This window comes from Xanthomonas sp. NCPPB 2866, from assembly GCF_041475745.2.
GTDB lineage: Bacteria > Pseudomonadota > Gammaproteobacteria > Xanthomonadales > Xanthomonadaceae > Xanthomonas > Xanthomonas arboricola.
The window spans coordinates 2,344,465-2,402,135 of the sequence record NZ_CM192975.1; the positions used below are offsets into that span (position 1 = coordinate 2,344,465).

The 57,671-nt window shown below is 64.5% G+C and carries 39 protein-coding genes; 18 read left to right on the top strand and 21 right to left on the bottom strand.

Annotation, left to right across the window (positions count from 1 at the left end; all coding sequences use genetic code 11):
• Positions 1-490: 490 nt before the first annotated feature.
• From ACCQ04_RS10105 to ACCQ04_RS10115, 3 genes are all read left to right on the top strand, one after another.
• A complete protein-coding gene (locus tag ACCQ04_RS10105) occupies positions 491-748 on the top strand; it encodes a KGG domain-containing protein (RefSeq protein WP_024940389.1) in 258 nt (85 codons plus the stop codon).
• Positions 749-1,422: 674 nt separating this feature from the next.
• Positions 1,423-2,343 carry a M14 family metallopeptidase gene (locus ACCQ04_RS10110; protein ID WP_226427834.1) on the top strand — a complete coding sequence of 307 codons (921 nt, stop codon included), beginning with the start codon at positions 1,423-1,425 and terminating at the stop codon, positions 2,341-2,343.
• Between the two features lie 133 nt (positions 2,344-2,476).
• Positions 2,477-3,175, top strand: a complete 699-nt coding sequence (locus tag ACCQ04_RS10115; protein WP_126966730.1) for a DUF1349 domain-containing protein — start codon at positions 2,477-2,479, stop codon at positions 3,173-3,175.
• A gap of 123 nt (positions 3,176-3,298) precedes the next feature.
• Here the strand turns inward: ACCQ04_RS10115 and ACCQ04_RS10120 are convergent, their stop codons facing one another.
• Complete coding sequence (locus tag ACCQ04_RS10120; RefSeq protein ID WP_126966731.1) at positions 3,299-5,110, bottom strand: EAL domain-containing protein; 1,812 nt, start codon at positions 5,108-5,110, stop codon at positions 3,299-3,301.
• A gap of 733 nt (positions 5,111-5,843) precedes the next feature.
• Here ACCQ04_RS10120 and ACCQ04_RS10125 point away from each other — a divergent pair.
• Complete coding sequence (locus ACCQ04_RS10125; protein ID WP_372358760.1) at positions 5,844-16,874, top strand: autotransporter-associated beta strand repeat-containing protein; 11,031 nt, start codon at positions 5,844-5,846, stop codon at positions 16,872-16,874.
• 113 nt (positions 16,875-16,987) lie between these two features.
• On the opposite strand, the gene ACCQ04_RS10130 is transcribed toward ACCQ04_RS10125, so the two are convergent.
• Positions 16,988-19,786: a S8 family serine peptidase gene (locus tag ACCQ04_RS10130; RefSeq protein ID WP_226427836.1), complete on the bottom strand. Its 2,799-nt coding sequence runs from the start codon at positions 19,784-19,786 to the stop codon at positions 16,988-16,990.
• 1,024 nt (positions 19,787-20,810) lie between these two features.
• On the opposite strand from ACCQ04_RS10130, the gene ACCQ04_RS10135 reads away from it, so the two are divergent.
• On the top strand, positions 20,811-21,086 hold the full coding sequence (locus ACCQ04_RS10135) for a hypothetical protein (RefSeq protein ID WP_104574596.1): 276 nt from the start codon (positions 20,811-20,813) through the stop codon (positions 21,084-21,086).
• Between the two features lie 87 nt (positions 21,087-21,173).
• On the opposite strand, the gene ACCQ04_RS10140 is transcribed toward ACCQ04_RS10135, so the two are convergent.
• Positions 21,174-21,812, bottom strand: coding sequence for a carboxymuconolactone decarboxylase family protein (locus tag ACCQ04_RS10140; RefSeq protein ID WP_226427838.1), 639 nt, complete (start codon positions 21,810-21,812; stop codon positions 21,174-21,176).
• A gap of 704 nt (positions 21,813-22,516) precedes the next feature.
• On the opposite strand from ACCQ04_RS10140, the gene ACCQ04_RS10145 reads away from it, so the two are divergent.
• The 3 genes from ACCQ04_RS10145 to ACCQ04_RS10155 all read left to right on the top strand — a co-directional run bounded on the left by ACCQ04_RS10145 (position 22,517) and on the right by ACCQ04_RS10155 (position 25,355).
• Complete coding sequence (locus tag ACCQ04_RS10145; protein WP_226427871.1) at positions 22,517-22,933, top strand: hypothetical protein; 417 nt, start codon at positions 22,517-22,519, stop codon at positions 22,931-22,933.
• Positions 22,930-24,255, top strand: a complete 1,326-nt coding sequence (locus tag ACCQ04_RS10150; protein ID WP_226427839.1) for a PQQ-dependent sugar dehydrogenase — start codon at positions 22,930-22,932, stop codon at positions 24,253-24,255. Before ACCQ04_RS10145 ends, ACCQ04_RS10150 begins: the two co-directional genes overlap by 4 nt.
• A 413-nt stretch (positions 24,256-24,668) precedes the next feature.
• Entirely contained in the window at positions 24,669-25,355 is a 687-nt protein-coding gene (locus ACCQ04_RS10155; protein WP_046345947.1) for a thermonuclease family protein, read from the top strand.
• A 296-nt stretch (positions 25,356-25,651) separates the two neighbouring features.
• On the opposite strand, the gene ACCQ04_RS10160 is transcribed toward ACCQ04_RS10155, so the two are convergent.
• On the bottom strand, positions 25,652-26,044 hold the full coding sequence (locus ACCQ04_RS10160; protein WP_372358761.1) for a response regulator: 393 nt from the start codon (positions 26,042-26,044) through the stop codon (positions 25,652-25,654).
• A gap of 50 nt (positions 26,045-26,094) precedes the next feature.
• Between ACCQ04_RS10160 and ACCQ04_RS10165 the strand changes: the two genes are divergently transcribed.
• Entirely contained in the window at positions 26,095-27,375 is a 1,281-nt protein-coding gene (locus ACCQ04_RS10165; protein WP_226427840.1) for a two-component system sensor histidine kinase NtrB, read from the top strand.
• Between the two features lie 21 nt (positions 27,376-27,396).
• Here the strand turns inward: ACCQ04_RS10165 and ACCQ04_RS10170 are convergent, their stop codons facing one another.
• The 5 genes from ACCQ04_RS10170 to ACCQ04_RS10190 form a co-directional block, all read right to left on the bottom strand.
• A complete protein-coding gene (locus tag ACCQ04_RS10170; protein WP_226427841.1) occupies positions 27,397-27,615 on the bottom strand; it encodes a hypothetical protein in 219 nt (72 codons plus the stop codon).
• A 344-nt stretch (positions 27,616-27,959) separates the two neighbouring features.
• Positions 27,960-28,646, bottom strand: a complete 687-nt coding sequence (locus tag ACCQ04_RS10175) for a glycosyltransferase family 2 protein (protein WP_102252124.1) — start codon at positions 28,644-28,646, stop codon at positions 27,960-27,962.
• Positions 28,643-29,239, bottom strand: coding sequence for a class I SAM-dependent DNA methyltransferase (locus tag ACCQ04_RS10180; protein WP_065031368.1), 597 nt, complete (start codon positions 29,237-29,239; stop codon positions 28,643-28,645). Before ACCQ04_RS10180 ends, ACCQ04_RS10175 begins: the two co-directional genes overlap by 4 nt.
• Positions 29,236-29,997: a PIG-L deacetylase family protein gene (locus tag ACCQ04_RS10185; protein ID WP_226427842.1), complete on the bottom strand. Its 762-nt coding sequence runs from the start codon at positions 29,995-29,997 to the stop codon at positions 29,236-29,238. The genes ACCQ04_RS10180 and ACCQ04_RS10185 overlap by 4 nt, the downstream gene beginning before the upstream one ends.
• Complete coding sequence (locus tag ACCQ04_RS10190; RefSeq protein WP_226427843.1) at positions 29,985-30,980, bottom strand: acyl-CoA dehydrogenase family protein; 996 nt, start codon at positions 30,978-30,980, stop codon at positions 29,985-29,987. The genes ACCQ04_RS10185 and ACCQ04_RS10190 overlap by 13 nt, the downstream gene beginning before the upstream one ends.
• A 454-nt stretch (positions 30,981-31,434) precedes the next feature.
• On the opposite strand from ACCQ04_RS10190, the gene ACCQ04_RS10195 reads away from it, so the two are divergent.
• Positions 31,435-32,463 carry a Gfo/Idh/MocA family protein gene (locus tag ACCQ04_RS10195; protein ID WP_226427844.1) on the top strand — a complete coding sequence of 343 codons (1,029 nt, stop codon included), beginning with the start codon at positions 31,435-31,437 and terminating at the stop codon, positions 32,461-32,463.
• Between the two features lie 336 nt (positions 32,464-32,799).
• On the opposite strand, the gene ACCQ04_RS10200 is transcribed toward ACCQ04_RS10195, so the two are convergent.
• Together ACCQ04_RS10200 and ACCQ04_RS10205 are read right to left on the bottom strand one after the other, a co-directional pair.
• Positions 32,800-33,075: a hypothetical protein gene (locus ACCQ04_RS10200; protein WP_024939953.1), complete on the bottom strand. Its 276-nt coding sequence runs from the start codon at positions 33,073-33,075 to the stop codon at positions 32,800-32,802.
• A gap of 244 nt (positions 33,076-33,319) precedes the next feature.
• The gene (locus ACCQ04_RS10205; protein ID WP_102256747.1) at positions 33,320-35,578 is read right to left on the bottom strand and encodes a methyl-accepting chemotaxis protein; all 2,259 of its coding nucleotides are present in this window, start codon (positions 35,576-35,578) and stop codon (positions 33,320-33,322) included.
• Between the two features lie 613 nt (positions 35,579-36,191).
• Here ACCQ04_RS10205 and ACCQ04_RS10210 point away from each other — a divergent pair.
• Complete coding sequence (locus ACCQ04_RS10210) at positions 36,192-36,497, top strand: hypothetical protein (protein WP_166771386.1); 306 nt, start codon at positions 36,192-36,194, stop codon at positions 36,495-36,497.
• A 141-nt stretch (positions 36,498-36,638) separates the two neighbouring features.
• Here ACCQ04_RS10210 and ACCQ04_RS10215 read toward each other — a convergent pair whose 3' ends face one another.
• Positions 36,639-37,136: a GNAT family N-acetyltransferase gene (locus ACCQ04_RS10215; protein ID WP_372358762.1), complete on the bottom strand. Its 498-nt coding sequence runs from the start codon at positions 37,134-37,136 to the stop codon at positions 36,639-36,641.
• Positions 37,137-37,217: 81 nt separating this feature from the next.
• Positions 37,218-38,087, bottom strand: a complete 870-nt coding sequence (locus ACCQ04_RS10220) for an NmrA family NAD(P)-binding protein (RefSeq protein WP_226427846.1) — start codon at positions 38,085-38,087, stop codon at positions 37,218-37,220.
• Between the two features lie 142 nt (positions 38,088-38,229).
• On the opposite strand from ACCQ04_RS10220, the gene ACCQ04_RS10225 reads away from it, so the two are divergent.
• Complete coding sequence (locus ACCQ04_RS10225; protein WP_372358763.1) at positions 38,230-39,105, top strand: LysR family transcriptional regulator; 876 nt, start codon at positions 38,230-38,232, stop codon at positions 39,103-39,105.
• 309 nt (positions 39,106-39,414) lie between these two features.
• Here the strand turns inward: ACCQ04_RS10225 and ACCQ04_RS10230 are convergent, their stop codons facing one another.
• Both ACCQ04_RS10230 and ACCQ04_RS10235 read right to left on the bottom strand, forming a co-directional pair.
• Positions 39,415-40,329, bottom strand: a complete 915-nt coding sequence (locus ACCQ04_RS10230; protein WP_166771315.1) for a universal stress protein — start codon at positions 40,327-40,329, stop codon at positions 39,415-39,417.
• Between the two features lie 14 nt (positions 40,330-40,343).
• Positions 40,344-41,285 (bottom strand): bestrophin family protein, encoded by a 942-nt coding sequence (locus tag ACCQ04_RS10235; RefSeq protein ID WP_226427848.1) that lies wholly within the window; start codon positions 41,283-41,285, stop codon positions 40,344-40,346.
• 183 nt (positions 41,286-41,468) lie between these two features.
• Here ACCQ04_RS10235 and ACCQ04_RS10240 point away from each other — a divergent pair, with 183 nt between their 5' ends.
• The 5 genes from ACCQ04_RS10240 (at position 41,469) to ACCQ04_RS10260 (ending at position 47,558) form a co-directional block, all read left to right on the top strand.
• Positions 41,469-42,908 (top strand): ATP-binding protein, encoded by a 1,440-nt coding sequence (locus ACCQ04_RS10240; RefSeq protein WP_184627787.1) that lies wholly within the window; start codon positions 41,469-41,471, stop codon positions 42,906-42,908.
• Positions 42,901-43,545 (top strand): LuxR C-terminal-related transcriptional regulator, encoded by a 645-nt coding sequence (locus tag ACCQ04_RS10245; RefSeq protein WP_065031359.1) that lies wholly within the window; start codon positions 42,901-42,903, stop codon positions 43,543-43,545. The genes ACCQ04_RS10240 and ACCQ04_RS10245 overlap by 8 nt, the downstream gene beginning before the upstream one ends.
• A gap of 281 nt (positions 43,546-43,826) precedes the next feature.
• Positions 43,827-45,185 carry an alpha/beta hydrolase gene (locus tag ACCQ04_RS10250; RefSeq protein WP_226427872.1) on the top strand — a complete coding sequence of 453 codons (1,359 nt, stop codon included), beginning with the start codon at positions 43,827-43,829 and terminating at the stop codon, positions 45,183-45,185.
• Positions 45,182-46,711 carry a GMC family oxidoreductase gene (locus ACCQ04_RS10255; RefSeq protein ID WP_226427849.1) on the top strand — a complete coding sequence of 510 codons (1,530 nt, stop codon included), beginning with the start codon at positions 45,182-45,184 and terminating at the stop codon, positions 46,709-46,711. The genes ACCQ04_RS10250 and ACCQ04_RS10255 overlap by 4 nt, the downstream gene beginning before the upstream one ends.
• 43 nt (positions 46,712-46,754) lie before the next feature.
• On the top strand, positions 46,755-47,558 hold the full coding sequence (locus tag ACCQ04_RS10260; RefSeq protein WP_226427850.1) for an SDR family NAD(P)-dependent oxidoreductase: 804 nt from the start codon (positions 46,755-46,757) through the stop codon (positions 47,556-47,558).
• A 346-nt stretch (positions 47,559-47,904) separates the two neighbouring features.
• Here ACCQ04_RS10260 and ACCQ04_RS10265 read toward each other — a convergent pair whose 3' ends face one another.
• From ACCQ04_RS10265 to ACCQ04_RS10280, 4 genes are read right to left on the bottom strand one after another with little or no spacing between them, the layout of a single operon-like run.
• Positions 47,905-49,893, bottom strand: coding sequence for a preprotein translocase subunit SecA (locus ACCQ04_RS10265; protein WP_226427851.1), 1,989 nt, complete (start codon positions 49,891-49,893; stop codon positions 47,905-47,907).
• Positions 49,886-52,030, bottom strand: coding sequence for a hypothetical protein (locus ACCQ04_RS10270; protein ID WP_372383685.1), 2,145 nt, complete (start codon positions 52,028-52,030; stop codon positions 49,886-49,888). Before ACCQ04_RS10270 ends, ACCQ04_RS10265 begins: the two co-directional genes overlap by 8 nt.
• Positions 52,031-52,032: 2 nt before the next feature.
• Positions 52,033-53,886, bottom strand: coding sequence for a GAF domain-containing protein (locus ACCQ04_RS10275; RefSeq protein ID WP_226427853.1), 1,854 nt, complete (start codon positions 53,884-53,886; stop codon positions 52,033-52,035).
• Positions 53,883-55,268: a TolC family outer membrane protein gene (locus tag ACCQ04_RS10280; protein ID WP_226427854.1), complete on the bottom strand. Its 1,386-nt coding sequence runs from the start codon at positions 55,266-55,268 to the stop codon at positions 53,883-53,885. Before ACCQ04_RS10280 ends, ACCQ04_RS10275 begins: the two co-directional genes overlap by 4 nt.
• A 317-nt stretch (positions 55,269-55,585) precedes the next feature.
• Here ACCQ04_RS10280 and bamE point away from each other — a divergent pair, with 317 nt between their 5' ends.
• Entirely contained in the window at positions 55,586-55,900 is a 315-nt protein-coding gene (bamE, locus tag ACCQ04_RS10285) for an outer membrane protein assembly factor BamE domain-containing protein (protein ID WP_226427855.1), read from the top strand.
• 147 nt (positions 55,901-56,047) lie between these two features.
• Here bamE and ACCQ04_RS10290 read toward each other — a convergent pair whose 3' ends face one another.
• Both ACCQ04_RS10290 and ACCQ04_RS10295 read right to left on the bottom strand, forming a co-directional pair.
• Positions 56,048-56,542 carry a hypothetical protein gene (locus ACCQ04_RS10290; protein ID WP_226427856.1) on the bottom strand — a complete coding sequence of 165 codons (495 nt, stop codon included), beginning with the start codon at positions 56,540-56,542 and terminating at the stop codon, positions 56,048-56,050.
• 259 nt (positions 56,543-56,801) lie between these two features.
• Complete coding sequence (locus ACCQ04_RS10295) at positions 56,802-57,224, bottom strand: hypothetical protein (RefSeq protein ID WP_226427857.1); 423 nt, start codon at positions 57,222-57,224, stop codon at positions 56,802-56,804.
• Positions 57,225-57,671: the final 447 nt, after the last annotated feature.

Genomic DNA, 57,671 nt, shown 5'->3' on the forward strand with positions numbered 1-57,671 from the left:
GGCGATCCGCGCAGCATCGTCGGCGCGTCTCAACGGGCAACGCGGTGTGCGAAGCACGCCCGCGCAGGTGTCGCTACGTGATGCGCACGCGCTGCAGGCGAGAGGTCACACCGAGCAAGGCCGGCCTGCGGTGAGCAGCGCGCAGCATGTAGCCGCATCGCTTGCCGCTCCCGGTTCCGGTTTGCTGGCGCATTGGACAGCAGTGGACAGGGCAGGACAGTGATTGATCAGACCCATGCTGCATGCCCGGTGGAGCGGCGATGGCTGCACAGTGAGTTCGGCGTTATGGCCGCATTGGTAGCGCTACCGATGGATAAAAAGCGGACCCTCCTGCGGCGCGTGGCAGGAGTGCAAGATTTGCACAGCGAGCGCAGCTGTTTTTTCCTGCATTGTGGCGCTTGGCGCCGTCTCGCATGGCTGCACGGCTTGGCACGATAGTTGCGTTACCCCTCCTACCAGTGGCGTGATCGACGCATCGAGAGGAGGCACAGTGGAAGACGGACAAAGCAGTACTCGTAGCCGGCGCGGTTTTGCCGCATTGGATCCTGAAAAGCGCCGCGTGTTGGCGAGCAGCGGCGGCAAGGCAGCACATGCCAGTGGGAACGCACACGAATTCACCAGCGACGAGGCACGCGAAGCTGGCCGCAAAGGCGGCCAGGCCGTGAGCCGCGATCGCGATCATATGTCGCGGATCGGCAGCAAGGGTGGGCGTTCCAAGCAAGCCAAACCTCAGGAAGAGGCCGTCTAGGCGAGCGTGCGGCGCGCATCCGGCGCGCCGTTCTCGCTGCAGCGGACCGCAGGCCCTGCACGTCACGTGCAGGGCCTGCGGCGTTTTTGCGGACACCTCCGCCGCGTCAGCAGATCGGCCTGAACAATCGATTGCAGTTGTGTGTGTTCTTTGAAGCATTTGCGTCTTGCCTTGCCCGGCCAAGCTGTGACGCAGAGGTTGATGTGCAATGCATCGTCAGGCCCTGGGAAGTTTTTTCACTCGTCCTCGCGCGCACGCGATCGATTGCAGGGAAATATCTGCCCATTCCCCGGCGCGCTCACCCAGGCGACTGCAGGATTTGCATCCATTGCAGAATTTTCCTGATCGGCGGCCCGGGCTGGCTCCCTGAGGGTTGATGGAAGGCCCGGGATGCCACTGCATGGCAGCGCGTCTGCGTTGGCCCTTGCGACCGACAAGCATTGCAGCCGTGTCAGCGCACACGCAGCGTCAAGCCAACGACCGCTTCGTCACGACATTGCGCCTGCCGAAGGTGACGCGCCCGTTGTCGCGGGACTTGTCGACGCGCACACTCGCAAAGTCGGCCCTAACCGGACTCGACCTTACGGGCGGTTGCCATCATCGGGTTCGTCGTCGAATGGACCGCCATGCTCGGAGCGCTTACGCTGGCCGTCTTTCATTGGACGGCACCGGTAATGACACAGCGCATGGCGTATCCGATCGGCACACCACGGCAGCCCTGGGGCGAGGCAGAGCGCGCTGCATGGCGCGCACGCCAGCTGCGTCAGCGCAGTCATGCTGACGATGTGGTGCAAGTGATCGATGCACTGGATGCCAGTTATGAGCGCGTGCATTACGGAACGATCCCGGCGGCATCCGAGCAATACCCGTTGATCGCGCTGCGCAGCGTGGCGTGGGACGCCGCTTTGCCCTGCGCGCTGGTGACCGGTGGCGTGCATGGTTATGAAACCAGCGGCGTGCAGGGCGCGCTGCAGTTTCTGCAGCAACGCGCGGTGGCCTATGCAGGCAAGCTCAATCTGCTGGTGGTGCCTTGCGTCAATCCATGGGGCTACGAGCGGATCCAGCGCTGGAATGCCGATGCCATCGACCCCAATCGCGCGTTTCGCCAGGACAGCCCGGCCGCCGAGTCGGCGGCATTGATGCAGCTGGTCGCCCCAGTGGCCGGCCAGATGCTGGTGCATATCGATCTGCACGAAACCACCGACAGCGACGAAAGCGAATTTCGTCCGGCCCTGGCGGCGCGTGATGGCGTCGACTTCGTGCCCGGCAGCATTCCGGATGGGTTTTACCTGGTGGGCGATAGCGAAGATCCGCAACCGCAGTTTCAGCAGGCCATCGTTGCCGCCGTCGCCGAGGTCACCCATATCGCACCTGCCGATGCGAACGGCCAGATCATCGGCGCAGCGGTGGTCGCTCCTGGCGTCATCAACTACCCGGTGCGGCGTCTTGGCCTGTGCGCGGGCGTCACCGACGCGCGCTATCGCACCACCACCGAGGTATATCCGGACAGCCCGCGCGCAACGCCCGCGCAGTGCAACGCCGCGCAGGTGGCTGCGATCTGCGCGGCGCTGGACTACGCGCTCGCCCAGCGCTGACAGCATGGGCTGGCGCCAGATCGACGCTGGCGTCGCGGCGGTGCCAGCCATCTGCAGCACGGCCCACGCATGCATGCCCTGAGCCACTGCACGCCTAGACTATGCAGTTCTTCAAGCGCATGGACGACCCCGAATGACTCACGATGCGATAGACGGTGCACGCAGACGCCTGCTGGGCGGCGCGATGGGAATGGCCATCAGCGGCGGCGTGCTTGCCAGGCAACCCAAGACGGAGAACACGATGGCGCAGGACACGCAGTGGCAGGACGGCAGCTGGCTCAATCGGCCACGGACCGTCGCAACCAGCGGCGGCACCTTGGACGTGGTTACCGACAAGGCCACCGACTTCTGGCGCAAGACGCATTACGGGTTCACGCGCGATAGCGGGCATTTTTTCGGTATCACCGCCGCAGCGCGCTTCACTGCGCAGTTGCGGGTGCGCGCGCAGTACGAGTCGCTCTACGATCAGGCCGGCATCATGGTGCGTGTGGACGAGCAGCATTGGGTCAAGGCGGGTATTGAACTGAGCGATGGCCGCGCGATGCTCAGTAGCGTGTTGACCAACCCGGTCTCGGACTGGGCGACCGGCCCTTACGAGGCCGACCCCAAGGACTTCTGGATACGCGCCACCGTTGCCGACGGCGTTCTGCGCCTGCAGGTGTCTGCCGATGGCCGGACCTGGCCGCTGGTGCGGCTTTGCCCGTTTCCTGTTGCCGATACGTACCAGGTCGGCCCGATGTGCTGCACGCCGGAGCGTGCCGGGCTGAAGGTGCGTTTTTCCGACTGGACGCTAGGTCCGCCGCTGGGCAAGGATTTGCACGATCTGAGTTGATGGCCGTGTGGCAACGCAGCGTGCGCGCTGCGTTGCCACGCACATCACTGCAGGAGGCAAGGGCGGCGTAGTGTGGGTCGATCAAGGACGATGCACGCGCCGACCGCACGCGGGCAGCTCGGATCACGGCAAGCGCTGTTCTGCCACCGCGCTTGCCACATATTCCGCCACCAGCTCCGCCTCCATCGGCCGGGCCAGCAGATAGCCCTGCGCTTCATCGCATCCCCAACTGCGCAGCAGCGCGATTTCGTCGGCGTGTTCGATGCCTTCTGCAACGGTGCGATATCCCAACGCGCTGGCCAGGCGTACCACCGCCTCGGCGCGCAACTGCATGCCGGTCTTGGTGGCGATGCCGGTCACCAGCGAGCGATCGAGCTTGAGCACGTTGACCGGCAGCTCGGTGAGGTAGCCGAAGTTGCTGTAGCCTGTGCCGAAGTCGTCGATGGCGACATTGACTCCGGCGTCACGCAGGGCGCGCAGCCGTGGCACTGCCTCCACATTGCTGCGCAGCCAGCGGCCCTCGGTGATCTCCAGCTCGATGCGCTGGGTGGGGATGGCCAGCTCCCTGCAGCGATGGATGACGTCTGCGGCGAGATTGCGGTTGCCAAAATCGCGCGAAGACAGATTGATCGACATGGAGAAGTCCAGCCCCTGCGCACGCCAGCTGGCCAACTGCACCAATGCGTTTTCGATCACCCAGTTGGTGACGGTGCACATCAAGGCGGTCTTTTCGAACAAGGGGATGAATTCGTCCGGACCGATCGGGCCAAGGCTGGCATGCCGCCAGCGCAACAGTGCCTCGAAGCCGGTCACCGACAAGTCTTCAAGGTTGATCCGTGGCTGGAACACCAGCCGGAAATCGCCTGCTTCCAGCGCCTTTTCGGCATCCAGTGCCAACCGGTACGAACGCTGGATCGCGTCGTCGTGCGAGGCGCTATACCAGCATACGATGGCGTGATTGCTGATCGCATCGCCCAGTGCCACCAGCCCCTTGCGCATGACGTCGTTGGTGTCCGGTTGTTGCGGTGCAAAGCGCACGACGCCAGCGTGAAAGGTCAACGACATCGGGATGCCGGCCGCGTCCATCGGCGCATGCAGCATGTCGCGCAGATCGAGCAACAGGTCTTCCATCTCGTCGGGCGCGGAATTCAACAGAAAAAACGCAAAGCGCATCGGTGCCACGTGATAGACGGTGGCTTTGCCGCGCAGCGCGCGCGTCAGTACATAGCTGGCGTGGCGCACCAGTTCTTCCAGCGGCTGCATGCCCAGTGCCTGACGTGCTTCATTGGCTGCCTGGGTGTCGTAGACCTCGATGAAGGCAGCGATGGTCGGTACGCAGTGGCTGCCGAAGGCGAGGGCATCCAGGTCCGACTGCAACTGGCGTGCATTGAGCAGGCCGCTGTGCGGTTCGCGCCGCCCGGCGCCGAACTGCAGTTCCAGTTGCGCCGCGGCCACATTGGCGAACATCAGCAGCTGTTGGTGTTCCTGGCTGGCCAGGCGACGCTCGCGCGTATCGATCACGCACAAGGTGCCGGAGACGCCGGTCTGCGGTGCACCGACCGGGACGCAGGCAATAAAGCGCGCCGGCAAGCCCGGGAAGGCGGCGTCGCCCAGTTGGATCGGGGCAAGGGCGGCAGGTTCAATCAGTTCCGTGACGCCATTGGGCGCTGCAGACGCATGCCGGCACAATTCAATGGCCTGCTCGACATGGGCGGCACTGATGCCGCGCGCCGCCAGCACGCGCACGCGGCCGCCCTCGACGATGGTCAGTGCGGCCGCAGGCGCAACCAGGGCATGGCACAGCAGACGCGCGATCTGATCGAGCGGCTCCATGCCCCCCAGGTCGATCGGCACGCCCGACCAGTCGAACTGCTGTTGCTGCCGTTTGGTGTCCAAAGCGAGCGTCATGTCGTCAGTTTCCGTGTTGAAGATCACACACTGCCTGGCTACTACAAACAAACCGAGGTCGTTGACAGGTGACGATCATCGGGCACTAAAACCTTTTCGAATAAGCCGGCCTCTTCAATAAACTCCATCGCAGGATATCGAGCGCGACAATAAACTGGACGGGCGGAGTGGCTGCACACAAATACCGCAATCAATGAGCGGCGTCGACAGTTGGTGGTGGTCTTAATGGTAAAAGCGGGCTCATTAAATCAAATGACGGCACTGCATCGATCAGGTTTTCACTCCTGCACCGCAACATTCCACACAAAAGTTGTAGTCGAAATGGTTCGGCTCGTTAATATCCGGGTGACCGCATCAGATCGCTTTAAAGCATTCGGACTCATCTAGCCATATTCCGCTTTACCGCTGAATTAGGCCATGTTTTTATTTGAATTCTGCCGCACATGATCTGTGGCGCCTGCCGCATGAGGTAGCGCGATAACGCTAACGGGCACGAGTAAACCAGTCGACAGTTTGGGCGTGTGTCATGGATAGTTTCGTGGTTAGTGATATTCGGCACAGTTTCAGGCATGGCGCTTTCCCTATTAATCTCCCACTATTATTCGCAGGGAATGGTATTAAACGTCCTCATCCGTAGGCGATACCGGTTGGTACGGCATAAGCTGTTTTTAAACCGACTCGACAGTAAATCAACTTTCTGCTGTTGGAGAGCGCGTGTGTGTGTGCGTGAGTCTCTGCACGGCGATACAGGGGGAATAAAATGAATCGTGCATTTGCGCTGGTCTGGAACGCGGCGATTGGTAATTGGGTGGTGACGCACGAGCTGGTACGTCGGCGGCGCAAGCCCGGGGCAACCCGCCGCAGCGTGTCGAGCCTGGTCGTGCTGGCGGTGGGAGCCGCCGCACCGATGCTGGCCTGGGGGGCGTGCACACCTGCACTTCCAGCAGCGGGCGCCACCGTCACCTGCACGGGGTTGCCAATCACCAGCAACAGCTTCGCAAGCAGCGCAAACAACCTGACCATCAACGTTGCGGCAGGCACGCAGATGACCGCCGGGCTGCTGGGCGGCACCGCCATTGCGCTCACCGGCACCAATGCCACGCTAAACAACAGCGGTACGATCGACCCCTCGGCGCTCGGCCTGTTGTCGGTGTTGAGCACCGGCGTCAGCATGGGCAATGCCAGCTCCACCGCGGTGACCGCCAATAATCTCGCCACCGGCGCGATTTACGGCACCGGCGGCCTACTGGGGGCGAACCTGCTCAATCTCGATGGCATGGCGCTTGGCATCACCTCGGCCAGCAATGGCGTCGTGCAGATCAACAATGCCGGGCTGATCGATAGCCGTGCATTGTTGAACCTGTCGGTGCTGAGTGCGGATACGCCGGTGATTGCAGTCAGCGGCGGCGGTACCGTCAATGCAGTCAACACCGGCACCATCAACGGGCGCGTGGGCTTCCAGAGTTCGGCCACCGGCAACAGCTTCGTCAACGCCGGCAGCATCAACGGCAGCGTGTCGATGGGGGCGGGCAGCACCAACAGCTTCACGGCGGTGACTGGCGGCAGCGTCAACAGCGGCGGCGGGCTGGCGCTGGAACTGCTTGGGCCGGGGGGCTTGCTGAGCTTCGCGCAGACCGGTGTGGTGGATGGCGGCGCAGGCGGCACCAATACGCTGATCCTGCAGAATTCGGCCACCGGCACTGGCAGCGGCAGCACCGGCGTCGGGACGCTCAGCACCGCGCAATACATCAATTTCGGCAGCCTGCGCGTCAATAGCGGCACCTGGTCGGTCGGGGGCGGAAGCAACTTCGGCAGCAGCGCGCTCAATGGCGGCGTACTGCAGTTCGCCAATCCTGCGCAGCTAGGCACTGCCATCACGGCCAACGGCGGTGCGCTGGAGGCGACAGCCGCCGGCCTGAGCCTGTCGCCTGCCGGCGGCATCGCCTTGGGAGCAGGTGGCTTGACCCTGCAGGGCGCCAATGCCCTGACCATTGCCAGCCCCATCGTCGGTACCGGTGCGCTGACCAAGACCGGGACCGGTGCGTTGGGCCTGACCGGCAGCAATACCTTCAGCGGAGGCGTCAACCTGCTCGGCGGCTCAGTGACGGTGGGAACCAATGGCGCACTGGGAACAGGCGCCGTCAACGTGTCAGCCGGCAGCGTGCTTTCCAGTGCGGCGGTCGACTTGCCGAACGCGTTCGTGCTCAACGATTTCATCGGCATCGGCGGCGCCAACACCTTGCGGATTGGCGGCGGCATCAGCGGCGCCGGCGCGTTGAACAAGATCGGCACCGGCACGCTCACCCTGGGCGGCAGCAATACCTATGCAGGCGGCACGACGCTGGGCGCGGGGACGCTGCGGATCGAAACCAATACCGCGCTCGGAGCGGGCACGGTGACAGCCGCCGGTGGGCAGCTGGATACCAGCGCTCCACTGACCCTGGCCAACAATGTTGCCTTGACCAATACGCTGGGCCTGGGCGCCAGCGGCAACGCGCTGACCCTGACCGGCACGCTTGCCGGCGCGGGTGGTGTCAACAAGACCGGCACTGGCACGCTCGCGCTCAACGGCGCCAACACCTTCGCTGGCGGAACCACGCTGGCATCGGGCACCTTGCAACTGGGCAGTGCCTCGGCACTGGGAACCGGCGGCTTGAACGTCACCGGCGCGTCCAACCTCAGCAGCAGTGCGCCACTGACGGTGGCCAACGGCATCAGCCTTGGCGGACCCTTGAACTGGACCGGCGCGCAGGCGCTGACATTGAGCGGTGCCATCAACGGTGGCGGCACCCTGATCAAGAGCGGTGCGGGCGACCTCACCCTGACCGGTAACAACGCCTACACCGGTGGCACCAGCTTGAGTACCGGGCGCCTGGTGGTGGGCTCGAACGCGGCCCTGGGCACCGGCACCCTGACCGCAAGCGGCGGCGAGCTGGATGCCACCGCTGCGGCAACCCTGGGCAACACGATTGCACTCACCGGTAGCTTGGGCGTGGGCAGCAGCGGTAATGCCTTGAACCTGAGCGGCGCCATTGGCGGCACCGGTGCGTTGAACAAGCTCGGCACCGGCAGCTTGACCCTGGGTGGCCTGAACACCTATGCCGGCGGCACCAACCTCACTGCCGGCACCTTGCAGGTGGCCAGCGGCACCGCGCTGGGCACGGGTGCGTTGAACGTCACCGGCAATGCGGCCCTGCAAAACACGGCGGCCACCTCGTTGAGCAACGCGATCGCGTTGACTCCAGGTGCGCTGACGCTGAGTGGGGCGCAAGCACTGACACTGAGTGGCGCGATCAGCGGCACCGGGAGCCTGATCAAGTCCGGCAGTGGCGACCTCACGCTGAGCGGCAACAATCTGTACAGCGGCGGCACCACGCTCAGCGCCGGCACACTGACGGTGGGCAGCGACACCGCGCTCGGTGTTGGCGCGCTCAGCGCAGCAGCCGGTACCACCCTGGCCAATGCAACCGTCAGCACGCTGGCCAATGCCATTGCCTTGGCCGGCCTGGTCAATGTGGGTGGCAGCAACGCGCTCACGCTTACCGGCGCCATCACCGGCGTGGGCAGCCTGGACAAGCTGGGCCCCGCCAGCCTGACCCTGGCCGGTAACAATAGCTACACCGGCGGCACGCGCCTGAGTGCAGGCAGCCTGATCCTGGACAGCGACACCGCCTTGGGTCTTGGCACCCTGACCGTCGGCGGCGGACTGCTCGACAGCACCGCCGCACGCGTGCTCGCCAACAACGTGGCGCTGGAAGCGGACCTGCAGCTCGGCGGCAGCCAGGATCTCACCCTCACCGGTGCGGTCAGTGGCGTGGGTGGCGTGGTCAAGGACGGCAATGCTGCATTGACGCTGGCTGGACCCAACAGTTTTGCCGGTGGCGTGGATCTCGATGCAGGCGCGCTGCTGATCGGCGACGGCGCAGCACTGGGCACCGGGGCGCTGACCGCTGCCGATGGCACGCAGCTGCAGGCCACTGCCGCGACCACGATCGGCAACGCTGTGGTGCTCAACGGTGCGCTTTCGCTCACCGGCAACAACGATCTGGGCGTCACCGGCATCGTCAGTGGCGCAGGCAGCCTGGTCAAGCAGGGCGCCGGTGCGCTGGCCCTCACCGGCAACAATGTCTATACCGGCGGCACCTTGCTCGACACCGGCATCCTGTCGGTCGGCAGCGACAGCGCACTCGGCACCGGCGCGCTCACCGCTGCCGATGGCACGCAGCTCACTGCCAGCACGGCGGTGACCTTGCAGAACGCGGTCAATGTCGCCGGCCAACTCGCCATCGATGGCCAGAACCTCACCCTCGATGGCGTGGTCGACGGCGCCGGTCGCCTGATCAAGAACGGCACGCAAACGCTCACGCTCAATGGCAACAACACCTGGGCGGGCGGACTGCAACTGCAGGGCGGAGCAGTGGTGGTCGGCAGCGACACGGCACTCGGCTTGGGCACACTGAGCGCCGCCGCGGGCACCACACTGGATGCCAGCAGCGCGGTGACGCTGGGCAATGCACTTGCGTTGAATGGCGCACTCACCTTGCCTGGCACGCAGGACATCACGCTCAATGGGGTCGTCAGCGGCAGCGGCAGTCTCGACAAGCAAGGCGCTGCCACGCTGACCTTGGCCAATGCCAATACCTTCAGCGGCGGCGTTGCGCTGGATGCGGGGCGTGTGGTGCTCGGCAACGACGCTGCGCTGGGCGTGGGTGCGCTGCTGGTCGGCGGCCCTGCCGAACTGGATGTCGCTGCCGCGCTGACGCTGGGCAACGCGGTGCAGTTGAACGATCAGCTCACGCTGATCGGCAGCAACGATCTCGGCTTGAACGCTGCCATCACCGGCACCGGCAGCCTGATCAAGAATGGCGCCACCACGTTGTCGCTCAACGCGAGCAACAGCTATAGCGGTGGCACAACGTTGACGGCCGGCACCATTGCGGTCGGCGCCAACGACGCACTCGGCACCGGCAGCCTGTCGGTGGTCGGCAATGCAGCGCTGAGCAACGCGATTGCGGTGGCGCTGGGCAACGACATCGCGCTTGGCGCAGCGCTCACCGTGGATAACGGTGCGGACATGCTGGTCAGCGGCAGCATCAGCGGTACAGGCGACTTGATCAAGACCGGTGCCGGCACCCTGACATTGAATGGCAGCAACACCTACACCGGCCCGCTGGCGATCCAGGCCGGCACGCTGGTTGCGAGCACCGCCGCGTCGCTTGGCAACGCCAGCAATGTCGATGTCGCTGCAGGGGCGGTGCTGAATCTCAGCAACGGCGGCCTGATCAGCGCGCTCAGCGGCGCCGGCAATGTCACTACCGATGCCGGCGGTACGCTGCAGTTGGGCGGTGGCGATTTTGGCGGCAGCCTTGGTGGTGGCGGCAATCTGGACAAGGTCGGCGCCGGCACGGTGCGCCTGCTCGGCAACAGCGCGATCGGCGGTGCCACCCAGGTCAGCGGCGGTACCCTGGATGTGATCGGCACCCTGGGCACCAGCGCAGTGAACGTGGCGCTAGGCGGCACGCTGACCGGCACCGGCACCACCGGCAACGTGGGAAGCAATGTGACCATCGCCGACGGTGGCCGGCTTGCATTGACCAGTGGCTCCTCGCTCAGCGTGGGTGGCCTGACCCTGGCACCGGGTGCGTTTTTGGATGTCGCATTGGCAGCGCCGAGCAATACGCGGCTGCTCGCGGTCAATGGCGACCTCACCCTGGACGGCACGCTCAACATCACCGACATCGGTGGGTTCGGCACGGGTGTGTACCGGCTGATCGACTACACCGGCCTGCTCACCAACAACGGTCTGGCGATCGGCCTGTTTCCGGGCAGCGTGGATCTCAGCCAGCTCGCGCTGCAGACCGCCATCGGCCAGCAACTCAACCTGGTGGTGACGGCACCGGGCAGCATCGTGCAGTTCTGGGATGGTGTCCAAACCACCGCCAACGGCACCGTCGACGGCGGTGCAGGAACCTGGGGTGCGGCGACCAACTGGACCAACCAGGACGGCACGGCCAACAGCACCTGGCAAGGCGATTTTGCGGTCTTTGCCGGCAACGCAGCCGCCGTTGGCGTGGTGGGCACGCAGAGCATCGGCGGCCTGCAGTTTGTCACCGATGGCTATCAGCTGACCGATGCCGGCGCGGGTGGACTGGCTGTCACTGCGCCGTTGACCGCGATCCGTGTGGATCCGGGTGCAACCGCCAGCATCGATGTCGCCATTTCCGGCAGCGGTGGCGTGGAAAAGCTCGACACCGGCACGCTGGTGCTCGATGCGGCCAACAGCTATACCGGCGGCACCGCCCTCAGCGGCGGCACCCTGGTGCTGGGCGACGCGCAGGCGCTGGGCACCGGCACCCTGACCGCAGCAACCGGCACCAACCTCGATAGCAACCAGGCATTGGCGGTCGGCAATGCAGTGGTACTCGATGGCGCGCTCAACCTGGTCGGCAGCAACGACCTGCGCCTGTCCGGCCCGATCAGCGGCGCGGGCAGTCTGATCAAGAACGGCGCGTCCACGCTCACGCTCGACGGCGCCAACAGCTACGTCGGCGGCAGCGTGTTGAACGCAGGCACCCTGGCGGTTGGCAGCAACACCGCGCTCGGTGTCGGCAGCCTGTCGGTGCTGGGCAATGCCACCTTGAGCAACGCGATTGCGCTGGCACTGGGCAATGCGGTCAATCTCGGTGCCGATCTGACCATTGCCAGCGCGGACGATCTGGGCCTGACCGGGGTGCTGAGTGGCGCGGGTGCCTTGACCAAGACGGGCCTGGGCAGCTTGACCTTGTCCGGCGGCAACACGTTCACCGGCCCGGTGTCGGTGCAGGCCGGCGTGCTCGCCACCGCCGCCCCCGGCGCGTTGGGCAACACCAGCGTCGTGGATGTGGCCGCAGGTGCCGGGCTCTCGCTCGGCAGCAATGCGGCCCTGGGTGCAGTGACCGGGCAGGGCAATGTCGCGGTGCTGGGCGGCACCACGCTACAGCTTGGCGCCAACAACGTCGGCAGTACTTTTGCCGGCAGCCTGAGCGATGCAGGCAATCTGGACAAGGTCGGCACCGGCACCTTGCAGCTCACCGGCACCAGCGCGCTCGGCGGCACCACCCAGGTCACCGCCGGCACGCTGGACGTGGATGGCACGCTGGCCAGTGCAGGTGGCCTGACCGTGGGCAGCGGTGCCAGCTTGAGCGGCAGCGGCGTGGTCGATGCGGCGGTCACGGTGAATGACGGCGGCCGCCTGGTGGTGACCAGTGGCGCAGTGTTGACCACCGGCAGCCTGAGCCTGGCTCCCACTGCCACGCTGGACGCGTTCCTGGGCATCCCCAGCCAGACCGGCGTGTTGGCGGTCAATGGCGATCTCACCCTGGACGGCACGCTCAACATCACCGACATCGGCGGCTTCGGCACCGGCGTGTACCGCCTGATCGACTACAGCGGTGGCTTGACCGACAACGGCCTGGGCATCGGCACGCTGCCAGGTACGATCGATCCCACCCAGCTGACGTTGCAGACCGCGCTGGCCCAGCAGATCAACGTGGTGCTGCTGGCGCCCGGCAGCAACGTGCAGTTCTGGGATGGTGCGCAGACCATTGCCAATGGCAGCATCGATGGCGGCGCAGGCGTCTGGGCCGCAGGCCCCACCAACTGGACCTCGATCGATGGGCTGAGCAACAGCGACTGGCAGAACAGTTTTGCCGTGTTCGCCGGCACCGCGGGTAATGTAGGCGTGCAGGGCACGCAAGGCATTACCGGCATGCAGTTCATCAGCGACGGGTATGTGCTGAGCGATGCCGGCGGCGGTGCATTGAGCGCCAATGCGGCCACCACCATCATCCGTGTCGACCCTGGCGTCACCGGCACCATCGATGTGGGCATCGGCGGCACCGGCACGCTGCAGAAACTCGACACCGGCACGCTGGTGCTGAGCGCCGCCAACACCTACACCGGCGGCACCGCGCTCGGCGGCGGCACGCTGGTGCTGGGCGATGCGCAGGCATTGGGCACCGGCACGCTGACCGCTGCAGCCGGCACCAGCCTCGATACTGATCAGGCATTGGCCGTGGGCAATGCGGTGGTGCTCGACGGTGCGGTGACGCTGCTAGGCAGCAACGATCTCGCCCTGACTGGCGCCATCAGCGGTGCCGGCAGCGTGATCAAGACCGGTGCATCCACGCTCACGCTCAGTGGCAACAACAGCTATGCCGGCGGGACCGCGCTGAGCGATGGCACCTTGTCGATCGGCAGCAACAACGCGCTGGGCACCGGCAGCCTGTCGGTGGTCGGCGCTGCGGTGCTGACCAACCCTGTTGCCGCAACTGTGGGCAATGCGGTCGTCCTCGGCGCTGCGCTGAGCGTCGACAATCCGGCAGACCTCACGCTTGCCGGCGATATCAGCGGCAGTGGCGCCTTGATCAAGACCAACACCGGCACGCTGACACTGGACGGCAGCAGCAGCTACACCGGTGGCACGACGGTCAACGCCGGCACGCTGGTTGGCGACAGCGCCAGCCTGCAGGGAGCCATCGTCGACAATGCGACGCTGGTGTTCAACCAGGTTGCCGATGGCGTGTTCACCGGCTCGATCACCGGCACCGGCAGCGTGATCAAGGATGGCGCCGGCGCACTAGTGCTCAACGGTGCGAACGGGTACGCCGGCGGCACCACGATCACGGCCGGTACCTTGATCGGCGATACCAGCAGCCTGCAGGGCGATATCGCCAACAACGCGGCACTGGTGTTCAACCAGAACACCGGTGGCGTGTATGCCGGCACGCTCAGCGGCACCGGCTCGCTGCAGAAGGCCGGCACCGGCGCGCTGCAATTGCTCGGGCCCAACACCTATACCGGCGGCACCGTGATCAGCGCCGGCAGCCTGATCGGCAACACCACCAGCCTGCAGGGCAATATCGTCGACAACGCCACGCTGGTGTTCGATCAGGCCAGCGATGGTGTGTTCGCCGGCGCGGTCAGCGGCACCGGCAGTGTGGTCAAGCAGGGGACGGGTGCGTTGACGCTTGCCGAAGCCGGCAACTACAGCGGCGGTACCGTACTTGCCAGCGGTAGCTTGGTGCTGGGTGATGCACAGGCGCTGGGCACCGGAACGTTGACCGCCGCGACCGGCACCACGTTGGATACCGATCAGGCACTGACAGTGACCAACGCAGTCGAGCTGGCAGGTGCAGTCGCGTTTGCGGGCAGCAACGATCTCACCTTGACCGGTGCTGTGACCGGCACCGGTGGGTTGATCAAGAATGGGGTTTCCACGCTGACACTGGACGGCAGCAACAGCTACACCGGTGGCACGACGGTCAACGCCGGCACGCTGGTTGGCGACAGCGCCAGCCTGCAGGGAGCCATCGTCGACAATGCGACGCTGGTGTTCAACCAGGTTGCCGATGGCGTGTTCACCGGCTCGATCACCGGCACCGGCAACGTGATCAAGGATGGCGCCGGCGCACTAGTGCTCAACGGTGCGAACGGGTACGCCGGCGGCACCACGATCACGGCCGGTACCTTGATCGGCGATACCAGCAGCCTGCAGGGCGATATCGCCAACAACGCGGCACTGGTGTTCAACCAGAACACCGGTGGCGTGTATGCCGGCACGCTCAGCGGCACCGGCTCGCTGCAGAAGGCCGGCACCGGCGCGCTGCAATTGCTCGGGCCCAACACCTATACCGGCGGCACCGTGATCAGCGCCGGCAGCCTGATCGGCAACACCACCAGCCTGCAGGGCAATATCGTCGACAACGCCACGCTGGTGTTCGATCAGGCCAGCGATGGTGTGTTCGCCGGCGCGGTCAGCGGCACCGGCAGTGTGGTCAAGCAGGGGGCGGGGGTGTTGACGCTGGTTGCGCCCAATACCTACAGCGGTGGCACCACCATTGCCAGCGGCAGCCTGATCGGTACCACCACCAGCCTGCAGGGCAATATCGTCGACAACGCGACACTGGTGTTCGACCAGGCAGGCGATGGCACGTTTGCCGGCAACATCACCGGCAGCGGTACGTTGATCAAGAACGGCGCGGGCGCGTTGACGCTGGATGGTGTCAACGCCTATCTCGGTGGCACCACGATCAATGCGGGCACATTGATTGGTGATACCGACAGCCTGCAGGGCAATATCGCCAATGCCGGCGCACTGGTGTTCCAGCAGACCGCCAATGGCACCTACGCAGGGATCCTGTCGGGTACCGGCAGTCTGCTCAAGGATGGTGTGGGCACCTTGCTGGTCACCGCAAACAGCAGTGGCTTCACCGGGCCGACCACCATCGTCGCGGGCACCCTGAGCGTGGGTAACCCGGCCAATCCGGGCGCCGCGTTGGGCGGGCCGGTCACGGTGGGCCCGGGCGGCACGCTCACCGGCAGCGGCAGCATCGGCGGCCTGACCTCCGGTGGCACCGTGGCGATCGGCGGCAGTACGGGCACGATCAGCGTCGGCGGCAATGTCGCGCTTGCAAATGGCTCCACCCTGCAGGTCACGCCGGGTGCGGGCGGCACGGTGACACCGATCAGCGTGGGCGGGGCGGCCACGCTGGCACCTGGCAGCACCCTGCAACTGGTACGTGCGACGGACCTGCCGTTGTTCACCGAGATCCCGGTCATCAGCGCCGCGGGCGGGCTGACCGGTCGGTTTACCAACGTCGTCTCCGACTACGCCTTCGTCACGCCGAATGTCAGCGCCAGTGCCACGGCGCTGTCGGTGTCGTTTGGCCGCAACACCGTGGCCATGGTCGATGCAGTCACCGCGCCAAACCAGCAGGCTGCCGCAGCGGCGGTGGATGGCTTGCCGACCACCAGCCCGGTCTACCAGGCAGTGGTGCGCCTGCCCGACGACCCGCAGGCGATCAGCACGGCGTTTGCCTCGCTGTCGGGCGAAAGCCATGCCAGCACGGCAACTGCATTGCTGGATAGCCACTTCTTGCTGAGTGCCGTCGGCAATCATCTGCGTGGCGACAGTCAGGACGCGCAGGTAGGCGACACCACGGTCTGGATCACCGGCCGTAGCCTGCCCAATCGTGTCGATGGGGATGCCAACACCGCTTCGGTGCGGCGCGAGGACAACGGCGTCATGGCCGGCGCAGAACGGCGCATCGGCGAGCGCAGCGTGGTCGGTGTCGCGGTCGGTAATCAGGACATCGAAACCCGCTCGCGCGAATCCTTGGATCGTTCCGACATCGATGGCACCCATGCCAGCATCTACGCCCAGGCCGACTGGTCTGCGTTCGCTGTGCAGGCTGCGGTCGACTATGCGGACTACAGCGTGGACAGCAGCCGCCGGGTGATGTTGCCCGGCGTGCTCGAAGAGCGGCTGACCAGCAACTACGATGCGAAGGCCGTCACCGTGTCGCTGGAAGCGGCCTGGAACCTGCGCACCGGCAATGCGGTGTACAGCCCCTTCGTTGCGGCGGACTACACGCACCTGAAGACCGACGGCTTCGACGAGCGCGGCGGCATTGCCGGGCTGTCGGTGGACAGTGCCAAGGACGAGTACACCACCAGCACGGTGGGTGTGCGCGGGCGTTGGCAGTTGGGTGCGGCGGCCGGGGTGTACGCCTCGGTGGGTTGGCGGCATGCGTTCGGCGACCGTGCCGTGGAGCGGTCGGCCGGCTTTGTCGGCAGCGGCTCGCAGTTCTCGGTGCAGAGCGTCACGCTGGCCAAGAACGCGGTGGTCGGCGAACTGGGCGTCAGCCTGATCACCTCGCCCAACAGCCGCATGGCGTTGTCGTTGCAGGGACTCAACGGTGATGGCCAGACCGCATACGGCGGCCAGGTCACCTGGGGCTGGAGCTTCTGATTCACCGCAGACCAAAAAGCCCCGGCATTGCCGGGGCTTTTTTTTGCCTGATGCACAGTGCTGCATGGCATCGGTGGTTGCAGTGACCAAGTGCGGTCGGGTGCCGGTCGCGATCAGAACTGCCAGCGCAAGCCGACATTGGCATTGATGCTGTTGGCATCGGAACGACCGCGCTCGGCGCCCACGTTGCCATAGATGGAGAAGGCATCGTTGAGCTGGTAGCGCACGCCCACCGACGCACGCGCCGACTGCTTGGACACCGGCTCGCCGGCCACGTTGAAGCGCGCTTCCGGCAGACCGGTGAACCAGGCGGTGAAGTCCGAGTTCGGATTGCCGAGCAGCGAACGGTAGGCGATCAAGCCATCGAAGCCCCACTTGCCGCGCACCAGATGACCGCGCACACCCACCTCGCCATAGCCGGCACGCAACGTGTCGCTGTTGGCGCTTAACCCCAGCCCGGTGGCCGAGGCTTCGCTGAAGGCATCCTGGGTCTGGCTGACCACGCCTGCGGCAATGAACGGCGACAGCCCTGCCTGCGGCATCAGGCCGACTTCGGCACGCAGCGACCAGTTGGTGTCGTGGCGGCGATCCTGCAGGCGCTCGCCGATGCTGCCGGCCTGCACCGTGCGTTCGGTGTCCACATTGCTCATGCCGTAGGAACCGATCCCGGACACATAGGCCTGGCCGATCGGCTGATACAGATACGCGGTCATCGCATAACGGTCCGAGCGCAGGCGACTGGCCGACGCATCGATGTGCGCACGGTCCTGACCCGAACTCAGCGCCGCACCCACGATGGTGCCAGCGTTGCCCATCGGCAGATCCACACCGACGGTGGTGGCCTGCTGGGTGTAATCGGCCGAGTCGAAACCCTTGCCGCCCAGTTCGCCGTCCAGATAGCTGCCCTGCATCCAGGTGGTCAGCGTGGTGGTGTCGGCCAGGTAGGGCAGGCGATCGGCCGCCACGCGTGCATCGTTGAGTGCCGACTGGAAGCCCAGCGTGCGCTCGATGCCGTGTACCTGGCCGGCCAGGGTCGGCAGCGATGCGGCAACCTGCGCATCGTTGGCGGCCAGCAGCGCGCCGGTGGCGCTGATCAGGCCACCCAGATTATCCGTATCGCCGGAGGCCACACGCGTATCCAGCACCTTGACCAGCGTATCGGCCTGCGTGGCACCGTTGACCACCGACTGCGGCGCACCGGCCGCCTGCGCGCTGGCAGCGGAGGCATTGCGGGTCAACGTGGCGGTGACGGTGGTGGGGTCGTAGGCGAGCGAAGCAGTCCAGAAGAAGTTGTTGGCGTACTGCACCCGGTCGAAGCTGCCCTGCAACGTGCCGGCCGTGACGATCTTCTCGCTGCTGCCGACGTTGTAGCCAGCCGCTTCCGGCAGCAACAGCAGGTTGCCCTTCAGGCTGGCCTGGCCGGTGACGGTCAAGCCCTTGCCCAATTCGATGGCGGTGGTGCCGGTGTTGTTGGCCAGGCTGTAGCCGCCGTTGATGACACCGCCGCGCGATTCGAACGTGGCCGAGTTGAGCACAATGACATCCGAACGCAGGCTGCCCGACAGTGCGAGCACGCCGTCGCTGACGCTGGTGCCGCCGGTGTAGCTGTTGTTGCCGCTGAGCGTGAGCCTGCCGGCGCCGTTCTTGGTCAGGCCGCCGGCGCCGGAGATGTCATTGCTGAAGGTGCTGTCGTAGCCGGAGGTCACATTTGCCGCCCAGTTGCTGGCGAACTGGCCCGGGCCCTTGATCGCCTTGGCCGCATTGACCAGGCCGAAGCCGTACAGCGCATCCACGCCGGGGTCGCCCAGGTCGGTGGCGGTGGTCAACAGGGTCTGCTGCAGGTTGGAAGCACTCATCCACGGATACACGCCCAGCACCTGCGCCGCGATGCCGCTTACAGCGGCCGTGGAGAACGAGGTGCCGGCGATCTGGCCCTGCAGCTCGGTGCCGGCCAGCGCGGGTGCGAAGTAGCTGCCCGGCGCCACCAGGCACCATTGTGCGGCGGCGCCGCAATGGTTGGAATAGCTGGTCAGGCCGGCGGCATTGCCGGCGCTGTCGATGTTGACCGCGCCCACGGCCAGCCAGTTGTTGCGCAGACTGGCTTCCTGCACCGGCGTCGCCGCCGGGTAGGAGGCTTCTGCCGCGCCTTCGTTGCCGGTGGCGGCCACGATCAGCGCATCGGCCTGCACCAGCGGGGTCAGCGCATACTTCCAGGCCAGTGCGGCATTGGCACTGCTGGCTGCATCTGCATACGAGGCGCCGATCGACAGATTGGCGATGCGCACGCCGGCTGCCGCCAGGTCCACCGCCGCGCGGCGGGTCTGCTGGGTACCGCAGGAGTTTTCGGCGCAGATGCGCGCATAGAACAGGTCCGCATCCGGCGCGACACCGCCGGCGAAGCCGTCCTGGGCGGTGCCCAGCACCAATGCCGAGACGACGGTGCCGTGGCCGCGCAACGCGTTCGATGCGGATTCCGGGGTGCCGGGGGTGTCGGTGTAATCGTTGGAGGTATCGACCTTGCCGCTGATCGGCGCGTAGCCGCCATATAGGTTGTCGTCCAGCACCGCCAGCTTGACGCCCTGACCCTTGGCGCCGGCCTGTTGTGCCAGATCCGCATTGGTCGGCACCAGCAGGTTGCTGGCCAGGCCCTGGTAGCGGGCGGGGGCAGGTGCCGGCGTCGGCGCGGTGTTCGGCAGCGGGTCGGCCGCGGTGGTGTCCGGCGTCGTTGGCGTCGTTGGAGTCGTTGGAGTCGTGGGCGTGGGCGTGGTGGGCGCTGGGGGAGTGGACGGCGTCGGGGCGACCACCGTGGTCTGCGGTGGGTCACTGCGGACATTGCCGCCACCGCCACCGCCGCCACAGGCAGTCAGGACAAGGCAGGAGGCGATCGTGGTTGCGAGTAGCGAGCGATTCATGGGTTGGTCGATTCCGGTAATTAGCGCGCCGCAACTGCAAAAATTCTAAAATTTGGCGCAGACGATTCCAGCACCGGGAAAAGCCGGTGTGGCGTTGGATTTCACGCGTTATTCACTTTATCCGCCGCGAATCTGTCCCCTCAGATAAGCGCTCCGGATAACACGGTGATGCGCCGATGCATCGAACCATGTGCTTGCGAGATTGTTTAACGGCGCTACCGGTAAACTCTAAAACATGAACGGACAGTTGCTATTCAGAGAAAAACATCCCGCATAGGGTTTTACGATTTAGTCCATAGCCAAAACAGATTAAAAAGCGCCTTATCAGGCTCGACTGCAAGGAAATGTCAGAGCGAACGCGACAATAAGTCGTCACGAATCTCCGGGGGCGGCAATCCTAAATGCGATGACTATCGCAGGTAATCAGGAAATGCGTCGAAGATGTCGGTAAATTGCCCACATGGTGTAGCGGATTCGACTGTAAGTTAGCAGCTCTAACGGACTCTTCTGCATCAGGCCTGATCGGATGAGTTTTATCGCAGTGACATCGAAGTTATATTAAATTTTCTGCTGCAGAACGAATATATCCGCCGCATTTATATTGAGCAAAAGCGAGCGAACCCTGCCATTGTGCCCAATTCCCCGCTTTTCCTGCATGAAATGCGCAAAGGGACATGCTCGAAGAAAAGCTGGATATTCGGTGCGCCGAATGAAACGTCGAGACAGGCACGTCCTCGCTTCAGGCCGTCAAGCTGAATGCTGGGAGAATATTCAAGCCGATCTTTTTGGGGGAAGAACCAACATTCGGCGTGCCCCTACAGCCGATTACTCTGATTCTGTTCTTATCGGCGCCGCTGCGTGCGCCAAGCAAGGTGCGACATCGGTGTCATCGCGGCATGGCCGAGCCTGTTCAGGCCGCAGCGGTTCTGTCGGGAGTGCGCCGCTGGCGCTGCGCTAGCGTCTGCATAAATTGTTCAAGTTGCCGCGCCGCCAAATTTGGGCATCACAGCTATGCTCGAGCCCGATGAGTACCCACTGCACCGAAAGAATGTCCACGGAAGGCACCGACCAGGGCCTGCCGTACCGCGTGGTCGCTCGACAGCTCGGGCATCGGCGCATCGTGTTGGAGACCTTGCAGGTCTGTGGGCATCCCGTACCGCTGCCGGCCGCGCCCACCTTCGGCTCGCTGCAGACCGCGCTGGAGATCGGCACCAGGCTGGCCGAGCAATACATCGGCCAGTTGATCGTCAAGCAGGCCGGTGGGCCGCCGGGGCTGGCGGCTGGCCCGGCGCCGCTTTAGCGGGGCCCAATCGGTTTCGACGTGCTGCCGTCGGCAGCCGCATTCGCGCCGGCAGCATGCGCTGCGGTTGTCGAACCCGCCGCAGGCTCACTGGGCCCTGGCTTTGGCCAGTGCCGCCTTGGCGCGTGTGCCGGCGGCCGCACCGACGCGCTTGTCCAGCACCTGGGCCAGTTCGTGCAGCTGCGCCTCGGTCACGCCGATGTTCAAGCCGATCTTCAAATGCGATTGCAGTTGCGCCTCCACGCCTTCCAGGGCGGCGAGCACGCTGATCGTGACCAGTTCACGGCTCACCCAATCCAGGTTGTCGCGGGCAAAGATGTCGCCGAACAGATGCGTCTTGAGGTACTGATCGATTGCCGGCGCAAACGCAAACAACGGCCCGGTCACCGGCGCACCGGCCAGACGGGTCTGGTTGGCGGTGCCCAGCGCCAGCAGCGCATCGCCGCTCGGTACCGGGCCGGGCTCGTGTCCCGGCGCATCGGCGATGCCGCGCTGCTTGCGTGCATCGGCGACCTGCATCAGCGCGGCCAGTGCATTGAGGCTGCGCGGAAACCCGGCATATGCATACAGTTGGACCAGTACCTCCTTGCAGTCGCTGATGCTCAAACCAGCATCGAGGCCCGCCTCCAATGCGGTCTTCAAGCGGTCGATATCGCCGGTGGCCGCAAACGCGGCAATCGGCGCAATGGCCTGCTGCCTGGGCGACAAGGTGGCGTGTGTCGTCATGGACGTGATCTCCGAAGGATGTGCTGCGGCGGGGGAGGGGGCAACAGAGAGCAGGGCAGCTGCGCCCAACAACAGCGCAGCCATGGAGGGGAGCGCGCGGCGCAGCGCGCTCGCGCATGGCATCGCATCTCTCCACCGATCTAGGGGCAAGGCAACGCGAATCCAAGCATCCACTGCCGGACCGTGCGATGCAGATGGCGCCCCAGCTGCGCGCACACCATGTCGAATCGAACGCACCACGCTTGCGTTTTTCATCGCCGTCTCCTTGCCATACGTACCGACAAGCAGCATGAGGCAGATGCAACGCCGCTCCATCCATCCAGCTTGCATGGTCCTATGAATGGCGCTCATCACTGCAAACGCGCATTGGAATTCAAGCCATCCTGGATGCGTACTGCTGTGCGATCGAAAACGCAGTTGGTGCCGGAGAAGTTCTTCCGCGCCAGCCGATTGCTAAGGTTTTCATCTGTCTGTTCCTCCGGTGGATGGAGCCCAGCGTAGAGAGCGTCCTGGAGCACGCACATCTTTCTATGAAATAGGGTCATGGCAGCGGTCCAGCGGTCGCTCGGCAGGATGAGTGGTTTGGGGTCCCGATGCTTGTCCGTGCAGCCCATCGCGCAGAGAAGACCCAGCATCACCGCGCTCATCACGTGGCAGCTGGCAGCATCGGGGCACGTTTCACCAACGCGCCCAATGAGTCCGCCATGAATTCAACTGCCATGCCCGCCCGATCCTGGGCCATCCATCCGTTCCATGCAGCCGTGCTCGGCGGTGTGTGGCCGCTGTTTCTCGGTGCCTTGCTGAGCGACTACGCATACTGGAGCAGTCATCAGATCCAGTGGGCCAACTTTGCTGCGTGGCTGCTGATCGGCGCGATGGTATTGACCACCATCGCCTTGCTGTGCGCGATCGTCGGCTTCGTTCGCGGAAGCCGCAATCTGATCTATGTGATTGCGCTCGGTGCCGCATGGATTGTCGGCTTCTTCGACGCCCTGCATCATGCACGCGATGCCTGGGCCATCATGCCGGCGGCACTGGTATTTTCTGCGATTTCGACCGCATTCGCGCTTGTTGCAACCTGGTCGGGGCTATCCAGCCTGCGCGTGGGAGGTGCCCGATGAAGCGTCATACCGTTACCGTCCTGTCGGTTTCCATTCTCGCCGCCGCACTCGCTTCCTGCGGCAAGGCGCCCGAGCTCAAACAACACGGCGCCAGTCCCGAGCTGCCTGCGCCGGATCGCGGCCTGCTGCCCGACATGACCATCGCCGAGCCGGCAGCCTGGGGCGATCGCAAGCCCACCGTGCCCGCGGGTTACCGCATCACTGCAATCGCCACCGGTCTGGGCATTCCACGCCAGACGCTGGTGTTGCCCAATGGCGACATCCTGGTCGCCGAAGGCCGCGGCGGCAATGCACCCAACCTCAAGCCCAAGGACGTGATTGCCGGTGCGATCAAGGCCAAGGGCAACACCTCGGTCAAGAGCGGCAACCGGCTGACGCTGCTGCGCGACGCCGATGGCGACGGCACCTATGAACTGAAGACCGTGTTTGCCGACAAGCTCAATGCGCCGTATGGCCTGGCGCTGATCGGCAACGCGCTGTACGTGGCAAATCAGGACGCGCTGGTGCGTTTTGATTATCAGCAAGGGCAGACCAAGGCCAGCGCTGCACCCAGCAAGGTCACCGACTTGCCGTCGGCCATCAACCATCACTGGACCAAGGCCCTGACCGCCAGTGCCGATGGACGCTATCTGTATGTTGCGATCGGCTCCAACAGCAACATCACCGAGCGCGGCATGATTGCCGAAGTCGACCGCGCCCAGGTCTGGCAGGTGGATCCGGCAACCGGCGCCCACAAGAGCTATGCCACCGGGCTGCGCAATCCCACGGCATTGGCGATCCAGCCCGGCAGTGGCGCACTGTGGGCGGTAGTCAACGAGCGCGACGAGATCGGCCCGAATCTGGTGCCCGACTACCTCACCTCGGTACGTGAAGGCGGCTTCTACGGCTGGCCCTACAGCTACTGGGGCAAGAACGTGGACACGCGGGTCATGCCGCAGGATCCGCAGAAGGTCGCATCGGCCATCGTGCCCGATTACGCGCTGGGCTCGCATGTGGCCGCACTCGGTGTCGCGTTTTCGGCGGCCACGATGGGAACGCAGTTTGCCGACGGTGTGTTCGTCGGTGAGCACGGCAGCTGGAATCGCGACCCGCCGGTGGGCTACAAGGTGGTGTTCGTGCCGTTCCGCGATGGCCGCCCGGCGGGCGACCCGATCGACTTCGTCTCCGGTTTCCATGGCGACGATGGCCTGACCCGCGGCCGCCCGGTCGGCGTCACGCTCGATCCACGTGGTGCATTGATCGTCGCGGACGACCTGGCCAATACGATCTGGCGAGTGACGCCGGATGCGGCGCCCGTCGCGCCGCAAGCGGCTGTACAGTAAGCCTGCCTGTCTACCCGGTTCTGCAAAGAACCGGGCAGTATTTGATGTGTTACCTGCGCCGCGGTGCGGGGCAGGGCTACATGTAGGTCTTATCAGGAACAACCCAACTTTTCAGAGGCGCCTGTCTTCAAGGCACTAGCCTCTGTTGGCCGTCTATCAGCATCGCGATTGATCGGCCTCGAATGCAACTGTCAGGGATGTGCGTCGATGAATACCGAGCGCCGCACTGTCTTGGCGGACCAGTACAAGGGATAGGCATCGCCGTCCAGTTGACATACAGTGCCGGCCCCGCGTCGACCTGGACGACGCAGGCATCAGTGCCATGGACCTCTGGTGAGCCAATCGGCTGGACGCAATCACCAAGGCAAGAACAGACGGACCGCGCTCTGCCGATCACCCGAGGCTTGTTGTTGATGTTGTTCAGATGTTCGGTGGTTGTTGTCGTGACGCTCTTCGCTTCACCTCTTATCGCAGCGGAGCTGGTCGGCCGGGCAACCGTGACCGATGGCGACACCATCACTGTCGCGCAGAAACGTATCCGCCTGTGGGGCATCGATGCACCGGAAAGCGCGCAGCAATGCACCAGCAACGCTGGCAGCGCATGGCCTTGTGGCCGACGTTCCGCTGCCGCACTGGATGGCTACCTGCTCGACAAGACGGTTCGCTGCCAACCCAAGGATACCGATCGCTATGGACGGATCGTGGCCGAGTGCTATGTGCAGGGGCAGTCGGTCAACCGCTGGATGGTGCAATCCGGTTGGGCGGTGGCCTACCGCGAGTATGCCACCGCGTTCGTTGCCGACGAGCGCAACGCGCAGCAACAACGGCGCAACCTCTGGGCCGGCAGCTTTCAGATGCCTGCTGATTACCGACGCAGCAAGCGCACGCAATCGGCACAGCGTGCTCAGGCCGCAGTGCAGACGCAAACGCCTGCGCACTGCGCCATCAAGGGCAATATTTCCAGCAAGGGCAGCAAGATCTTCCATATGCCCGGGCAACGCGATTACACGCGGACCAGCATCTCACCTGCCAAGGGCGAGCGTTTTTTCTGCACAAGCCAGGAAGCGATCAATGCAGGCTGGCGACGCGCGGCGCGCTGATGGCTGGCAAGGTGTGCGATCCAGCGTCGAGCAGCTGATCGCGACGCCTGTCGATCCTGCTGGGGTGTTTTGGTCAACCAACCCAGCGCGGCGCAATCACCACACCTGAAACATGCACATGCGCCGCAAGGTGTGAGCTGCGTGCTGACCGTCACGCCAAGAGCGGCTGACAAAACATAGCCAACGTTCGTCGGTGCTATGGACGAGGGACTCGGAACCCCAAGCGTAGGAGTGATGCCGATTCCGAGCACCGGGCGCGCCCGCCTGACGGCCGCGCAGTAGTTCTGTTGGCCGCTTTAATGCCCGACAAAAGCCTCAATATTCTGCACCAGGCTGCGGCGTGTGTAGGGCTTGCTTAAAAACGTCGTCCGGCTGGGTAACCCATTGGGGGAATGCCCCAGACCCGATGTCAGGATCGCCGGCAGATTGTTGCCATCCGCGCGCAGATACGAAATCAGGCCGTATCCATCCAATAGCCCCGGCATCTGCAGATCGGTAAAAACCAGCGCAATCGCCGGGTGCTTATCGATATGCTCCAGCGCGCCCTGCGCATCGGTTGCGGTGACGACCGCATAACCGCTCTCGGTCAGCAGCAGCGTGGCCAACTCGAGCGTGTCAGCATCGTCCTCGACGACAAGAATCAGTTTTTCGTTTGTAGAGCCCATAAAGCAGGTTTTCTGAGGATGCATGCATCACACTACGTTTCCCACGCGAAAAACACGTGATCGATTTGAGAACCATGAACAGCACGCAGGACTTTCCCGACCATCGCTATCGACAGGTCGTCGAGCTGTCGCTGGATTCCATCAAGGAAATTGCCTTGGACGGACGCGTCAGGTTCGTCAACGCGCATGGTCTGGCGCGTGTGGCGTTTGTCGATGCCGCCTCTGTGGTGGGTCTGCCCTGGGTGTCGTTATGGCCGAAGCGATTCAGGCCGCGCGTGCGGCAGGCGCTCGCTGCTGCCGAGCGCGGCGAGTCGCAGCAGTTCGAAACCGAATGTACGAATGCAGACGGGCAGCTCCAGAGCTGGTTGGTGTCGACAAGCCCGCTGCGTAACGCGGATGGCCGGATCGAGGGGGTGCTGGCGGTCAATCGCGACATCACCGAACGCCGGCAGTCGCAACTGGCACTACGCACGCTCAACCAGACGCTGCAGGCCCGCACCGAGTCTGCAATCCATCACGTTGAGCCTGCTGCAGCGGCGACGCACGACCAAGTACGTGCAGAGGCGCAGTCTCCAAGCATCGAGGTCGAGCTGGATATTGCACGTGCTGCGCAGCGCCTGGCCGAGCGCGTGGCCGAGCGAGCGCAGGAGGGTGAGGCTGTGGGGCAACTGTTGGCCGGTGTCGTTCACGACCTGAACAACGTGCTGCAAACTGCGGGCGCTGCCATCGATGTGGTTCAGTCGCGCGGCGCCCTTGGCGAAGCGGATCAGAAGATTTTGCGCATGGCAGAGACCGCTCTGCAGCAGGGCTCGGTCATGGCGCAACGCCTGCTGGGCTTCGCGCGCAAGCATCCTTATGCTCCCGAACGCGTCGAGCTCAATGCGCTGGTCGCGCGCCTGCTGCCCCTGCTTCAACAGGCGGCAGGCGCTGCGGTATCGGTCGAGTGGGAGACCATGACTTGCGACAGTGCCGTACTGGCGGATCCACACACGCTGGAACGGGCCTTGTTGAACCTGGTGATCAATGCGCGCGATGTCTGCGCGGTGCGTGGCAGGGTCTGCATCACGGTGGCGACGCGGACGCTAGCAGATGTGGATGCTGCCGGTCGTCGCGCCGGCGATTATGTCACCCTCTCTGTCCAGGACAATGGCAGCGGCATTGCACCGGAGATTCGCGATCAGCTGTTCGACGCCTACTTCACCACCAAACCGGCAGGCAAGGGCACCGGGCTGGGCTTGGCACAAGTGGATGGGGCGGTCAGGCAGGCCGACGGCTATATTGAAGTGCAGTCGATGCCAGGGCAGGGCGCCTGTTTCACGCTTGGCTTCCCGGCGGCGGAGCCGACTGGTTGCTGACATCAGCGGTGCCGGCGACGCCTAGATACTCTCGAGAATACCTAGCGGCGTCACGGTGCATCTGCCCATCCATTGTCTGGCGTAGTGGTGCGCGGCAAGTTGCGTGTCGAATCGCATCTCGCGCCTGTGCCCATACAAGGTGATCCCATCGTCGAACGACACCAGAATCTCCGGGAAGAAGACGCCGTCCAACGGAACCGTATGTGCAGTCAATCGATAACGACCAATCTGCCGGAACATCGTGGAGTCCATCATGACCTCGGTAGCGGTAATGGCCGGCGTGAAGCGATTGCATTAAGTCGAGGAGCAATTGCACCTTGATCGCTATGTTTTCGATTTGCAAGCAGCGCGGATAATGATCTGCAGGTAGCCTTGAATCGGAAGAGCACAATCGCGGTGGTTTATGCACAGCCCGCTTATGCAAATAAATGCGGGCTTCAATGTCGCGATTGCTTGTCGCGCCAAAACGATCGAGCAACGGCAGTCACGGGGTTATCTGCGATGTTTCCACGGGCGATCGTCTCCAGCATCGGCCATCACCACGTCTGCTTGTTGCTGGACACATCTGACGATGTACCCGATGGCTAGACCTGACGCTCCAGTACCGGCTCGCCAGCCAGGACGGCCATTTCCAGGCGGGCCAGGTGATCGCTGAATCCGCCGCTCGCGCGGGCGATGCGGCGAGCACTGGTATTGACGACCGGCTTGACCAGGCGGGCAATCTGCATGCCTGCGCGCTCCAGCGCCGAAACCAGCGCCACGTCCTCGCTGCACTTGAGCGCAGAGAAACCACCGGCGGTCACGTACGCAGCCACACTCATGCCGAGATTGGCACCATGCACATGCGGATGCCCGTCGCGGCGGATTTCCTTGGCCAGGAAGGCTTGCCGTGTTTCAGGACGGAAATCGTGCCAGTCGGTCACCTCCACCACGCCGCAGAACACATCCGCCGCGCAATCGAGCTGTGCCGAAAGCCAATCCGGCGGCACGCAGGTGTCGGCATCGGTAAACGCAAGCCAGCGTGCCCCGCGCGCAATCGCGGCCGATGCCGCCGCTGCACGCGCAATGCCGACACCACCTGCGGTAGTGACGGTTCTTGCGCCGTGTGCGCGTGCAATTGCGCCGGTGCCGTCGCTGCAGCGGTCGAGCGCGACATGGATTTCCACGCGCTCTCCCGCCAAATGCGGGTGCGCGGCTGCCACCAGAATGGACTGCAGGCACTTGCCGATCAGATCCGCTTCGTTATGCGCCGGAATGGTGACCGCGATCATCGCAGCTGCTCCTGTTGCGCAATCGACGGCCCTGACATCCAGGCCTGCAACACGAAGTCCGCATCCTGGTAGCAGCACAGCGTGTCCATCGCCAATGCCTGGTTCAGCGCGCTGTGGACCTGCTCGGCGCTGCGCAACGCGCCATCGAAGTCGTGCCGCCAGTGACATGCCACAAGGCAGCCGTTGGCGGTGAGCGAGCGGGCGAACAACGCCACGGTTTTTTCGAAAGCCGCGGCGTCCAGGTAATAACCCACCTCACTGAAGACGATCAGGTCGAACAGCCCCTCCGGCCAGTCCGACGGATGCGCGGCCTGCTGCAGCGTGACCGCAGGCAGTGCCTGCAGCCGCACGCTCGCCAGCTCGACCGCCTGCTGCGACAGATCCGTCGCCAGCAACGTGTCACAGCGCTGCGCCAGCTGCGCGGTCAGCTCGCCATTGGAACAGCCAAATTCCCAGCCACGCGCGAACCTTGGATAGGGCAGGGCACCGAGCAGGATGTCGCGCTTGCGCTGCTCGTACCAGCGCGAGCGATAACCGAACGGGTCTGCATCGGCGTACATCTGCTCAAAGTGCTCAACGCTCAGCGCGGTCATCGGATGAAGACCTCGAACGGCCGCGTAAAGCGCTCCAGCACCGGCGGCGGCAGAATCGGCTCTGCAACGGGTGGCGTGCAGTGGCCCAACTGGGTGGCAAAGCACGCAATGGCGCGCTGCTTGGCACTCAGCACTGCGGGCGATAGATCGAAGCGCACGGCAGCGCCATCGGCAAATACCCCATCTTCCGGACGCGACCAATGCCACGCCCATACCGGATATTGCAGACGCCGCGCCGACTGCGCCTTGCACGCGGCATGGGTCGCACGCGATGCGGCTTCATGATCCGGATGGCCATCGCGCTCCCAGGTCACCAGCACGGTGTCATGCGCGGTGATCAGATCGCCGAGGGCCTGTGCCATGCGCGCTTCGCATGCCGCCAGCGCGCCATCGCCCAGTGCGAGGTGGGCCGATGCGCCAGGCAATACACCCAGCTGCTGCACGGCGGCATCCAGTTCCAGGCGCCGCGCCGGGCCCAGCACCTGCGGCTGCCAGCCGGGTTCGTCGGGGTAGGCCTGCTCCCCGTCGGTCAGCGCGATGATCAACACCGGTACGCCTGCGGTACGCGCAGCGGCTATCAACCCGCCACATCCAAGCACCTCATCGTCCGGGTGCGGTGCCACCACCACCAGGCGCTGGCTACCTTGCATCAATTGCGACAGCGCGACGCGTGGCAGCTCGCTCAGGTACGGCGCGGAGCGCCATGCTGTTTCCGGCGTGCCTGTGCCCTCGATGGGCTGCCCGGCTAGATCTTCCAAGGCGATGTCTCCTGTTGGCATAACTCGCCCAGGGCCTGCAGGTCGCGTTCTGCGTGATGCTGCCGAATGAACACCGACAGGTCGGCGCAACGCTGCGCATGTGCGTGGTTGCCGCACAGCGGGCCTGGCCCCAACGCACGCGCGACCCGATCCAGCGTGTCGCGCGCCACCGCTTCGACCACGCTGCGTACCTGCAGGACACCACGTAGATGTGCCTGTTCCGGCTGCGCGTCGATTCGCGTTGCCAGCTGACGCAACAACGCAGCTGCAGATGCCAGGCCTGTATCGATGGCCCCCAGATGCGCGGCGGCATGCGGATCCTTGCTCACACGCGCAGAGGAACGCAGCACATCGGCAACCGCAACGGTGGCGCCGAACCAGCACGCGGCGATGCCGGCACCGCCGTGCCAGAATCCAGGTCGGGTCAGGTACGCATCACCTGCGCCAATCTGCCGCGCTGGCGTATCGGAGAAGCGAACATTGGCCGTCTCGATGCCCTGCATGCCGACCGCCTGCCACGCACTGCTGTCGATCTGAATACCGGGCTGATCCAGCGCCACGGCAAACAGGCAACTGGCGCCTGCATGGCGCGTCGTCACCAGCGCATGCGTCACTTGGGCGGCACCCGAACACCATGCCTTGGTGCCGTTAAGCACTTGTCCGGAAAAACGCATATCCGAGCCGGGCGGCTCGGCCGCCCACACCGCCCAACGCTGGGTCGGCGTGATGAGGTCCACCCCCAGATCGGCACAGATGGCTTGCGCGTCGTAATGCGCTTCCAGGAACTTGGCCGCGCACAGGTCGTCTGCCGCGATATCGGCAAGCGTCTGCCAGCGCTCCAGGGTGCGACCACGCCCGGGAAGCGGCAGCGTCGGATGTATGTGTAGCCACTTGTCCGCAATCGACTGCTTGAGTCCGTCGGTGCGGGCAGAGTCCGTGTGCGATGCAAAGGCAAGGGTGTGCGATGAAATACGTGCGCTCATCGGGCCACGCTAAGCAGCGCACGGTGCAAGGGGTGTGACGCGTGACAACGGTTCTCGACGTGAGAAGCGAACAGAAGCGCAAGGAAATCACTGCAACTTGCTGCGCAAATCGATACTCAGAAGACAACCGCGGCCCTGCCGCAGCCCGACGACGCGAGCGCACTCTCGGATCTGGATGGCGCTGCGCCCACCGCCGATTGGACGGTGCATGCCGGCGCGTTGATCCTGGTGCGGCCCGACGGCCGCATCGCCTTCTGCAGCCATGCCGATGCGCCGGAACGTCTGCACGCGGACTGCAGGCATGTCTTCGGCCAGGCGACAGAGGGCGCCGCACGTTGCGCCTGCCACGATCGGTTTCTCCCACCGCACGATGGCGCTGCGCAGGCCGGCACACCGGGAACGCTGCTCCCGCTTTGCTAGGATGCGCGCACATGCTATCCAGGAGGCCAAGCGCATGACGCCCACAGTGTTTCCCGAGCCCGAGCTGTTCCTGCCGCAGCGCGGCGAGCCCGAGTTGCGGTGGGGAGTGCTGGGGCCTGGAGCGATCGCCTCCGCGTTCGTGAGCGCGCTGCGCCGCCATACCGGGCAACAACCATTCGCAGTGGCCTCGCGCACGCGTGCGCGTGCCGAGGCCTTTGCGAGCACCTGGGCGATGCAGCGCGCCTATGACAGCTACGAGGCGCTGGTCGAAGACCACGATGTCGACATCGTCTATATCGCCACCCCGCACAGCGAACATCTGCAGCAGGGCTTGCTGGCGCTGCGCGCGGGCAAGCATGTGTTGATCGAAAAGCCCATGACCACCTGCGCCGACGATGCACGCGTGCTGGTGCAGGAGGCGCGGCAGCGCGGTCTGTTCCTGATGGAAGCCATGTGGAGCCGCTACCTGCCGCATACCTCGGTGCTGCGGAAACTGCTGGCCGATGGCGCGTTGGGCGAGCTTCGCCATGTGTTCGCCGATCTGAGCCAACGCGGCCCTGACGATGCGACGCACCGCCAGCGCAATCCTGCGCTCGGCGGCGGCGCGCTGCTGGACCTGGGCGTGTATGCGGTGCAGTTCTCTTCGATGATCCTGGGCGCACCGACCGCGATCACGACCACCGGCGCGCTGACCGACACCGGCGTGGATGCCTTCTCGACCATGGTGCTGTCGCATGGCGGCACCGCGCAATCCACGCTGATCAGTTCCATCGTGGCCCGCAGCAGTTCCACCGCCTATGTCACCGGCAGCCAGGGACGCATCGACCTTGCCGGCGAATTCCACAATCCGACCACGCTGAGCCTGGTCGGCAACGACCACGCCGGCATGCCCGCAGTGTGGATGGATCCGACCGGGATCAGCGGCTACGCGGGCCTGTCGTGGCAAGCGACAGCCGCGGCGCGTTACATCGGGGAAGGGCGCAAGGAATCTCCACTCCATCCGCTGGATGAAGTGATCCAGATCATGACCACCCTGGATACCGCGCGGGCACAGCTGGGATAGCGGGTAGGGCGTCTGCATCAGCCAAGGCGCGTTTGCAGAAGCGGCGTACGACCAGGCACCTGTTCACCGCCACATCGCCAATGCAGCAGGTATTGCAGCTGATGCGAGCCCGCCTGTCTGCCAAGCTGCGCAGGCGAGCGACGATCAACGCGTAGCACGCCGCAATGCGGTTTTTCACTAACAGGAAGGGATCGACGCTCTTCAAGCGCCGCCCGACGCGCAGGGCCGGCCGCAGCAAAAACAAAGCCCCGCGTCTGCGGGGCCTTGTGGTGATCTATGTGCTCAATGCGCGATGGACGCGCTTCGGCACTGCCAGGCGCGTTTTGTTGGCCGCGCTTAGGGCAGATCGCATTTGATTTTCGCGTCCACATAATAGGGCTTTGGGACGTCCGGGTTCTTGCTGGTCCTCTCGAACACCACCTCGAACGAATCCAGATCCACGGTACCGTTGCGCGACTTGCAGGCGTCCTGCAATTTCTGCTTTACCGCCGCGATACCCGCGTCGCGATTGGCGCCATCGGCGCTATTGGTCAGATTGGCGATCTCGGCAAATGCAGGCGAACTCAGACCCAGCAGGCAACCGACAGCCATAAGCGTGTGCAGCTTCTTCATACAGTCTCCTTTGCGATGTCTATGATCTTCCGGGGGCATGGACGACAACGGCGATCGATATTCAGCGCAACAGAGCGCCGCCTGCGGTCCAGCCCGGCGCAGCATAGGCCGGGCGGGTTAAGGCCTCGTGCACGTGCTCGTACCTGCGGTAATGGAGCGCTTTGGCGCATGGGTCGGTTGCAGATGCGCTCTGCGCTCAAACGCAAACGGCCCGGACGAGCCGGGCCATTTGCGATGCCGCAGATCAGAACTCCTGCCAGTCGCTTGCATCGTGCGAGGTGCCTGCAGCCACTGCGCGTTTCGCTGCAGGTGCCTGGCGTGGCAAGCTTTTGACGGCGGCGGGCCGGCCGGCAATCTCGCTGAGCTTGGCCGCAACCGGCGGTGCCGGCCGCGTGGTGCGCGTGCTGCCCTCGCTGATCTTGAACACCGATACCGCCTGCGTCAGCTGCACGGCCTGCTCTTCCATCGAGCGTGCGGCGGCGGTGGCTTCTTCCACCAGCGCGGCGTTTTGCTGCGTGGTTTCGTCCATCTGCGTCACGGTGGTATTGACCTGCTCGATACCGGCCGACTGCTCCTGCGACGCCGCGGAAATCTCGCCCATGATGTCGGTCACGCGCTGCACGCTGGCTACGATCTCGGCCATCGTGGCGCCTGCGGTATGCACCAAGGTCGAGCCTTCGGCGACCCGCTCGACCGAATCGTCGATCAGGCTCTTGATCTCCTTCGCCGCAGCGGTGGAGCGCTGGGCCAGGGTGCGGACTTCCGATGCCACCACCGCAAAGCCGCGGCCCTGTTCGCCGGCACGTGCCGCTTCCACCGCCGCATTCAAGGCCAGGATGTTGGTCTGGAACGAGATCCCGTCGATGACGGAGATGATGTCGGCAATCTTCTTGGACGAGGCCTCGATACCGGCCATGGTGCCCACCACCTTGCTCACGATCTCGCCGCCCTGCGATGCCACGCCTGCCGCACCGATCGCCAGTTGATTGGCCTGACGGGCGTGTTCGGCATTCTGGCGCACGGTGGAGGTCAGCTCTTCCATCGACGCGGCGGTTTCTTCCAGGTTGGCGGCCTGCTGTTCGGTACGCTGCGACAGGTCCTGATTGCCGGCAGCGATTTCGCTGGCGGCAGAATTGATCGACACGGCCGAGTGCTGGATACGGCCGACAATCTCGGCCAGCTGCGCGGCAGTGGCGTTGGCATCATCACGCATCTGCGCGAACACGCCCTTGAAGTCGCCGGTCATCCGCGCGGTGAGGTCGCCTGCGGCGATGGACTGCAGCAGCGACGACAGCGATTGCAGGTTGCCGTCGGCAGTGGCCATCAACTGGTTGAGGCTATCGACCATCACATGGAAGTCGTACTGGAAACGCTCGGCATCGCCGCGTGCGCTGAAGTCGCCGTTGGCTGCGGATTGCGCCAGCTGCTTGATCTCGCGGTTCATCGCAGACAGGTTGGCCTTTACCTCGTCCATGGTCTGCGTCAGCACCGCCTTCTCGCCGGGCAGGCGGTCCATGCTCTCGCTGAGGTCGCCGATGGCGTAGCGCCCCATGATGCGTGCCAGGTTGGTCTGCACCGCCAGATGCGACGCCACCAGTGTATTGGTGTCCTTGGCCATGCGGCCGTAGTCGCCAGGAAACGCCGCAGCATCGATGCGGAAACTGGTCTGGCCATCATCGTGGCGCCTGGCCATGTCGCTCTGCGCGTCGAGCAAGGATTGCAACTGCTTCTGCATGCCACGCATGGCACGCAACAGGCGGCCGGTTTCATCCTTGGCGTCGCTTTCCACGTCGTTGTCCAGCTGGCCGTTGGCAATCGCCTCTGCGGCGTTGGTGGCGCGTGCAAGCGGCTGGGTCAGGCTGCGGGTAATGAGCCAGGCGAGCAGGCTGCTGATCACCACCACGGCAATGCCACCGAAGATGATCAGCAGCTTGCCGCGATTCATCGAGGCCACCGCATCGGCATAGGCTTGCTGGCTCTGGCCTTCCTGACGGGTCACCAGTTCGCGGATCTTGTCCTGCCACGCCATCGTCGCCGGGCGTGCCTTTTCGCTGAGCAAGGCTTGCGCAGGCGCGTTGTCGTTTTGAGCAGCAAGCGCCATGACCTGGTCGTTGATCTTGCCCGAGATGGCGCGTCTCGCGTCCATCTCGGCGCGAATCTTGCGACCTTCCTCGGAGCTGGGCAGCGTATCGAGCTTGGCCCGCAGGTCGTTGTAGCGCTGGCGCTGCGCCTTGATGGTGGCCAGCGCTTCGTTGTTGAGTTCGTCGCTGGTGGCCATGGCATAGGTGCCCAGCGCGATCAGGATCGATGAGTTGGCATCCAGCATGCCGTTGCCGATCTGGATCTTGGCCATGCGGTCAAGCACGATGAAATCGAATTGCTGTCGTGCTTTGGCCATGGTGACCAGGCCGGTTGCCACCAGCAGGCTCGACAACAGAATCAGGATGCCGAAGGCGACGCCGAGACGGCGCCCGACGTTATAGCGTTGCAAATAGGCGGTCATGCGGGTCGTCCTGATGTCCAGTGGGTGGCACCGGCGGCAGGTCGCGTGATGTTCGCGTGAATGCCTCGGCAACGTGATAACGACGCAAAAATCGGAAACTTGAACCAATCATCTCGGCTCGTATTTAGCGTGCGTTTTTATTCACGCCGGTCAGGAAAAAACCGACTGGCAGCGCGACAACGTCAGCACGATACTGAAGACGCTGCTCGCATCCGCGCTGCTCTTGATGTCTGGTCTGTGCCGATTGACAGGCAGCCGCTGCATGAATGACCCATCTAATCATTCCGTCGTCGGCGGCGCGCGATGCAGCGTCCAGCGCAAGCGTTGCTGGCGCGATGCGCATCGATCTGCCGCTGCGTCGCCTGGCCGGCATCTTGTGTCTGCACGCAGTGTCGGCAAAGGCGAACTCGCAAGGACGTCGGCAACGTTGCCGGCACGTCGGAAGAAACGTGCCAGTGCGGTTGCAACGGTTGGCACCATCGTCGCTGGTGTCAGGCATGCGCGCTGGCCGGTGTCTCGATACGTTGGTCAGTCGGCGCTTCCGCTCCGGATGTCATGTGGTGCCATCACCGGCTCACTCCGCCACCACGTCCCAAGCGTGATCATGGTCGGCATGAACAGCAGTCAGATCACCGCGCGAACGATCACGGTCACCCCGGCAAGCACCGCATCTGCCGGCAGCGAGGTGGTAGTGCAGTTGTCGGCCAGCCCGGACCCGCGCTGGCAGGCGTGTTTCCATTTCGTCGTGCAAGGCCGCGATGGCTTCTTCATGCAGGGCAGGCCGGTATTCGACAACGCAAGCTTTCACGGGATCTTGCAGGCCGGGCAAGCCGAGGCCTTCCGCCAGGAACTGCCGGATCTGCTGGTATCGGCCAGCGTGCTCGCGCGTGCCCAGGTGAACAAGGACGCAGCGCGATAAGCGTGTTGCTTCAGCAGTAAGAAGTGCTCAGAGAGTCGTGTTCGGTCGCGGGTACTTGGTGACCAGCCCGAAATAGCGGTGGTACGGCGAGGCTGCTTGTCTGCACGACCGCCGGGCATCCATATGCCGTGAACAAGATCGCTACTGCACGGCTCCAACGCTACCTGCACGTGGCACGCAGCACGACAGATCGAGCGCCATATCCCAGCGCTCCAGTCCGGGCGCATAGCCATCCACCGTCACTTGCTGCACCACAAAGCCGAAGCGGGCGTAGAACAGCCGGGTATGTTGACTGGTATCCAACAGGACACGCCGGACATCCGGCATCTGGCGCAATGCTTCAAGCCGGGCCAGGAGCAACTGCGTCCCCACGCCGCAACGGTGCAGGCGCGGGTGGACCATGCCCCAGCACAAGCTCGCCGTGGTGCCATCGGCGCCGATCGCGTAGCCGGCGGCGCCAGCGACAGCGTTGCCGCGCTCCAGTAGCTGGTAGTGCCACGCCGCGGCGTGATGGCTCAGGAAGCCGGCAAAGTCGGCACGTTCACCGGCGCTGAAGAACACCGGCACATTCGCATCGAAGAGCGCCATGCAGGCGTCGAAGTCCCGAGATTGATACGGCCGAATCGTGTCCATCTGCATAGTCTGCCTCAGACGCGCAGGTGCCATGCAGCGGCATGACATCCTGCCCCGTGATCGCCACGCTTGCCGCGCCACCTGCGCTCAGGCCCGGGCCGTCGCCTCGCGCACAAAGTCTTCGTAGGTGCGCAGCGGACGCCCCAGCATGGTCTGCAGTTTTTCTACCGCGCCGTCGGCCGCCCGCATGCCGTGGGTCTGGATGCCGGCCATCATCAGGCGCATGTCATAGGCCAGCCAGGAGGGGCCGTAGGCGGCCATCTGTGTTTCGAAGGCAGCCACGCCGTCGCCCGCGTAGGCGATCTCGCGCCCAAGCGCCGCACTCCAGACCTTCGCGGCGGAAGGGCCCGTCACTGCATGTGGGCCGACCAGTTCGAGCGTGACACGCTCAAGTGCGGCGGGTGCGCGGTCGCGGCGCAGCAACTCGGCAACCGCGATGTCTGCAATGTCGCGCGCATCGATCATGGCCACACCTGCCGAGCCGATCGGCATCGGGTAGACGGCGTACTGTTGAATCGTCTGCTGGATCATCGCTTCGTTCTGCATGAAATACGCCGGGCGCAGAATCGTGGCAGCAATATCGAGGCTTTCGATCATGCGCTCGACCGTGTGCTTGCCGGTGAAGTGCGGCACGTTGGTGTACCTGTCGGCATGGATCACCGACAGGTAGACGATGCGCTCGATCCCTGCTTCCTTGGCAAGATTCAAGGCGATCAGCGCCTGCGTCACTTCGTCGGGAGTGACCGCATTCAACAGGAACAATGTGCGCACCGACGACAACGCGCCGCGCATCGACGCGACGTCGGTGAGGTCTGCGACCACTTCGGTGACACCGGTCGGGAAAGTGCGCTTGCCGGGTTGGCGAACCAGTGCCTTGACCTTGGCGCCTGCGTCGGCCAGGCCCTGGGTGATCAGAGAACCGATGGTGCCGGTGGCACCGGTAACGAGAATGCTCATGTGAATCTCCTGCTATGGATGAAAGAGGCGTCAGTGCGACATGTCCGCTGCGCTTGGCATTGCGGTGACGAGACGATAGGCCGTTGCACCCACAATACGAAGACGCCAAGATGTATACGCCTGGTTTCAAATGTGGAACACCATGGATCTCAATGCATTGATCGATTTCGCGCTGGTCGCGGCGAACCAGGGCCTGGGAAAGGCGAGCCGTGCCAGCGGCAGATCTAAGGCGACCCTGTCGCGTCGCATCGCCGAGCTGGAGGAGCAGTTGGGAGTGCGACTGGTCGAGCGCAGCGCACGTGGCCTCAGGCTCACCGAGGCCGGGCAGCTGCTGATGGAGCGCACCGAAGTGCCGTTGAGCGAGGTGGCCGAGGCCATGGCAGCCGCACGCGAGGGGCTCTCGAGCCCGCGTGGGCGCTTGCGGGTGGCATCGCCGGTGCTGTTCTCGCAACTGGCGATGGGGCGCATCGGCGCAGAGTTCTGCGCGGCCTATCCGGAGATCACGCTGGAGGTGGTGGCCGAGGACCGCACGGTCGATCTGGTGGAAGAGCAGTTCGATGTGGCGATCCGCATCAACCCCAGCCCGGACAGCAGCCTGGTCGGGCGCTGCTTCGCCAGGGATCGGCTGGTGGTCGTTGCCGCCCCCGGCATCGCCATGCCGACCGGCGGCGCGGTCACATCCATGCCCGCTGTGGTGATGTCGAGCTTCCAGCCGACCACATGGACGCTCGATGACGGGCGTCTGGTCCTGGAACCCATTCCACGACTGCGGTTTTCCTCGTTCCTGATGGTCCGCGACGCGGCGATGGCAGGCGGTGGCATCGCGCTCATTCCGCAGTCGATCGCCTGGAACCAGCTCGCGCGTGGCGAACTGGTGCAGTGGGGCACCATCGCTGGCGCGGAGCCGGCGCTGTGGGTGTTGCACACGTCCAGGCGCCTGGCTGCCCCGAAGGTGCGCGCCTTCGTGGACTTCATGTGCGAGAGGTATCCGGACGCCTCGCTTGTGCTCAAGGGGTAGGGCGCTGCATCCAGCTTGCGCGCGCTAGCCTGCGCGCCGGCCAGCGTGGACGCGTTATCGCCTGGAAAGATCCACCACCGAGGTGCAGACAACGCTGCGAAGGCGCTGGATCGATCAACCGATCAACACATGGATGGCAGGCGCGGTTGCGCGTGCTCGAATATGCTCGTTCGGGGACGCGCGGCCTCGTCATGACGTCGGTAGAACCGCCTTGCGCTCAGGGATGCATGCCGCGATGAGGCAAGCCCTCCCTTGCACAGCTGACTACTGCAGATGCCCAGCTAGCCGCTCGCCGAGCACTCGGTTGCCTCACACGCGCAATAACCGCCTGGCCAGGCTGCGGCCGGGCGCGGCATCGGCGTGGTCGCTACCAGCGCCCAGGATCGGGCGGCGTAGATGGGGTGGCGGCAGGCAGATCAGCACGCATGGCGTCTTTGCCAGTGCCGACTGCAGCGAGGAGCGCCAGACGCCACGGCGGACGACGGCGTCGTGTTCGACCACCAGCACATCGGCGCAGGCGCGTTTGAGCAGGCCGGCGATCTCGCGTCGCGGATTGCCGACGGCCACGTGGATGCGCACGCGCAGGTCCTCGTCGGGCAGTTGCTGGACCAGGTCGCCGAGCCAGCTGGCAGCCGCGTCTTCGCTCAGCGGCTTGTCGTTGAACAGGCTGTCCACCAGCAGGCCTTCGCTGACTTCCGGCACGACGTGCAGCAGATGCAGGTCGGCGCCGCGGCGACGCGCCAGGGCCGCGGCATCGCGCAACGATTCCAGGCTGGTTTCGCGGCCGGTGATCCAGCAGGCGACGTGGCCGCCGACAGCGCCATCGCGCGGGATCGCGTCGGCATAGGGCAGGGTGAGCATGGGCGTGGCCACGCGTTGCAGCACCCGCGCGCGCAACGACACATGCAGCGGGCGCGGCAGGCCGGTGCGCTCGGACGGCGGCATGATCAGCAGCGCGTCGTCGCGGCTGCGGCAGAACGAGACGATGCCGGCGGCGGCCGGGCCGCCGGCAAGTGCACGCTCGCAGCCCGGGTAATTGGAAGCCTCGGCAAAGAACGCATCCAGCGACTGCTGGGCCTGCGCACGCTTGCCCTTGGCATGCACGTGCAGGATCGTCAGGCGCGCGCGCAGGCGGTCCACCAGTTGCGCCACGGTCGGGATGGCGGCATGGCAGGTCTCGGAAAAATTGGTGGCAAAGATCAGGTGGGTGGGGGTGGTCTGCATGGCTGGCTCCGTGGTCAGTAGATGAAACCGTCGATGGCGCGCACTTCGCGCAGCGGTACGCGCTGGCCCAGCATTTCGCGCAGGGTGAGTTCGATGCCGCGCGACAGCGCGGTCATCGGGGTGTCGTGCACGGTGTTCTCGAACGGGTCTTCGATGGCGCTGCTGGCGCTGTCGATGGCGATCAGGGTGAAGCTGATCAGCACCGAGGCGATCGGCATGGCCAGGCCCATGCCGGCGATCAGGCCCAGCGGCACTAGCCAGCAATACATGTTCACCAGCGTGCGCGGCAGCGAGGAGAACTGCCGCGGCAGCGGGGTGTTCTTGATGCGCTCGCAGGCGCCCTGAATATTGGCCAGCGTGGTGAGGTTGGCGTCCAGCGACGACCAGCGCAGGCTGTCGAGCATGCCCCAGTCGCGCGCTTGCTGCAGTTGCTGGCCCAGCCGCAGGGTCAGCGCGTTGGGGATGTTGGCGTAGCCGCGCAGGTCGTCGGCGCGTGCCTGGCCGAGCAGCCCGGCCAACTCGGGAAACGGGTTCTGCCGGCGCAGGTGACAGCGCAAGGCGTGCACGAAGGCGACCTGGTGCACCACGATATCGTCGCGCAGTGCGGCCTGGCGCGGGTCGGCCGGGTCCACATCCAGCGCGGTCAGGGCCTGGCGTGCGATGGCGCGCGAGGTGTTCACCAGCGCGCCCCAGAGTTGGCGCGCTTCCCACCAGCGGCCATAGGCCGCATTGGCGCGGAACGCCAGGAAGATGGTGAGCGCCGAGCCGAGCTGGGCCAGCGGCAAGGCTTCGATCGACAGCCACTGCCAGCCGAAGAAGGTGTAGAGCACGGCCACGGCGCAGTCGAACGCCAGCAACACCAGCAGGCGCTTGTAGGTCTTGGGCCAGATGCGTCGCAACGGGAACGTATCGCGGGTGATCATGGGAGAGGCAACGTCGACGTGGGGTGGATGCATTACACCCAGCCTCCACGGTCGTGTCTGCCATCCTTGCGCCAGCGTTGGACAGTGCGCGCACCGTCCGAACGATGCGGCCGGCCTATCTTTCGATAGGTGAAATCCGCAGCCCTGGCCACGATGCTGTGGCATCAACCATCGCAACAGAGGAGCGGCATTGCAGCGCAGGTGCATGGGTAGGCAATGGACAGACTGAGACTGCCATTCAAGTGGCGCGGACAGGTGGTCAAGCTCAATCGCGGCCCGACGCTATGGGCGTCGCTGGCGATGCTGGCCTCGCTGGTGTGGGCGGAGTGGTACTCGCACCTGGGCGTATCGCTGGGGCTGCTGTACATCCTGCCGGTGGTGCTGGCGGCCACGGTGCTATCGCGGCGCGACATCGTCATCGCGGCGATTGCCTGTGCGGTGCTGCGCGGCCTGTTCGTCACCGACGAAACCCCGGTCGAACAGGCACTGCGCTTTTTCATGGCGACGGTTGCCTATGCCGGCTGCGGGCTGCTCGTGGCTGAAATCAGCCGCACCCGCCGGGTGATCCTGGCCCATTACGTGCAGCTGCGTGCCGAACAGCGGCTGCGCCGGCGGCTGGAGCGGCAATTGCGGCTGCTTGCCGAGAGCAGCCCGGCGGCATTGCTGACCGTGGCCGGCGACGGCCGCATCGTGGCGGCCAACCGCGCCGCGCACGAGATCCTGGACATGGCCGAGGAGGGCGGGCTGGAAGGCCGCGCGGTGCGCGAGTTCCTGCCGCTGCTGGACGATGCGCTGAGCATGAGCGCCAACCTGGATGGCATGCGCACCTCCGCCAGCACCTGGGGTTGCCGCAGCGACGGCACCCGCTTTCCGGCCACCACCTGGTTCTCGGTCTACGAAGACAGCGCCGAGCGTCACCTGGCCGCGATCCTGGTCGACACCAGCGAGGAAGTACGCGCACGCGAATCGGCGCACTTCGACGATGTGCTGAAAAACAATCGCCTGCTGGCCGGCGCGGTGTCGCACGAGATCCGCAACCTGTGTTCGGCGGCGGGCGTGGTCACCTCCAACCTGGCGCGGCATCCGGCCATTGGCGCAGATCCGGATCTGGCCGCGTTGCGTAGCTTGGTGGCGGCATTGATGGAGCTGGCGTCCTTCAACCTGCGTCGGCAGCTGCCCGACGACGCGCATGAAACGCGGCTGCAGACGCTGTGCAGCGAGCTGGATGTGATCATCCGTTCGGACTGGGAGGACGTCGATGGCCAGTTGGTGATCCAGATCGCGGCCGACTTCCCCTCGGTGCACGGCGACCGCCATGCATTGCTGCAGGTGCTGCTCAATCTGGCGCGCAATTCGCTGCGCGCGGTGCAGGCGCTGCCACCGCAACGCCGCCAGTTGATCGTCAGTGCGCGCCTGGAGCAGGAGCGCGCGGTGCTGAGCGTGCGCGACACCGGGCCCGGCATCGCCGAGCCGGGCCGCCTGTTCCAGCCGTTCCGCAGCGACAGCGATGGCTCCGGGCTGGGGCTGTACATCTCGCGTGCGCTGATGGCCAACCAGGGCGGTCTGCTGCGTTACGCGCCCGGCGGCGAAGGCGCCTGTTTCGAGCTGCATCTGCCGCTGGCGCACGCAGCATATGCGGAGGCGCCGGATGGATGAGTCGCGGCGCGCACCGGTGCGCCTCTATCTGCTGGACGACCACACGCTGTTCCGCGAGGGCCTGCTGCGCCTGCTCGGTGCCGATGCCCGTTTCGAGGTGGTCGGGCAGTCCGGCGCATTGGCGCAGGCCATCGTACAGATCGCCTCGCTGATGCCGGACGTGGTCATCCTCGACTACGACATGGGCGAGTACAACGCGCTGGACTACATGCGGCGCCAGGCCGAGCAGGCGCGCCGTCCGGCCACGCTGGTCGTCACCGCCGGCCTGCCCGAGCGCGACGCACTGGCCTTGATCCGGCTCGGCGTGTCCGGTATCTGCCGCAAGGATGTCTCCACCGATGAACTGATCGACAGCATCCATGCGGTGGCGATGGGCCGGGTGCTGATCGACCAGCGTTATCTGCAATCGCTGGTCGCCCAGGGCACCCAGGAAAGCCGGCCCAGTTTTACCGACCGTGAGCGCGAAGTGCTGCGTGGCCTGCTGCGCGGGCAGTCCAACAAGTTGATCGCACGCCAGCTCGGCAGTTCGGAAAGCGCGATCAAGGCCACCTTCCAGCAGCTGTTCAACAAGCTCGACGTGCGCTCGCGCAGCCAGTTGGTGATGGTGATCCTGCAGGATTATCGTGATCTGGTGTGAGGTGTCGTGGTCCATTGAAGCCATCGGGCGAGCGATGCAGGTGCACACGCTTATCCGCTGAACCCGATGCAGTTGCAACGGCACGCTGACAGATAGGGCGTGCGACAAGGCCGCATGTGTGACGCTGATCTGCCGCCTTGCAGGCATGCCGATCGGGATGCGATGGGTGGTGTTCCCGGACAAGCGACGAGCCTCGCGTCATCACACGATGTCGGACTCATCTGCACGAGGCATGGACAAAGCGCCGGTCATCATGCGCGCCTGATGGAGAGAGGTGTTACATGGCGAAGCCGACGCTGTTCTTCCTGCACGCCCTTGGGTCCAGCAGTAACGAGTGGTCTGGGGTGATCCAGCGACTGGAGGCGCGCTTCGATTGTGTGGCGCTCGATATTCCAGGCTTTGGAGACGCGCAGCCGCTGCAGCATGTCGACACCGCCGCACTGGTTGCCTGGTTTGTCGAAGAGGTGATTCGGCGGCAACCGACCTGCTGGTTTGTGGTCGGACACAGCATGGGCGGAAAGATCGCCACCCTGGCAGCGGCGCAGGCACGCGAGGGCGTGGCCGGGCTTGCCGGCCTGGCCGGCGTGATCCTGGTCGCGGCGTCACCGCCAGCGCCGGAGCCGATGGAGGAGTCACGCCGACAGACCATGCTGGCTTGGTTCGAAAAAGGCCATCCCACCCGGCAAGAGGCCGAGCAGTTCATCGACGACAACTGTGCGGCGAGGTTGCCTGCGCCTGTGAGGGACGCGGCCGTAAACGATGTGCTGCGAACCAGTGCAAAAGCGTGGATCGCCTGGCTCTCACACGCCAGTCGTGAGGACTGCAGTGCGCAGGCCGGCTGCATGCACGTGCCGGCGTTGATCCTCGCCGGCAGCGAGGATGGCGACCTCGGCGACGCCGCGCAAAGCACGTTGAACGCGCCGCATTATCACGCTGCGCAGCTCGCCGTCGTGGCCGACGCCGCGCACCTGATCCCCTACGAACAACCGCAACACCTGGCGCAGCTGATCGCAGCGCATGTGGAGCGCAGCATGGACACGTGCCTGCCCGATGACTTCGTCAGGCTGCTCAATGCAGACCGGGTTGCCCCGCGCATGCGCAAGCTGCTGCTCAGCCGGCATGCCGGCCCACCCGCAGATGCGCAAGGCGTGCTGAGCCAGCATCAACTGGAGATACTCGTCGCAGTCGTTGCGCGCGTATTGGATGGGGAAAGCGATGCACACGCGATTGCACGGCGGATCGACGTCCAGCTTGCCGAAGGCGCAGGAGATGGTTGGCGCCATGCCGCGTTGCCACCCGATCGGCTGGCGATGCCGCTGGGGCTCGACACGCTCGACGCGCTGAGCAATGGCTTCGCTGGCCTGCCTGCGGAAACCCAGGACCATTGGCTGCGCGAGGTGTCGCGCGCGACGGCTGGCGATTCCTCGGCACATGGGCTGGATGCAGCGCAGCTGGCGCACTGGTTCGAGGATGTGCGCGCCGAAGCCGTGCGGACCTGGGTCGGCCTTCCCGCCACGATGGCCGCATTGGGATACGACGGCTTTGCAGTTGGCGGTGTCGGTATCGACAGCCTGGGCTATCAGCACACTGCAGCCGACCGGCAGGAAGCCTGGCAGCTTCCCGCCGAAGGCCTGCGATGAGCCGGGGCATCAACGACGCTGCGGTCGATGTGGTGGTGGTAGGCAGCGGAGCAGGCGGCGGCCCGCTGGCCGCACGGCTTGCACAGGCAGGTCTGTCGGTGGTGGTGCTGGAGGCGGGTGCGGCCTTCAGCCCTGCCTCCCATCTGCCCGATGAGCTGACCACCGGCATCTACTGGATGGAGGAGCGCCTGAGCGGCGGGCAGACGCCCACCGCATTCGGCGCTAACAATTCCGGTTCTGGCCTGGGTGGTTCGACCCTGCACTGGGGCGCCTTCTGCCCGCGTCCGGACAAGCGCGATCTGAGCCTGTCGACGCACACCGGGCAGCGCAGCATGGGCTGGCCGATCGCGCATGAAGAGCTGCTGTCCTATATCCGCCGCGTCGAGGAGTTCATCGGCGTCTCCGGGCCGGCGCACTATCCGTGGGATCCCGAGCGCAACTACGCCTATGCGCCGCCGCAGCGCAATGCGTCGGCCAACGCAATGGAGCGCGGTTGCCGCACGCTCGGCATCACCGCCACCGATGCCCCTGCCGCGTTGGTGACCAGAGCGCATGCGCAGCCGCACTACGGCATGCGCGCGGCCTGCAACAACTGCGGCGCCTGTCATCAAGGTTGCAGCAATGGCGCCAAGGTGAGCGTCGATACCACCTGGCTACCGCTGGCGCGCGCGTACGGTGCCCAGTTGCGAACCGGCTGCCGGGTCACCGATGTCGAGCGCGATGCGCGTGGCATGGTCAGCGCGGTGGTCTATCAACAGGACGGACGCGAACTGCGCCAGCGTTGCACAAGCCTGTTCCTGTGCGCAGGCGGCGTGGAAACACCGCGCTTGCTGCTCAACCTGGGGTTGGCCAACTCCAGCGGTCAGGTCGGGCGCAATTTCATGGCGCATGTGGCCACCCAGGTGTGGGGGGAGTTCGATGCGGACATGCGCATGAACCGCGGCTACCCCTCGTCGCTGATCACCGAGGACATGCTGCGCCCGACCAATCCCGATTTCATCGGCGGCTATCTGGTGCAGAGCCTGGGCGTGCAGCCGATCACCCTGGCCAACACCCTGGCACGTGGCGCAGGCCTGTGGGGGAGGGAGCTCGTCTCGACCATGGCGCGTTACAACCGCCTGGCCGGCATCGGCATCAATGGCGAATGCCTGCCGCAAGACGCCAACCGGCTGACTCTGTCCGATGAGCTCGATGCCTTCGGCCAGCGCAAGGCGCGTATCGACTTCAGTTACGGGCCCAACGAACGCGCGATCGATGCCCACGCCCGCACATCGCTGCACGCAATCTGGGAGGCGGCAGGTGCACAACGCATCTTCGCCGCCGCCCGCTCCGCACACACATTGGGTACCTGCCGCATGGGCACCGATCCGGAGCAGGCCGTGGTCGACCCGGACGGCCGCGCATTCGATATCGCCAACCTCTACATCTGCGACAACTCGATTTTTCCAAGTGCGCTGGCAGCCAATCCCGCGCTGACGCAGATGGCACTTGGCCTGCGCACGGCGGAGCGTTTTCTTGCCCGCTAGTTGCGTGCATACCACCACCTCTCTCTACCACCAGGAGTTCAGCATGGATCTCGGAATCAACAATCGGATCGCCCTCATCAGTGGCGGCGACTCGGGAATGGGCAAGGAGACTGCGCGGCAGCTGCTCGAAGCCGGCGTGCGCGTGGCGATCACCGATCTTCCGGACGGTACGCTCGACCAGGCAGTGGCCGAGCTGTCGGGCCTGGGGCAGATCATCGCCATCGAGGGCGACGTCACCCGCGAGCAGGACGTCGCCGCCATCTGGACACAGGTGCGCGAACAACTGGGCGACCCCGACATCTACATCAACGCAGCGGGCGTCACCGGCGCAACCGGCGACTTCCTGGAGATCAGCGACGCCGGCTGGCTCGAAACGCTGGACATCAACTTGATGGGCGCAGTGCGCATGTGCCGCCAGGCCATCCCCGCGATGCGCCGCAATCAATGGGGCCGGATCGTGCTGTTCGCCTCCGAGGATGCCGTGCAGCCTTACGTGGACGAGCTGCCCTACTGCGCATCGAAGGCAGGAATCCTCAGCCTGGCCAAGGGCCTGTCCAAGGCCTACGGGCCGGACAACGTGCTGGTCAATACGGTGTCGCCCGCCTTCATCGCAACCCCGATGACCGACAAGATGATGCAAAAGCGCGCCAGCGAAAACGGAACCACGTTCGAGCAGGCGATCGAATCGTTCCTGGACGAAGAGCGTCCCGGCATGGTGCTCAAGCGACGTGGCCGCCCGGAAGAAGTGGCCTCGGCGGTTGCCTTCCTGTGCTCAGAGCGCGCCAGCTTCATCAACGGCGCCGGGATCCGGGTGGATTCGGGGTCTGTCTTTACCATCGCGGGTTGAGGCGTCTGCTGGTTGCATTGATGCAGAACTCGTCAATGCATCAGCGAAAGAGCCTGCTTGATCGCGGGGCGCATTCTGCGATCAAGTCATTTGACATAGCTTTTAGGGAGGTCTGAACCACGACGTCTGAGAACGCCGGATGCGGCATTGTTGTGGTGAATCGCGTCCGTATCTTTGGATTTTGCGCGATTTCTAGCGTTTTCGCGAGAAAACCACTTGTACAGGTGCACACATCCCAAGGCAGCCAGTCACTAATTTCGTCTCAGCCACAGTTTCGATAGCGCAAATAGAGGTACTGCCTGCGCGTTGTTCTGGGACGGGCTGCGATAGGGGACCTTAAGGGAAATTAGCGCCGACTCTTGCCCACAAAGGCCAGCGATTTGACCCACTCTGCATCGCGCTTCTGCGTCATAACGCGCTGCTGGCGATAATGTCGTTCGGCGCGGTCCTGTAACCAGGTGACGTAGCGGCGCACGACGTGTTCGTTCGCCAGCCGGGCAGGTACCAGGCGGCCAAGCAGGAGTTGATGCGCGGCAGGGGCAAAGCGTTGGAACAGATCGTCTTCCACGCTGACGATGGCCTCGGTGCTTCCGGGATCTCCCTGGCGCGCGCAACGCCCGAACAACTGTCGATCCACCCGCGCAGATTCGTGGAATTCGGTAAGGATGACATGAAGTCCACCGGCGGCCTCGGCTTCCTTGCTCAGCTTGATGTCCGTACCGCGGCCGGCCATGTTGGTGGCCACTGTGATTCGCCCGGCCGCACCAGCCGCAGCGACCGCATCTGCCTCGCCTTTGTCCTGTCTGGCGTTCAAGACAGCATGGGCGATGCCCTGGGCATCGAAGACAGCAGACAGCTTTTCAGATGCTTCCACCGAGCGCGTGCCAACAAGAACAGCGCGTCCCAACGAGGCCATTTCAACGGCTCGCGATGCAACTGCCTGCCAGCGTTCTTCCGAACGGCGGCAAAGCGTATCGGCAAGCCGGCGACGCCGGGTTGGTTTGTGCGTAGGAATGCGCGTTATCGAAAGGTCGTAGCTTCCTTTGACTTCGCTGGCGACCTCCTGCGCGGTGCCGGTCATGCCGCACAGCATGAGATAGCGACCGAAAAAGCGCTGATAGGTGATCTGCGCAAGTGTGCGCCGTTGGCCGGTGATCTCGCAGTTCTCCTTGCATTCGATCATCTGATGCAATCCACGTTCCCATGTTCGGTCGGCCATCACCCGGCCGGTGGATTCATCCACAATCTGCACCTTTCCCTCGGCCAGGATGTAATGCTGGTCACGCTGAAAACCATGAATCGCCGAGAGCGCCTTTTGGATGAACTCTTCCCGCCACATCGGCGAACGCCACAGTCCGTCCCATTCAGATGCGAGTTCCCTTGCATATGTTTTCCCGGCCGGGGTGAGCCAGAAATCGCGATGTTGCGAGCGACGGTAATGGACGTTCTCTTCCAGCGAACGTGCCAGTTCGATGGCGCGGCTATACACGGTCGGATCGAGATCGTCGGGTAGGGTCTCGGAGATGATCAGCGGTGTGCTAGCCTCGTCAATCAGGACGCTGTCCGCCTCGTCGATGATGGCAATATGCAGTCCGCGCAGAATCGGCGCTTCCGCCACGCGGCCACCCGCGAACTCGCGCAGGCATTGCTGGGTGCGCGAGGCATCCCCGAGTGCGATCATGTCCTTGAGGTAATCGAATGTCAGCTCTTTATTCGATACATAAGTGATGTTGCAAGAGTATGCGGTGCGTCGATCAGGAATCGACATGTCCTGTAGTACCACGCCGACCGACAGGCCAAGAAAATCGAACAATGGCGTGTTGTGCTCGGCATCGCGCTCGGCGAGATAGTCGTTGACAGTCACCACATGCGTCGCGGCCCCGGTGACAGCGGCAGAGCATGCCGCCAGGGTCGCCGCCAGCGTCTTGCCTTCGCCCGTGGACATTTCTGCCAGACGACCTTGTAGCAGGGCACGTCCCGCCATCAACTGCACATCGTGGTGACGCATGCCAAGGGTGCGTCGCGAGGCCTCGCGGATTAGCGCAAAGGAGACCGCCAGCCGCTCGTCGGAAAAGCCCTCGTGCCGCATGCGGTGCGCCTCGGTGGCCAGTCGCGCTCTCAATGCGTCGTCGTCGAGAGCCTTGGCGGCACCCTCGTTTGCGTTGGTCGCATCGACGAAACGGCGTGTGGCACGCTGGTGGAAACGGGGCACACGCGCCAGCCAGGTACGCAAACGCTCCTCCCAGACCGAGCGCTTGGCATCGACGCGCTCCAGATACGGGCCATCGCCAAGCTCAATATGGCGCGCGGCGAGCAAGGCGCGTACATCAGACATCGAAATGACTCAGGAAGACCTGCCTGAGCCGCCGGAATCCCTGCATGGCAAGTGGCTCGCTCCCGTGCTCGAAACGGACCTGCGCACGTTCGCCGAAACGTGGTCTGGCGTCGGGGGGCAAGGCAAGATCAACGATGAAGACGCGCTGGATCGTCTTGACGCCGTTCGTGTCGTTGGGATTGGTCGCAATGATGCCGCCTGCAGTGAGGCCGAGGGCTGCAGTGGGCAACTCGTCGACAGCGCTGGGAAAGGCACGGATCACCTTGGTCGTCCATGCATCGCCGAGCGAGCCGGCCAGATGCAATCGTGCGCCGGAGAGACGGCCGCTCACCAGGTCGATGTCGTCCTGCTGGACGACAGCACGGACGATCATCTCGCGCTCCTGCAGCACGTAACCGAGTAGCTCACCCTGCTTGTAGTAATGGCCCGGCATGTCCTGCGCAGTGGCGACGACCAGTGCGCCATCGTCTCCGGCGCGGCCTGTCAGCCTGGCAAGCCGTAGTTCGGCACGTTCCAGGCTTTCCTGAGCTTCGGCCAGTTGGCGGCCGGAAATGGCGGCCTTGGTCGGATCCGAATAGTGTTCGGCGTCGTAGCGTGCCTGAGCCTGATCCACCTTCGCACGCGCAACGGCCGCCTCGGCACGCAGTTGCGGATTCTCCAGGCGATACAGGGGCTGCCCGCGGCGGACGTTCGTGCCCGGAGTGACCAGCCAACGGACGAAGAAGCCATTGCCGCCCGCATGCAACATTGCCCGATCGGGGAGCCAGACAACGCCAAGCGAACGGCTGTGCATCGGCACTGGAACGAGGACAAGCAGCAGCACCAGGCCGCCGACAAAACACGCAGTGCGGCGCATTGCCTGTTGCCGCACGCGTTGCAGCGAGCCGGATGAAGACAGGTGCTTCCAGCCCTTGCGCAAGGGCGCTCCGAACAGACCCCAGGCGCTCCAAAGCGCCATGAGCACGCCGACGAAAAAATACTTGTTGGCAACCGCGAGAATCACCGAGACGGTGACAAACGTGCGATAGCAGAACGCCAGCGGCGTGTATGCGACCAGCCATTGTTGTTCGGAGGGCGTCTCGTCAGGACGCATTGCGTCGGTCGAGCCAAAGCCATAGCGGTCAATCAGGTAGGTCCACCATGCCTGCCCACGCTGGGCCAGGTTGGGTATCTCGATCAGGTCGGAGAGGATGTAGTACCCGTCGTAGCGCAGCAGCGGGTTGCCGTTGACCACCAAGGTGGAAACGCCACAGATCACCATTACGTTGAAGGCCACGCCACGCAGGATGCCGGGTTCGGCAGCCAGCCATATGTGCAGCGCCAGCGCCGCAAGGAATAGTTCCACCAGCATGCCGGCGGCCGCAACCGTTGCACGCCGGTACTTCGAGGCGAAGGCCGACGAGGAGGACGCTTCGACATAGGGGACGGGCGCGAAGATCAGGAACATCAGCCCCAGTTCGCGTACGGCTCCGCCCCAGCGCTTGGTTGCGAAGCCGTGCCCGAGCTCGTGTAGCAGTTTCACTACCGGGTAGACGGCCGCCATGACCACCAGGTTGCTGCCGGAGAGCACGCGATCCGACAGGTTTTCGGTGAGGTCGTACCAGTGCTGGGCGGCGAGGAATAGCGCAGGCAGTACCACGAGCGCCCACAGCGCAGCGCCCCACGCACCGAAGCACCAGCCCACATAGGGCTCGAAGCGGGTGAGGAAACGATCGGGATTGATGAGTGGAATTTTCAGGCTCATCGGATTCATGAGCCACTGCTTGATCTTTTCTGTGCGCTTGTTGCGGTGGCGGTCGAGTAGGGCGGCCGAGTCGGGCATTGCATCGGCCTGCAGCAGGTCTGCGGCATGCAGGCGGGTCAGCAGGTCGACCACTTCCGGCTGGGTGCAGGCATCGCGCACCTCGGAGGCGTTGGCGCGCTCCCACAGTGCCTGTACCGTCGTGCGTCCGTCCATCCCTGCAAGCAGCGCGTAAGCCGCGCCGGTCAGCCGGTACACCTTGCCTCCGGCCTGGTCCTGCACCACGTACCAGGGACGGCCACGGAAGATCATGCGCTGCACGGTCGCGTAAGGCATCAGGCGCGGCGTCAATTCCGCAACGCTGTGCCAGCTCGGGCTGAAAGGACTGCGCGCCACCGTTACAGACCCCAGCTCCACCACTGCATGCGCAACCAGTCGAACGTGCTGTGCAGCAAGACCCAGCCCAGTTGGCGACGACCCACGCCCACCTTGGCCACACCTTCCATACCCGGCAACAGGCGCTGGTTTGCACCCGTCAAGGCTGCCTCGACGCGATAGACGTTCTTGCCGTCCTTGACCGTGGCCACGGGCATGACCCGCACGACCCGGATCGGCAGCGCACCGCCGGCCAGACCATTGAGCATCAACTGGCCCGCCTGACCGACGCGCACCGGTGCCATGTCGTGCTCATCGACCTCCAGGATGATCCGGTAACTGTGCAGCGGTGCAATTTCGAACAGCTTCTTGCCCGCTTCCACGGGTGTACCCACTTGCTGGGAGAGATCGCCGGAGACAACCACCCCGTCGTAGGGCGAGCGCACCGTTGCGCGGCCGATCTTGTCGTCGAGCAAATCGAGCTGGGCCTGTGCCTCTGCCAGTTGTGCGCCGGTGACGCGGATCGCAGTCAGGTCGTGCTGGGCCATCGCTTCGCGCAGCTTGTTGTCGTACTGATCGCGCTCGCTGGCCCAACGAATGCGCTCCATCCGCAGCTCGTGGTCGTCCAGGCGCGCCAGCGGCTGGCCATTGCGCACGATGTCGCCCGCGCGTACCAGACCTTCGGCAAGAAAGCCTTCGAACGGTGCGGCGGCAACCCGCTGAATCTCGCCTTCGGTGACGGTCTTGGCAGAGACGCGATAATCGACCGGCACGGCGACCAGTACGAGGATCAGCAGCGCCACAAGCATCGCGACAGCCTTCCAGACCAGGTGCCGGGGCCCCACGATTGCGCCCCAGAAGCGCCGGCCTTCATCGTTCACGCGTTGCAGCGAACTACGTTCGGCCAGCAGACGCTGCTCGACCACCGGGGCGATAAGCGCGGCAAACGTGTCCATCCAGCGGCGTTCTTCCTCGCTGAAAGCGGTCTCGCGCTCCAGCGTCAACACCGCGATGATCCGTTGCTGATGCACGATGGGGACAGACAACAGATACGCTGCACCGGTTCGTCGCATGAGCTCTGCATGAGCGCGGAAGCCGCCTGCATCGCCACTGGCCTCGATCGTCTGGGCCAGGTCGAACACTTCGGCCATGGCATCGCGATAGGCATGCACCAGCGGAGATGAGGTCTCGAACGTGGCCGCTTCGGACAGCGCCGCAAGCGTGACGCGCGCGTCCCGGATGATGCCGGCGGCAACACGGGTGGCAGTGAATCGGCGGCGCAGCTCGTTGACCAGATCGAACAGCGCTTGCTGGAAACGTGCATGGCGTAGCGTCACCGACAGGGTGTGGACGATGCCCGTGGTGCGCTCGCCAGCCGCGATGGCCATGTCCTGATCCCGCTTGCCGAGCAGGTTCGACAGCCAGGCACTGCCCCAATGCACCTCACGCAACAGTGCGGGAACGATGCCGGCATCGCCGGACAGCTCAAATGCAACCGCACCTGCGACGCGTTCGTTTGCCGAGATGGGGACGGCGACATGCAGGATGCCCGGCGTTTCCTGATCCGGAGCGATCACCACGCGCCGTTCCGCAAGCGCCTGGCCCACGGCGGTTCCCATCCGCGACATGCCGGCATCCGCCGACGGCCAGACGGCGATAGGGACGTAATTCTTTCCGTCCGCCGACTCGACCAGCACCGCAGCATTGCGAATCGCAGGAAAGCGTTCGCAGATCAGCGTAAGCCACGCGTCGCAGAACGCATCCGAGGTACGGGCGGTGACGAATCGATCCCAGGCCGGAAGCGTCGGCACCTCCACAACCTCGCCGGCGACGCTTGCTGCATCGTTGTCCATGCTGTCGTCAGGCAGGGCGTTCACCGAGTAGCCTCCGCCACGGTCGCGGTCATTTCGTCGTGGTCGTCGCGTGCGTTGACGAACAGGGCGTCGAGTTCGTCGACATCGGTTCCGGAAAGATCCCCCAACGTGGCCTTGAGCTTGATGAAGGCCGTGAGTTGCTGGTAACTGCCCTTGCGTCGGTCGCGGCGTGCGGCGGCGAGCTGCTGGCGGGCGGCAAGGATGTCTGCCTCGGTGCGGACCCCGTGCGCAGTGCCGCGCGTCGCCAGCGCCAGGGCCTGGCGGGCCGCATCGATCGCGGTGCCAGCGGCAAGCGTGCGGGCGCGCCCGGCGCGCCAGCCGAGAAAGGCGGTTTTCACGTTGAGCACCGCTTGTCGGCGAGCCGATTCGAAATCGTCGCGCGCCTTATCGCGCAACGCGAGTGCCTCAGCTACCTTCGCCGACTGCGTGCCGCCCGAATACAGCGGCACGTTCAGCTGCAATCCCAGCGTAACAGTGGCGATGCGATAACCCGGCTGACCGGGAAAATTACCCACATTCTGGTCGTTGTTGCCATAGCTGGCGACGAAATCCAGCGTCGGCAAATGCCCGGCGCGCTGCTTGGCGATTTCCGCTTCTGCCACGGCAATCGCGGCCGATGAAGCGCGCAGGGCAGGGCAATGCGCATCGATCTGTGCGAGCCAGGCATCGATATCGCCACCAAGCAGGTCCGGAATACGCGCATCTTCACGCAGCCAGGGTTGCACGAGATCGTCCGCACTACCGATCCACGGTTCGATGGCCGCCAGCTTGGTCTGGACGTCCATTTCCGCAGAAAGGGCGTCGGCGTCGGCCTGTTCGTATTTCGCCTGTGCGTCGTCGGCCTCCGGCTGCGACTTGGCGCCAAGTTCGGCCGATCGCCGCGCGATGTTCCATTGCGCCTTCAAGGCATCGCGTTGGGCCGCGTTGAAATCGACAGCGTCGCGCGCCTCCATCAGCTCGAACCAGCCCGTGGCGAGCTTGGCGTAGAGTTGCTGCTCAGTGTCGGCCAACTGCCAGTTGGCCTGGTCTGCGGCGCTGCCAGCCTGGGACAGCGCAACGCGGTTCGCCCTGCGCCAGATCGGTTGGTTGAGGCTCAGCTGGCCGGTGCGCGCGTGGTAGTCGTCATGCAGCGTTGCCGTTGTCGTATCCAAGGTTTCATAGCGGCGGTTGTTGCCGTTGGTGCTGCCGGTCGCAGAGATCTGCGGCAGCATGGCGCCGTAGGCCTGCCGTACCCGCGCCCGCGCAGCGGCGAGATTGGCCTGTGCGGCATCGTATCCGGGTTCGCTGTCACGGGCCAGCGCAAAGAGCTCGCCAAGCGAAACCACCTGCGGGGACGGCTCTGCGTGCAGGCAGGGAGCCAGCAGCAGCGCCAGCAGGATGGGCAAGCGAGCGGGGATGCCCCGGCATGGCGTGCACGCAACCCGCCCGCGGCGCAGAAGAGCCACAGGTGACATGCCTTGCATAACCAAACGTTCGACCAGCACCCCAAATCCTTTCGCCAGGCGCAGGAGGGGCCGGCCCGTCTTTGAGCCTCACGACACAGCGACGCGACCGGCATGCCGGTCGCGGACTGGTCGTTTTGCGAATTTCCCCCTGTACGGCCGGCATTTTCGCACCCCACGGGTGACGTGCCAAGTGCGCTCGCGGCGGCTACAATTTCGCACGGTTCGCCGACGGCGTCGACCGGAAACAGGGGAAAAACATGAAAGGGATACTTTGTGCGGTCGCGCTGGCGGCCGCAGTCGCCGGCTGCCAGACCACCGGCCATAAAATCACCACGATCGACATCGGTGCCAGCCGCGATCAGGTGATCGCCACGCTTGGCCGTCCGGATTCAATCCGGACGCTGGGCGACTTCGAAGTGCTCAATTACCTCAATCGGCACCGCACGCGCGTGTCCATGACGCACACCGATTACGCAGTAGTGCTCAAGGATGGCAAGGTGAGCCAGTTCGGTCCCGGGCAGGTGAGACGGGATGGGTTGCATTCGGTGGTGATCGATGGGGCGACGCGCTAACGGGACGACCCAATGACTGGATGGCGTAGTGGGCTCGCACTGGGCGTGCTTGCCATGTCCTGGCTCGGGGCCAGCTTATGTTGCTATCAGGCGGAATGCCGCGCCTGACTGCCACGGCGACTTGATCGAATCTGTTGCAGCTGCACTTCAGGCATCCCACGTCACCATCTGTTTGTCAGTCTGCTGGCGTCGCCTTGTCGCGGTGAGCAGTTTATTTTGGCGATCGGCAAACCCGCAGATGTAACGAAAGCGGCGGCGAAGAGCGACGGTCCCAAGTATTTCCAGCGTGACATGGTGCTTTGGAACCCGTGGGCGCATGTCTTGCTTGCGGATCGGCACGACGCTGGCGTCAGTGTGGGGTAGAACCACGTCCGGCAAGCTCATGCCCAATCGTTCCCGTACCTTTGCCGATGCGGCCGCATCGGCTTTGGCGACAATATCCATTCCCCGCAAGAATATCGCCCGATTGGGACTTTCTTGATAGAGCCCACTGATGCCTAGCCTACTCATGCGGCAGGCGCATCCAGTCGCTGCCTCGTCTCGCATCAGCAACGTGATGCCAGGCGCGTCGGGCTCCTGCGGTCCATTCTGCCACTTGAATGCGAGGAGGATCGCCCAGTAGCCGACTGGATGCCATTCCATGCGACGGGTGGTTAGACGGAATCCGGACCGCTCCTAAGATTCGACGTAGAGACGTTCCAGCGCCTGTGGCGTAATGCCGGTATGAGATACCTCAGGGACAGAGCTGCCGTCGGACTACAGCCCAACAAAGCTGGAACCGCATGCCAGAATGGGAAACTAAAATGCTCCAGGCGGCCAGACTCTCCTAAGCCTTTGTCACTGGCAGCCTACGCATCCCCATTGCTGCCGGGAGATAGCCCGTATTCGTGAAGCCGTAGCGTCAGGGTGTGGGAATACCCATTTCGGGCAAGCTCACCCCCAACCGTTCCTTAACCTTTCTCAATGCAGCTGTTTCGGCTTTGATGACAACACCAAATCCCCGGAAGCGTGCTTTCGGGTCGGGATTATCAGCATCGAGCCCCCTGACAGTTTCCCTGCTCACCTCGCATGGACACCCAGGTTCATAGCCCGAGATGACCAGCGTAGAGCCGGGAGCATTCGGCCCCTTCGGTACACTGCTCAATTGAAATTCAAGTACGGTGCTCCAAAAGCCGGACCGATTCGAATACTCCTTGCGGCTGGCAAGCCGAAATCCAGATTGTTCGTAAGCCTCAATGTAAGCGCGTTCTAGAGCATTACGCGACATGCCGACGTGTGATGTTCCTCTATCGGCGGGACTAGTCGCGGCGGATGGCTGGTTCATCAGTAACCCCAGGGTCAAGGTGGCAGTAACGAGCAATCGACGGGCTTGCATGTAGCGGTCTCCGGTCTTGGGACATCTTGATCTCAAGATGGATTTCAATTGCCGCCGCCCATGTAGCTGGCTGCCACTGCTCACTCGCGCTGCATCGCCACACCGGTCTACGCAACCGGTTGATCGATTCCCGACAGCGGCTCGCCTAACAACGCGGACCGTCCACTGCTGCCCGGTCCAGTCGGGTACGTTCCCGCCGTGGCCGTCCAACAGCGGCCGAAGCGCCAAGACTCGACCGGTGGCGTCAACGCGCTATGGGTTTTCCGAGTTGCTGTCGGGCTGCAGTCCATGGGACGCTGGAGAGGCATGCCAGGATGGGGAAGTGAGCTCTCCAAGCGGGCTGACTCGGCTAAGTCGTTGTCACTGGCCGCCCGTTTATTCCCATGGCTGCCCAGG

Excerpts from the sequence above, each read along its gene's own strand:
- ACCQ04_RS10240 (WP_184627787.1), top strand. The coding sequence starts at position 41,469 with ATGGACAGACTGAGACTGCCATTCAAGTGGCGCGGACAGGTGGTCAAG.
- ACCQ04_RS10250 (WP_226427872.1), top strand. The coding sequence starts at position 43,827 with ATGGCGAAGCCGACGCTGTTCTTCCTGCACGCCCTTGGGTCCAGCAGT.
- bamE (WP_226427855.1), top strand. The coding sequence starts at position 55,586 with ATGAAAGGGATACTTTGTGCGGTCGCGCTGGCGGCCGCAGTCGCCGGC.
- ACCQ04_RS10220 (WP_226427846.1), bottom strand. The coding sequence starts at position 38,087 with ATGAGCATTCTCGTTACCGGTGCCACCGGCACCATCGGTTCTCTGATC.
- ACCQ04_RS10135 (WP_104574596.1), top strand. The coding sequence starts at position 20,811 with ATGAGTACCCACTGCACCGAAAGAATGTCCACGGAAGGCACCGACCAG.
- ACCQ04_RS10160 (WP_372358761.1), bottom strand. The coding sequence starts at position 26,044 with ATGCATCCTCAGAAAACCTGCTTTATGGGCTCTACAAACGAAAAACTG.
- ACCQ04_RS10295 (WP_226427857.1), bottom strand. The coding sequence starts at position 57,224 with ATGAACCAGCCATCCGCCGCGACTAGTCCCGCCGATAGAGGAACATCA.
- ACCQ04_RS10260 (WP_226427850.1), top strand. The coding sequence starts at position 46,755 with ATGGATCTCGGAATCAACAATCGGATCGCCCTCATCAGTGGCGGCGAC.
- ACCQ04_RS10190 (WP_226427843.1), bottom strand. The coding sequence starts at position 30,980 with ATGAGCGCACGTATTTCATCGCACACCCTTGCCTTTGCATCGCACACG.
- ACCQ04_RS10205 (WP_102256747.1), bottom strand. The coding sequence starts at position 35,578 with ATGACCGCCTATTTGCAACGCTATAACGTCGGGCGCCGTCTCGGCGTC.
- ACCQ04_RS10290 (WP_226427856.1), bottom strand. The coding sequence starts at position 56,542 with ATGGAATGGCATCCAGTCGGCTACTGGGCGATCCTCCTCGCATTCAAG.
- ACCQ04_RS10130 (WP_226427836.1), bottom strand. The coding sequence starts at position 19,786 with ATGAATCGCTCGCTACTCGCAACCACGATCGCCTCCTGCCTTGTCCTG.
- ACCQ04_RS10245 (WP_065031359.1), top strand. The coding sequence starts at position 42,901 with ATGGATGAGTCGCGGCGCGCACCGGTGCGCCTCTATCTGCTGGACGAC.
- ACCQ04_RS10210 (WP_166771386.1), top strand. The coding sequence starts at position 36,192 with ATGAACAGCAGTCAGATCACCGCGCGAACGATCACGGTCACCCCGGCA.
- ACCQ04_RS10125 (WP_372358760.1), top strand. The coding sequence starts at position 5,844 with ATGAATCGTGCATTTGCGCTGGTCTGGAACGCGGCGATTGGTAATTGG.
- ACCQ04_RS10235 (WP_226427848.1), bottom strand. The coding sequence starts at position 41,285 with ATGCATCCACCCCACGTCGACGTTGCCTCTCCCATGATCACCCGCGAT.
- ACCQ04_RS10165 (WP_226427840.1), top strand. The coding sequence starts at position 26,095 with ATGAACAGCACGCAGGACTTTCCCGACCATCGCTATCGACAGGTCGTC.
- ACCQ04_RS10255 (WP_226427849.1), top strand. The coding sequence starts at position 45,182 with ATGAGCCGGGGCATCAACGACGCTGCGGTCGATGTGGTGGTGGTAGGC.
- ACCQ04_RS10265 (WP_226427851.1), bottom strand. The coding sequence starts at position 49,893 with ATGTCTGATGTACGCGCCTTGCTCGCCGCGCGCCATATTGAGCTTGGC.
- ACCQ04_RS10170 (WP_226427841.1), bottom strand. The coding sequence starts at position 27,615 with ATGTTCCGGCAGATTGGTCGTTATCGATTGACTGCACATACGGTTCCG.
- ACCQ04_RS10230 (WP_166771315.1), bottom strand. The coding sequence starts at position 40,329 with ATGCAGACCACCCCCACCCACCTGATCTTTGCCACCAATTTTTCCGAG.
- ACCQ04_RS10115 (WP_126966730.1), top strand. The coding sequence starts at position 2,477 with ATGACTCACGATGCGATAGACGGTGCACGCAGACGCCTGCTGGGCGGC.
- ACCQ04_RS10110 (WP_226427834.1), top strand. The coding sequence starts at position 1,423 with ATGACACAGCGCATGGCGTATCCGATCGGCACACCACGGCAGCCCTGG.
- ACCQ04_RS10145 (WP_226427871.1), top strand. The coding sequence starts at position 22,517 with ATGAATTCAACTGCCATGCCCGCCCGATCCTGGGCCATCCATCCGTTC.
- ACCQ04_RS10215 (WP_372358762.1), bottom strand. The coding sequence starts at position 37,136 with ATGCAGATGGACACGATTCGGCCGTATCAATCTCGGGACTTCGACGCC.
- ACCQ04_RS10180 (WP_065031368.1), bottom strand. The coding sequence starts at position 29,239 with ATGACCGCGCTGAGCGTTGAGCACTTTGAGCAGATGTACGCCGATGCA.
- ACCQ04_RS10140 (WP_226427838.1), bottom strand. The coding sequence starts at position 21,812 with ATGACGACACACGCCACCTTGTCGCCCAGGCAGCAGGCCATTGCGCCG.
- ACCQ04_RS10155 (WP_046345947.1), top strand. The coding sequence starts at position 24,669 with ATGTTGTTCAGATGTTCGGTGGTTGTTGTCGTGACGCTCTTCGCTTCA.
- ACCQ04_RS10200 (WP_024939953.1), bottom strand. The coding sequence starts at position 33,075 with ATGAAGAAGCTGCACACGCTTATGGCTGTCGGTTGCCTGCTGGGTCTG.
- ACCQ04_RS10150 (WP_226427839.1), top strand. The coding sequence starts at position 22,930 with ATGAAGCGTCATACCGTTACCGTCCTGTCGGTTTCCATTCTCGCCGCC.
- ACCQ04_RS10195 (WP_226427844.1), top strand. The coding sequence starts at position 31,435 with ATGACGCCCACAGTGTTTCCCGAGCCCGAGCTGTTCCTGCCGCAGCGC.
- ACCQ04_RS10225 (WP_372358763.1), top strand. The coding sequence starts at position 38,230 with ATGGATCTCAATGCATTGATCGATTTCGCGCTGGTCGCGGCGAACCAG.
- ACCQ04_RS10175 (WP_102252124.1), bottom strand. The coding sequence starts at position 28,646 with ATGATCGCGGTCACCATTCCGGCGCATAACGAAGCGGATCTGATCGGC.